Source organism: Pseudonocardia halophobica, assembly GCF_027922425.1.
GTDB lineage: Bacteria > Actinomycetota > Actinomycetes > Mycobacteriales > Pseudonocardiaceae > Pseudonocardia > Pseudonocardia halophobica.
Genome location: NZ_BSFQ01000008.1, coordinates 165,963 through 218,302 on the forward strand (window position 1 = coordinate 165,963; position 52,340 = coordinate 218,302).

The following is a 52,340-nucleotide window of genomic DNA, read 5'->3' on the forward strand; positions in this document are numbered from 1 at the left end:
TCGAGGGTGACGACGCCGCTCGCGTGCCCGGTCGTCACCGGCTCGTGCGCGCTGGAGAGCAGGTCGAAGGCCAGCCCGCCGCGTGGGTCCTCGGTCCTGCCGACGACGGGCAGCGCGAGGTCGTCGAGCTGGTAGAGCAGCCGCCGCTTGGCCTGCTCGGTGAGGGCGAAGGCGGCCAGGCCGTCGGTGTCGTCGTCGGCGGGGCGGGTGCGGGTGAGGGCGCAGCAGGCGCACAGTGCGCCGGGCGCGTCGGCGAACCAGTTGCAGGTCGCGGTCCGCCGGTTCGCGCACCGGTGCCGGCCGTCGGCGCGCACGATCGCCTGCTCCTCTCGGGAGAACCCGATCTCCGTGCCGCAGGTGAGGCAGCCGGAGTTCTCGAAGAACACCAGGGCGGAGCAGTGGGGGCAGGCGAAGGCGCGCACGGGGCTCGTTACCCGGCCGCGTCCGGAGCCACACGTTCGAGATCGACCGCCACGGCCATCGTGCTGCGCGCCGAGTCCGCGAAGATCACGCCCTTGAGCGGGGGCACGTCGCCGTAGTCGCGGCCGTGGGCGAGCACGACGTACGAGTCGTCGACGACCCGGTCGTTGGTCGGGTCGAGGTCGAGCCAGCCGTCGCCGGTCCAGACCGAGAACCAGGCGTGCGAGGCGTCGACACCGCGCAGCTTCGGCTTCCCGGGCGGCGGGCGGGTCTCCAGGTAGCCGCTGACGTAGCGGGCGGGCAGGCCGCGGGTGCGCAGCGCGGCCACCGCGAGGTGCGCGAAGTCCTGGCAGACCCCCTCGCCGCCGGTGAGCAGGTCGGTCACGGTGGAGCGGACCGTCGTCGAGCCGGTGACGTAGGCGAAGTCGTCGTGGATGCGCCGGCACAGGTCGGCGGCGGCCTCCCCGAGCGGGCGCCCGGGCGGGAAGGAGGGCGCGGCGTAGTCGGCGACCGCCGGCTGGGCCGGGAGCCGGGGCGACGGCAGCGCGAAGGGCCGCGCGTCGAGGTCCTTCCGGTCCCGGACCTCCTCCCAGCCGCGCAGGGCCGGCGGCACGACGGCCCGGTCGACCGTCACCGTGCTCTCCGCCAGCACGGTGAGCGCGCGGTGCGGGGTGCGGACGCAGAAGTAGGTGGAGCGGTTGCCGAAGGCGTCGACGTGCTCGTGCAGCTCGTCCGGCGCCGGGTCGACGGCCACCCGGGCCTCGCTGCACCGCTGGTCGGGCTGGGTGCGCGGGAGCAGGTGCGCCCGGCCGAAGCTGGTGGTGACCTCACCGGAGTACGCGTACGCCGTGCGGTGCGTGACGCGGTAGGTGCTGGTCACGAGGCACCCAGGAGCGGGTCGTAGGCGTGCGGGCCGGGGCGGGGCGCGAAGTGCGCGGCGGCGACGTCCTCGGCCAGCCGGTCGAGGTCCGCGCCGAGCCCGGCCAGCAGCGCGCGCAGGGCCGGGCGGGTGCCGTCGGCGGTGTCCCGGACGGCGAGCGCGGCCGGGTCGGCTCCGGCGAGGCGGGCGACGGCGGCGTCGAACGAGGCGGGGACGGCGCCGGGCAGGTGCGCGAGGTCGTCGGCGAGCCGGTCGAGCTGGTGGGCGACGGCCCGCGGGTTGTCCCGGTCGGCGAGCAGCAGCTCGAGCAGCGGGGCGATGCCGGGGCGGCCCGCGTTGCGCCGGCGGTGGGTGATCACGCTCTCCGCCACGATCGTCACGGACTCGACCACCAGCCGGTCGGCGGGGCCGCGCGGGGCGTCGCAGAGCGTCGCGGCCAGCAGCGCGACGACGTGCTGGGCCCGCTCCACCCGCCGGCCCGCGTCGAGCAGCCGCCAACCGTCGTCGCGGACCAGGCTCTCCGCGGTGATGCCGGCCAGCGCGAGCAGCCCCTCGAGCACCCGGTTGAGCGCCTCGGACACGTCCCCGGTGTCCGGCTCGGGAGCGGCGGCCAGGCGCTGCAGCACGGTGTCCAGCCGGCCGAGCACGAGCCAGGTGTCGGTGGAGAGCTGCTCGCGCACCGCCTGGGCGGCCCGGGTGAGGCGGTGCACGGCGAAGCCGAGGGCGCCGGGGCGGTTCCGGTCGTAGAGCAGGGAGTGGAGCTCCGGGCCCGGGTCCTCGTCGGCCGGGAGCGCGGCGAAGCCCGGCGTCGTGCGGGTGATCTCGGAGGTCGCCGCGAGCAGGGCCCGCAAGGCGCCGGCGCCCGCGGGCTCGGGCGAGGTCCGGAAGTCCGCCCACCGGTCCGTGACGGCGCGCAGCAGCCGCGCGGTGTCCTCGGCCCGCTCCGCGTACCGCCCGAGCCAGAAAAGGTCCTCCGCCACCCGCGGCGAGACGCCGGTTGGCCTCGCCGCGCCGAGGACCTCGTCCTGGACGCCGGGCGCGGCGCGATCTGCGCGCTCGCCGACCACCCACACGTCCTTGGCCAGAGTGGCGACGCCGTCGTCGAGGCCGGCGGTGGGCACCGCGCCCAGCCCGCCGTCGAGCACCTCCCAGCCCTCCCCGGAGGCGACGGCGAAGGTCCGCAGCGTGACAGCCCGCGGCTCGGCCCCGGCGTCCGTCACGACCGGCGCGGTGGACAGCACGACCTCCCGCTGTGCCGCCCACGCGTGCGGCTCGGCCTCGATCCGGGCCAGCAGCGCGGCCCGCGCGGCAGGGTCGAGGTCGGCCCCACGGACCGGCGCCCGGCCTGGCGCGACGGGCGTGAGGACCAGCTCGCCGAGGTGCGCCCGGACGTGCGCGAGCGAGGCCGGGTCGCCGCACCACCAGGTGGGCACGCTGGGCAGCAGCAGGTCCTCATCCAGCAGCGCCCGGCACAGCGCGGGCAGGAAGGGCTGCAACCCCGGGTTCTCCGCCACACCCGCGCCCAGCCCGTTGAGCACGGTGACGGTGCCGAGCCGCGCGGCCTCGAGCAGGCCGGGGACGCCGAGCCGGGAGTCGGGGCGCAGGTCGAGGGGATCGCACCAGTCCGCGTCGAGCCGGCGGAGCACGACGTCGACCGGGTCGAGCCGGCCCAGGGAGTGCTGCCAGAGTCGGCCGTCGCGCACGGTCAGCTCGGAGCCGAGGACGAGCGGGAGCCCGAGCAACGACGACAGCAGCGCCTGCTCGTAGGCCGTCTCGGAGTCGGGGCCGGGGTGCAGCAGCACGATCCGCCGGTCGTCCCGGCCGGCCTGCAGGCCCGCCCGGACGGCCTCGAAGAAGGGGCCCAGCCTGCGGATCCGCGACCGGCGGTGCAGGGCGGACAGCACCCGCGCGACCACCCGGCGGTTCGCCATGGCGTAGCCCGCGCCCGACGGCGCCTGCACCCGGTCGCCGAGCACCGTCCACCCGTCGGGCGACCGGCCGAGGTCCGCGCCGGACAGGAACAGCTCGCGGCGCGGCGGCGCCCCGGCCGGGCGGCGCCAGCCGTGCAGGTAGCCGGGGTGGCCGTCGACGACCTCGACCGGCAGGAGCCCGCGGGTGATCGTGGCGCGGGGGCCGTAGAGGTCGGCCAGGAGCCGGTCGAGCAGCTCGGCCCGCTGCGCGACGCCGCGTTCGAGGCCGGCCCACTCCGCACCGTCGAGCACCAGCGGGAGCGGGTCGAGCTCCCAGAGCTGCTCGGACTCGGCGCCGGGCGGGTGGTAGGCCACGCCGTCGTCGGCGAGCAGGCGCAGGGTGTCGGCGCGGCGCGCAAGCAGCCCGGCGGGCCCGGCGCCGTCGAGGACCCCGGCGAGCCCGGTCCACGGTGCCCGGACGGTCCCGGCGGCGTCGCGCATCTCGTCGTACGGGGCGGGGATCATGGGCGGGGCCCGCGGCGCCGGGCGGGCACGGGTCGGGCGCCCGGTTCGCCGTTCACGGCCTCAGCCTTCCACAGTGCCCGGGCGCCCCGGACCGGTCGCGGGCGCCGGACCGGGTGACGCACGTCGCCGATTACCCTGGACGCCGTGGAGAACCCCACCGTCCTCGTCGTCGACTACGGCGCCCAGTACGCCCAGCTGATCGCCCGCCGCGTGCGCGAGGCGCAGGTGTACTCCGAGATCGTCCCGGCGGAGACGACGGTCGAGGAGATCGTCGCGCGCCGCCCCGCCGCCGTCGTGCTGTCCGGCGGCCCGTCCAGCGTCTACGCGGAGGGCGCGCCGAGGCTCGACGGGCGGCTGTTCGAGGCCGGCATCCCGGTCTTCGGCATGTGCTACGGCTTCCAGGCCATGGCGCAGGCGCTCGGCGGCGAGGTCGCGCCGGACGGGACCCGCGAGTACGGCCGCACCGAGGTGCACGTCGCGCCCGAGGCCGGGGTGCTCCACGACGGGCTGCCGAGCAGCCACCCGGTCTGGATGAGCCACGGGGACTCGGTCACCCGCGCGCCGGAGGGCTTCACGGTCACGGCGTCGACCGACCGGGTCGCGGTCGCGGGCTTCGAGAACCGGGACCGGCGGCTGGCCGGCGTGCAGTACCACCCCGAGGTCGGGCACTCCCCGCACGGCCAGGAGGTGCTGCGCCGCTTCCTCCACGAGATCGCCGGCATCACCCCGACCTGGAACACCGCGTCGATCATCGACGAGACCGTCGAGGCGATCCGCGCCCAGATCGGCGACGGCCGGGCGATCTGCGGGCTCTCCGGCGGCGTCGACTCCGCCGTGGCCGCCGCGCTGGTGCAGCGCGCGATCGGCGACCGGCTGACCTGCGTGTTCGTCGACCACGGGCTGCTGCGGGCCGGCGAGCGCGAGCAGGTGGAGAAGGACTTCGTCGCCGCGACCGGCGCGAACCTGCACACCGTCGACGCGCGGGAGCGGTTCCTCGACGCCCTCGCCGGGGTCACCGACCCCGAGCAGAAGCGCAAGATCATCGGCCGGGAGTTCATCCGGGTCTTCGAGGCCGCGACCAGCGAGGTCGCCGCCGAGGAGCACGTCGGGTTCCTCGTGCAGGGCACGCTCTACCCGGACGTCGTGGAGTCCGGCGGCGGTTCCGGCACGGCCACCATCAAGAGCCACCACAACGTCGGCGGCCTGCCGGACGACATCGAGTTCGCGCTGGTCGAGCCCCTGCGAGCGCTGTTCAAGGACGAGGTCCGCGCGGTCGGCGCCCAGCTGGGGCTGCCCGAGGTGATCGTGCAGCGCCAGCCGTTCCCCGGGCCCGGGCTGGGCATCCGGATCATCGGCGCGGTCGACGCCGAGCGGCTCGAGACGCTGCGCCAGGCGGACGCGATCGCCCGTGAGGAGCTCACCGTCGCCGGTCTGGACCGGTCGATCTGGCAGTGCCCGGTCGTCCTGCTGGCCGACGTCCGGTCGGTCGGGGTGCAGGGCGACGGCCGCACCTACGGCCACCCCGTCGTCCTGCGGCCGGTCAGCTCCGAGGACGCGATGACCGCGGACTGGACCCGGCTGCCCTACGAGGTCCTCGAGCGGATCTCCACGCGGATCACCAACGAGGTCGCCGAGGTCAACCGGGTCGTCCTGGACGTCACGAGCAAGCCGCCGGGCACCATCGAGTGGGAGTGAGCGAACGGCGCTCTCGCTCGGATCGTCCGAGCGAGAGCGCCGTTCGTGGTCCGGTGGTCAGCGCTTCCGGACGCTCGCGACCAGCAGGACCAGGCCGAGCACCACGGCCCCGCCGGCGAGCAGCCAGCGTGCGTCGAAGGCCGACAGGTCCGGCGCGCGGCCGAGGAACCCCGACCCGGCGATCCCCAGGCTGACCAGCCCGACGATCAGGGCCAGCGGGTCCGGCATCCGGCGCACGGCCCGCTCCTCCTGCTGCCGGGCGTCCTGCGGCTCAGACACGGTGCACCTCCACGGAGGCCGCGCCCCCGGTCAGGTCGAGCACGAGCGGCCGGCCGGAGCGGACCCCGTCGGCGCCGAGGTCGTCGGTCACGGTGAGCGAGGCGTCCGGGCTGCTGTGGCTGGTGCCGTCGAAGCTGATCTCACCGAAGTCGACGTGGCCGGTGAGGCTCACGTCGGCGTTGCGAGGCACGGTGACCCGGATGTCCCCGGCACCCACGCTCACCGCGGTGCGGACCGGGGTGGCGGGCTCGCCCGGCGGCACGCTCAGGTCGAGGCGGCTGAGGTCCAGGTCGACGGTCCCCGCGCCGCGCTCGTAGCTCGGCGCCACCGCGGCGGGGGTCGTGGGGGCGGCCCGCAGGTCGCCGACGCCGGAGCCGAAGTTCGCCAGCGGCACCTTGACCGCGAGCGACGCCCAGGTCAGCACGGCCAGGAGCAGTGCGAACGGGATCAGGCCGCGGCCGCCGCGGGTGAACGCGCCGAACACCAGGCCCACGCCGAGGATGGCCAGCGCGGTCGCGAACACGACCGGCAGTCCGGCCAGGCCGGACGTCAGCAGCACGACCGCGCCCGCGATGCCGCCGCCGACCAGCGCCAGGGCCAGCGTGACCGGGGTGACCCGGCTGCGCCGGCGCACCGGTGCGGGCTCGGGCGCGGTCGCCGAGGGCTCCGGCAGGTCCCACGCGAACGGTGCCGCGCCGAGCGGGTCCCACGCGGGCGGGGTGCCGCGGTCGAGCGGGTCCGGGCCGAGCGGGTCCTTCACCGGCGCTTCCGGCCCGTCGACCACGCCGTCCTCGGCGGACGTGCGGACCGTCGGCGCCTCCTGCGCCGCCTCGAGCCCACGCTGCCCGCGGCTGCGGTGCAACAGGAAGAGCAGGACGAGGACCGCGAGCACGGGCAGGACGACGCTGCCGTCGTTGCCCCAGAACAGGCCGCTGGTCAGGAGCAGGGCCAGGATCAGCCCGGCGATCACCAGCGGCGGCGCGGTGCGACCGGAGCTGCGCGCCGCGGTGTCCGTGGCGGCGCCGTCGAGCGGGTCGTCCTTGTCGGCGGCGGGCAGCAGGACCCAGCCCGCGAGGTAGAGGGCGATGCCGATCCCGTAGAAGGCGGCGACGACGAAGCCGACGCGCAGGAGGACCGGGTCGATGTCGTAGCGGCGGGCGAGCGCGGCGGCCACGCCGGCGACCTTGCGGTCCCGTCGCGGCCGCGACGGGCGGGTCTCCCACATGTCCCGCAACGTCGTCCCGACGTCGGTGCTGTTCATACCGGTGACCCTCCCCGCCCGCGCGCACCCACGGTATCGGGGAGGACCCCGAGAACCCCCGGGGACGACCCCGGTGTCCGGGGTTCCCCCACGTGTGACCATGGAGCGGTGACCAGCCCCGCCACCCGCGCCGCCCCGCTCGCGCGCCGCCGCTCCGGCCGGCTCCTCGCGGGCGTCGCCGGCGGGGTCGCCGACCACCTCGGCGTCAACGTGCTGTGGGTGCGGGTCGCCTTCGTCGTGCTCGCTGCGGCCAACGGCGCCGGCGTGATCGCCTATGGCCTGCTGTGGGTCTTCGTGCGGCAGGAGGCCGCGGACGTCACCCGGCAGGTCACCGTCAAGGAGCGCCAGCAGGCGATGGGGCTCGCGGCGCTCGGGCTGGGCATCGGCCTGGCCGGGGCGGCGCTGCAGAACCAGGTGGTCGGCTGGATCGTCGGGCCGCTCGGGGTGGCGGCGCTCGGCGCGGCCGTCGTCTGGCGCGAGGCGGACGAGGCCCAACGGCGGCGCTGGACGAGCGGGGCCCGCAGCGGCTTCCTCGGCGGCCGCACGGCCCTGCTGCGGGTGGTGGCGGGCGGGATCTTCGTGGCCGCCGGCATCACCGTGTTCCTGCTCGGCAACCTCGACCTGGGGCAGCTGCAGTTCGGCGTGCTCGCCGTGCTGGCCACGCTGGTCGGCGTCGCGGTGCTCACCGTCCCGTGGTGGGTGCGGCTCGCGCGCGACTTCGGCGAGGAGCGGCGGCAGCGGATCGTCACGGCCGAGCGCGCGGAGATCGCCGCGCACCTGCACGACTCGGTGCTGCAGACCCTCGCCCTGATCCAGAAGCAGTCCCACGACCCGCGCGAGGTGCAGCGCCTGGCGCGCGGGCAGGAACGGGAGCTGCGGAACTGGCTGTACGGGCCCTCGGGCTACGGGCGCGGGGGCGAGCGGCCCGGGCCGCCGGGGGAGACCCTCGCGACGGCGCTGCAGGCCGCGGCGGCCGAGGTGGAGGACACCTACGCGATCACCGTCAACCCCGTGATCGTCGGCGACCACCCGCTCGACGACGCCGAGGGCGACCTGCGCGCCCTGGTCCTGGCCGCCCGCGAGGCGATGGTCAACGCGGCCAAGCACGCCGGGGTGGACGAGGTGAGCGTGTACGCCGAGGTGGAGAGCGGGTCGGACGGCTCGGACGACCCGGAGGGCGGCGCGGAGGGGACCGAGGTGCACGTGTTCGTCCGCGACCGCGGGAAGGGCTTCGACCCCGACGCCGTGTCCGAGGACCGGCACGGCCTCGCCGACTCCGTGCACGGCAGGATGGGTCGCCACGGCGGCCGGGTCCGGCTGCGGAGCGCGCCGGGGGAGGGCACCGAGGTGCACCTGGAGATGACGATCGACGCCGAGCGGGAGGACGCATGAGCGAGCCAGCGGTGACCGGGGCGATCAAGGTCTTCCTGGTCGACGACCACGGCCTCTTCCGCGCGGGCGTCCGCGCCGAGCTGGAGCGCGGGGCCGCGGGCGACCCGCCGATCGAGGTGGCGGGCGAGGCCGGGTCGGTCGACGAGGCCGTCGCCGGCATCGGGCACCTCAAGCCCGATGTCGTGCTCCTCGACGTCCACATGCCCGACGGCGGCGGCGCGGCCGTCCTCGCCCGGGTGCGGCCGGTGCAGCCCGAGGTGGTGTTCCTCGCGCTGAGCGTCTCCGACGCCGCCGAGGACGTCATCGCCGTGATCCGGGCCGGCGCGCGCGGCTACGTCACCAAGACGATCTCCGCGCGGGAGCTGGGCGACGCGGTGCGGCGCGTGCGGGCCGGCGACGCCGTGTTCTCGCCGCGGCTCGCCGGCTTCGTGCTCGACGCCTTCTCCGACCGCCCCGGCGCCGCCCCCGCCGTCGACCCCGAGCTCGACCTGCTCACCCGGCGGGAGCGCGACGTGCTGCGGCTCCTCGCCCGCGGCTACGCCTACAAGGAGATCGCGGGCGAGCTGTTCATCTCGGTGAAGACGGTCGAGACGCACGTGTCGAGCGTGCTCCGGAAGACCCAGCTGTCGAACCGCTACGAGCTCTCCCGCTGGGCCTCGGACCGCCGGTTGGTGTGACGGGCGCTCGGGGCCGTGCCGTGTCGCCGGCCGTCGTTCGGCCGGTGGGTGGCGGTGCACCGGGTGTCTCGGAGGAGTGCCCGAGCTGGCCGGGGCCGCGGGACGACGAAGGCCCGCTCCGGAGGGAGCGGGCCTTCGATCAGCGAAAGGTCACTTGCCGCCGAGGAGACCGCCGACGGCCTCGGTCGTGCCCTCGAGCCCGCCCGTGACCGTCTTGGCCGCGCCGCCGACACCCTCGGAGGTCTCGCGCAGCAGCGAGCCGGAGCCGCCCTCGTCGCCGGAGCTCCCGGTGCCCGAACTCCGCGAGTCGGAGGAGGAGCCGGAGTCCGAGCCGCCCGACCCGGAGGAACGCGAGCCGGTGTCGGACCCGGAGCCGGAGTCGGACTCCGAGCCGGAGTCCGACGCGGTCCGCGAGCCGCCGGACCGCGAGCCGTCGGACCGAGCCTCGGAAACACTCGATCCGGCGCCCGAGCCGCCCTGCGAGCCCGACCCGTCCAGCAGTCCGCCGACGGTGTCCCGGACCGGGGCCGGAGCCGCGCCGGTCACCGTCTCGACGGCCCGCGTGACGGGGGCGAGCGCGGTGGTCTGTTCGACTGCCGAGCCGGCCTGGCCGGCCGCACCCCGAGTCCCGCCGCCGACGGCGCCGACCAGGTCCTTCACGGGACCGGGCGCGGCCTCGGTCACGGTCTCGACGGCCTTCGCGACGGGTGCGAGCGTCGCGGTCTGCTCGACCGCCGAGCCGGCCTGGCCGGCCGCACCCTGCGCCGCCGCGGCGGCGGGCGCCTGCGAGGCCGGGGTGCCCTGGGTGGCCGCCGACGTGTCGAGCAGTCCGGTCACCGGAGCGGCCGCCTTGAGCAGCGGGTCGGTGACCGGGGCGGCCGCCTTGAGCAGCGGCGCGGTGAGCGGGGCCGCGGCGGACAGCACCGGGGTGGTGACCGGCTCGAGGACGTCGGCGAGCGGCGTCACGGCGGGCTTGAGGGCGTCCGCCACGGGGGCGACGACGTGCCCGGTCACCGGGGCCACGACGTCGTCGACGACCGGTGTGGTGAGCGGGCCGACCGCACCGGCGAGCGGCGCGACGACGGGCGCCGCGGCCGACGAGACCGCCCCGCCGACGGCACCGACGGTCCCGGTCGCGACCTGCGCGACCGGCTGCACGACGGGCTTCACCATGCCGACGACCTGCTGCGCGGTCTGGTTCACCGGCTCGAGCACGGGCGCCGCGGTCCGGCCGACGTTCTCGACGACACCGGTGACGCCGCGCGTCACGGGGGCCAGCGGCGCGGCGGCGTGGTCCACGCCGCCCACGACACCACCGACCGCCTCGCTCACCGGCGCGACGACGCCGCCGCCGACGGCGGAGGTCACGGGCTTGACGACGCCGCGGCCGACCGAGTCGGTCACCGGGGTCAGCACCTCGCCGACGGGCTCCGTGACGCCGCCGCCGATCCCCCCGACCACACCGCCGACCGTGCCGACCACGCCACCGACGATGCTGCCGTCGCCCGACCCGCCGGAGCCGCCGGGGACGGTGCCACCGCCGGTGGAGCCGCCGCCGGGCGTACCGCCGCCGGTGGAGCCGCCGTCGCCGAAGATCGGGGACAGGATGTTCGGGGCCGTCGCGGTTCCGCCGGTGGCCGGCGCGGCACCGGCGCCGATGCCGCCCGCGGCGGGGACCGCGGCGACCGGCCCGACGAACGACGCCGCGCCCGTGCCGGCCGTGGCCGTTCCGGCGGTCGCGCCGCCGAGCGCCGCCGCGGTGACCGGGTCGACCAGCGCCGACGGGAAGGCGACCGTCATCCAGGAGGTCGGCGCGGCCTGACCCGCCTCGAGACCGCCGACGCCACCGACCAGGGAGCCCTGGATCCCGTCCCGCAGCGACATGCCGGGGAAGCTGCCGTCCGCGGCGGCCTGCGCCTCGGAGCTGCGGTTGGAGGTCTCGGTGAGGATCGCCGCGGCGAGCACCGAGCCGGTGGCCACGAGCGCGCCCGCGGCGACGGCGGCGCGCCGGGCGCCGGGGTGGCTGCGCCGGCCGAGCTGCGCGGGACGCGGCTGGATGGGCCGGTCGAGGGGGTGCGGCGCGCGGGGCTCGCGGCGCAGGAGCGCGCCGACGGAGATGATCTGGCCGGGTCGCGGGTCCTCGGGGTCCGGCAGCGCGTGGCTCCCCGTCACCGGGGCGTCCTCGAGGTCGTCGTCGAGGTCGTCGAGGTCTGCGAGGTCCTCGAGCTCGTCGGGTCCGGCGACCGGGGGCGCCGACGCGGCGTCGGCCGCGTCGACGAGGTCCTCCGGCGCGGGCCGCGGAGCGGGGATCCGGGGCAGCGGGCGGCGGTCGCCGTCGGACTCGGAGGGACCCTCCGCGGCGGGCGCGGCCGGGGCCGGTGCCTGCGGGGCGTCGGTGGCCGCGCGCTGGGCGGGGACACCGCGACGCAGCAGCTCCGCCACCGTGACGGGGTTCTCCGGCGGCAGCGGGTTGCCGACGCGGTGCTCGAACGTGGCCACGACCGGCCGACCTCCTCAGGGAGCGCGGGGAGCGACCCGGTCAGGTCTACCGGAGTCACGCGCTGTTCACCAAGTGTCATTCGCCCGCTCATCGCGGGTAGGTCGTTCGGGTGAACTCCGCTCATCGAAGGAGGTCGACCGCTGACCGTGCGGTGACCGGCACAAAATCGTCTCGCGATCCTGGTTCGCGCAGGTCGGACGGGGTCTGGCGGCCCGTCGTCAGGCCTTCACGGGGCGTGACGAGAAGGCCGATCGTCATGACGTAGCGTCACGTCACGACTCGGACACATTCCGTGCCCGGTCCCCGCCCCCGGTCAGCGGGAGGTCGGGTACTTCGCGCGCTCCTGCTGCAGGCCGCGGTAGCCCACGACGCCGCCGCCGGCCGCGAGCAGCATGCCGATGACGTCGGCCGTGAGGCTCGGGCCGCTCGTGATGAGCAGGCCGAGCAGCGCGACGCCGGTGGCACCGGCCGCGACCGGGATGCGGGTGCGGGTGTAGGCGGCGATCTCGGCGCCGGCCGCACCCTTCTTCTTGGCGGCGTTGTTCAGCATCGCCACGTAGCCGACGTGGCCGAGGGCGGCCAACAGCCCGATCAGAGCGATCAGCGAGAAGACGATCCCCATGGACACCACAGTGCCACGGCGGGGCCGCTCCGTGCGGGGGATTCGCCGGGCGGCGACGCGCTCCTCAGCGGGGCCTCAGCCGCCGCGACCGGCGGCCCGCCTCAGCGCGCGCCGAGCCGCCCGCGCCCGAGGCGCAGCAGGAGCATGGCGAGCTCGCGGCCCTCGGCGCCGAGCTCGCGGAAGCGGGAGAGGACCGTGATCTCCCGGCTGTAGACGATGCGCGGCCCGCCGGCCGCCATCCGCGCCGACCCGATCCGCTGCGAGACCTCGGTGCGTCGCTTGACCAGACGCAGGATCTCGGCGTCGAGGTGGTCGATCTCCTTGCGGAGCTCGGCGATCTCGGCGTCGGTCGGGGCCGGGGCGGGGACCTCGGCGGCGGTGTGGTCGTCGGTCACGGACATCGGTCTACTCCTCACGAGGGGCGTCCACCGACCCCGGACAGTAAGAAGCCCCGGGTCCGTGGACTCCGGGGCGTCGGTTCTGCTGCGTCAGCGGGCGACGGGTGCCGGAATCCGGTACCCGTAGAAAAATCGTCCCGTCGACGAGGTGCGGTGCACGCGGACAGTCTGCCACACGGCGCGCGGCCGTGCGCCGATTCCGGTTCCGTCGGGGGACGGCGGTACCGTGTTCGACACGATGAGCGCTCTGTTCGAACTTCCCGCCCAGGCTCCGGTGGAGCCGAAGACGAAGCGCGGCGCGGCACTGCTGGAGGGGCTGAACCCCAAGCAGCGCGAGGCCGTCACGCACGCGGGGAGCCCGCTGCTGATCGTCGCGGGGGCGGGGTCGGGGAAGACCCGGGTGCTCACCCACCGGATCGGCTGGCTGCTCGCCGAGCGGAGCGTGCACCCGGGCGAGATCATGGCGATCACCTTCACCAACAAGGCCGCCGCCGAGATGAAGGAGCGGGTCGACGGGCTGGTCGGCCGCCGGTCGCAGGCGATGTGGGTCTCGACCTTCCACTCCATGTGCGTGCGGATCCTGCGCCGCGAGGCCAAGCACCTGGGCGTGCGCAGCGCCTTCTCGGTCTACGACGCGGACGACACCCGCCGGCTGATCGGGATCGTCGCGCGGGACCAGGAGCTGGACCCGAAGAAGTTCGCCGCCCGGTCGCTGGCCGCGCAGATCTCGAACCTGAAGAACGAGCTGATCACGGCGGAGGACTTCGCGCAGCGCGCGGGCAACGAGCACGAGCGCCGGGTCGCGCAGGTCTACGCGACCTACCAGGAGCGGCTCCGCCAGGCCAACGCCTTCGACTTCGACGACCTGATCATGGAGACGGTCGCGCTGCTGCAGCGGATGCCGGCCGTGGCCGAGTACTACCGCCGCCGCTTCCGGCACGTGCTGGTCGACGAGTACCAGGACACCAACCACGCGCAGTACGCGCTGGTCCGCGAGCTGGTCGCGCCCGCGACCGCGGGCGCGGTGCCGGCCGAGCTGTGCGTGGTCGGCGACTCGGACCAGTCGATCTACGCGTTCCGCGGCGCCAACATCCGCAACATCGTCGAGTTCGAGCAGGACTTCCCCAACGCGACCACGGTCCTGCTCGAGCAGAACTACCGCTCCACGCAGACCATCCTGTCCGCGGCCAACGCGGTCATCGCCCGCAACCCGAACCGCCGCGACAAGCGGCTGTGGTCGGAGCAGGGGGACGGCGAGCGGATCGTCGGCTACGTCGCCGACAACGAGCACGACGAGGCGAGCTTCGTCGGGCAGGAGATCGACCGGCTCGTCGACTCCGGGGAGTTCCGCAACTGCGACATCGCCGTCTTCTACCGGACCAACGCCCAGTCCCGCGTCTTCGAGGACGTGTTCCTGCGGATCGGGCTGCCGTACAAGGTCGTCGGCGGCGTGCGGTTCTACGAGCGCAAGGAGATCCGGGACGCGCTGGCCTACCTGCGCGTGCTGTCCAACCCGGAGGACACGGTCAGCCTGCGCCGGATCCTCAACGTGCCCAAGCGCGGCATCGGGGACCGGGCGGAGGGCCTGGTCGCGGACTACGCCGAGCGGCAGCGGATCTCGTTCAGCCAGGCCCTGCGGGTCGCGGCGGAGGAGCCGGAGAAGCTGCCCGAGCTCGCCACGCGGAGCCAGCGCAACATCGCCGGGTTCCAGCGGATGCTCGACGAGCTGCGCGAGGGCGTCGACCGCGGCGACGAGACCGCCGAGATCCTCGAGAACGTCTACGGCCGGACCGGCTACACCGAGGCCCTGGAGGCCAGCGAGGACCCGCAGGACGGCACCCGGCTGGAGAACCTCGCCGAGCTCGTCACGGTCGCCCGGGAGTTCGCCGGGGACGCGGCGGTCGCGGACCTGGACGACTCGGACGTCGAGGTCGGCGCCCCGGAGCCCGGCTCGCTGGCCGCGTTCCTGGAGCGGGTCGCCCTGGTGGCCGACGCCGACTCCATCCCGGACGACGACCAGGGCATGGTCACCCTGATGACCCTGCACACCGCGAAGGGCCTGGAGTTCCCGGTCGTGTTCCTCACCGGCTGGGAGGACGGGATCTTCCCGCACATGCGCACGCTCGGGGACCCGGACGAGATGGCCGAGGAGCGCCGGCTCGCCTACGTCGGCATCACCCGTGCCCAGCAACGGCTGTTCCTGTCCCGGGCGATCGTGCGGTCCGCCTTCGGCCAGCCGAGCACCAACCCGGCCTCGCGGTTCCTCGACGAGGTCCCGGCCGAGCTCGTCGACTGGGCGCGTTCCGAGCCGGAGCGGCCGTCGGCGCCGGTGGGCCGGTTCGGGTTCGGCCGCCGGTCCACGGCCACCGACCGCGGGGACTGGAAGGTCCCGCAGCGCGCGCTGAACGCCGAGCTGCACCTCGAGGTGGGGGACCGGGTCAACCACGACAAGTACGGGCTGGGCACGGTCGTCGCGTCCGACGGCGTGGGGCCGAGGGCCACGGTGACGATCGACTTCGGCAGCGCAGGCACGGTGCGGCTGATGCTGATCGGCGGCGTCCCGATGCAGAAGCTCTGACCGGCGTCGGCATGATCGCTGTCTCCGTGCACTGGTGGTTCCGCAAGAAACCGTGAGTGCAGCGGATCGGCGATCCTGGTCTTCAGTCGGCACCGCCCGCTGTCGGGTGCTGACGGGTTCAGGTGCTGACCGCCCTGCACCGACGTCATTGCTGTTGGCGTGCACCGACGGCCGAGCCGTCCACCGCCCAGCGACTTGCCGAACCACGATGCGAATCCGCCGAATAAGGGAACCATGAGGCGCGGAAAGACCCGTCCGAAACGCGTTATGGAACCATAATGCGCGGAAAGGGCCTGTCCGTGCGCGTCGTGGAACCATGATGCGCGCGACTAGTCGGGGGAGTTCGCTCCGTCCCCGACGACGCGCAGGCCCATGGCCTGCAGGATCGGCAGCGGGTTCATCTTGTTCTTGCCCGCGTCCCAGATCTCGAAGTGCAGGTGCGGGCCGGTGGACTGCCCGCGGTTGCCGACCTCGGCGATCTCCTCACCGGCCGAGACGGTCTGCCCGACGCTCACCAGCGAGCGGTTGATGTGCCCGTAGACGGTGCGGGTGCCGTCGGCGTGCCGGAGCACCACCCATATCCCGAAGCCGCTGGCCGGCCCGGACTCCTCCACGACGCCGTCGGTGAAGGCGAAGATCGGGGTGCCGATCGGGGCGGCGAGGTCGATACCGTAGTGCGTGACGCCCCACCGCGCACCGAACCCGGAGGTGAACCGGCCGGTGGTCGGCAGGACGTAGGCCTCGCCGTGCTCCAGCACCGCCTGCGGGGCGCCGCCGGAGAGGGCCGCGTTGATCTGCCGAGCGGTCGCGGCGATCCGGGTGCCGATGTCGACGGCCTTGGTGAGGCTCGCGACGTCGAGCTCGGACTTCTCGTCGAGCACCGGCAGGGCCTGTGGCGAGGAGCCGGTCAGCTGGTCGGCGCCGATGGCCCGCGCGGCGGGCGTGGCCGGGTCGATCGAGTCCGCGGTGGGTCCGGCGGTCTCGTCCGCGACCGGCAGCATCGCGTTGGCGGCGAGCTTCTCGTACGGGTCCGCGGCCACGGCGGGGCCGGCGAGCGCCGTGAGCATCGTCTGCCCGGCGGCGACCAGCGCGCCGCCCGCACAGGCGGCGACGGTCGCGCGCACGCGCAGCGACACGGCGGGCGGCGCCGGAAGCCGGTGTCCCGCGCGCACCGTCGCGCGGGGGGTCGCGACGTGCTCGGGGACCGGTCGGGCGCCGCGTGGGGAGCGGTGGCGCAAGACCTGCCCTTCTCTTCGTGCCGGGCCTCCGGGGCGCGCCGGCGTGGGTTCGGGGAAACCCTCGGCGCCGTTCGGGGTCGGCGCCGCGCCGTCGTGATCGCTCCGTGACACGGACGGCTCGAACCTAGCGGGCCGTCCCCGCCGCGTCCAACCCGACCCCCGGGTGGGCAGCCGGGTGCCGCCGATCGGACGACGGCGCGTCAGGAGGCGGGCGAGGAACGCTCACCCTGCGTGGCGGCGAGCCGTTCCCGGCGCCGCCGGCGCTGACGAAAAGGGTGGATCGGTAGCTCTCCGCGACTGGCCAGGCCGGTTACCACGGCGTGCACGGTGCGCGGGTCGACGGGCAGGGCGAGGTGTCCGACGTCGTCGAGCTCCAGTTCCGTGACGTCGAGGTCGGGGTGCCTCAGCCGCGCGTTGCGCTGTGGCACGACCATCTGGTCCATCCGGCTCCAGACGGCGAGGAAGCGGGTCGTGCAGTCCGGCGCGGGGCCGGCGAGCTCGGCCATCACCTCGGACCCGGGGCGCAGCTGCCGGGCGAGCGGGGTGGGCAGCAGGTACGCGGTGTTGGTGCCCGTGTGCGGGCTGCCGAGGGTCACGAGCGAGTCGACGAACTCGGAGCCGCCCAGGCGCTGCACGTAGTACCGCGCGATCACGCCGCCCAGCGAGTGCCCCACGATGTGCACCTTGTCGGCGCCGGTGGCCTCGCGCAGCCGGTCGACGTGCTCGCCGACCGCGCGGGCGGCGCTGCGGAGGTCGTCCGTGAGCAGGCTGTAGTTGATCGCGAGCACGGCGCCGAATCCGCGCTTGCGCAGCGCGCGCCGGAACACGGTGAACACCGACCGGTTGTCCATGATCCCGTGGATCAGGAGGACCGGCGTGCCGGCCGCCTCCACGTCGCCGCAGACGAAGCTGCGCTGGACCGGGTCCAGGTCGTCCGTGCGGTAGTGGGTGCGGGGCCGGATCGTCTCGCCGGCGAGCCCGACGGGATAGAGCGCGACGTGTGCGGCGAGCCAGGCGCTCTCCAGCACGAGCCCGCGCAGCCCGGCGGGGGAGGCGAAGGTCCGCGCGGCGTACCCGGCGGCCTCCCCGGCGTCGACCAGCGCCCGGCCCATGACGGAGCGTGCACCGTCGGCCGTCCTGGCCAGGCGGTGCAGTCCCGTGCGGACCGACACCATGAACAGACGATAAGTCGGAATCCGGGAATCCGCCGGGTAACGCGACGGAAATATCCGAACGGCCGCGTGACGACCTCCCCGTCCGATGAGGCGGCCGAACGGAGCAGTGTCGCCCGGTGATCGGCCCAAGAATTCCAATCGGCCGGGTCGGAGCGTCGCCGGACGCCGAGGGGTGCTGGTCGGCCCGGGTGAGGCGATTCTCGAACGCCGGGTCCCCGTCACAGCGCGTCACCGGCACGGCCGGGCGGGACCACCCGGCTGCCGCGACCCCGCACGGGTGAGGCGCAGGCCTCCCCGCGGACGACTCGTTGGTCACAGGCGGCCCGCGCCCCGGGCCGAATCCGGCAGGCACGACGGGTGTGCGGAGGTTTACTTCGAGGTCGGTGAGGCAGCTCACCTGGGCGGATGTCATGAAGGAGCAGGGGCGTCGCTAGGGTCCAACGTCGGAGTAGGTCTCTACGTGCGGGCACCTCGCAGGGCGGGCACGGCCATCGCCGCGTCCCCGGTCCTCGCGACGCTTGCCGGCACAGCGACGTGAATCGGGAGAGCCGAGTGGACCTGTACGAGTACCAGGCGAAGGACCTCTTCGCCGCCCACGGAGTCCCGGTGCTTCCGGGCAAGACGGTGGACACGGCCGAGGCCGCCGAGGCCGCCGCCGCCGAGCTGGGCACCGCGGTCGTGGTGAAGGCCCAGGTCAAGACGGGTGGCCGTGGCAAGGCGGGCGGCGTCAAGCTCGCCGAGAGCCCGGCCGAGGCCAAGGAGAAGGCGAACGCCATCCTCGGCCTGGACATCAAGGGCCACACCGTGCACCAGGTGCTGGTCACGACCGCGTCGGACATCAGCGAGGAGTACTACTTCTCCTTCCTGCTCGACCGGTCCAACCGCACCTTCCTGGCCATGTGCTCGGCCGAGGGCGGCATGGAGATCGAGCAGCTCGCCGTCGAGCGCCCGGAGGCGCTGGCGCGCATCCCGATCGACGCGATCCAGGGCGTGGACAAGGCCAAGGCGGACGAGATCGTCGCCGCCGGCAAGATCCCGGCCGAGGTCGCCGACCAGGCGTCCGACGTGATCGTGAAGCTCTGGGACACCTTCGTCGCCGAGGACGCGACCCTGGTCGAGGTCAACCCGCTGGTGCGCGACCCGGAGAACAAGGTCATCGCGCTCGACGGCAAGGTCACCCTGGACGGCAACGCCGACTTCCGCCACCCGCAGCACGCGGAGCTGGTCGACGAGCGCACCGAGAACGCGCTCGAGGCGAAGGCCAAGGCCAAGAACCTGAACTACGTCAAGCTCGAGGGCGGCTCGGTCGGCATCATCGGCAACGGCGCGGGCCTCGTGATGAGCACCCTCGACGTCGTCGCCTACGCCGGCGAGAAGCACGGCGGCCAGAAGCCCGCCAACTTCCTCGACATCGGCGGCGGCGCGTCGGCGCAGGTCATGGCGAACGGCCTCGACGTCATCCTGCACGACCCGGACGTCAAGAGCGTCTTCGTCAACGTCTTCGGCGGCATCACCGCCTGCGACGCCGTGGCCAACGGCATCGTCGAGGCGCTGAAGATCCTCGGCGACGAGGCCTCCAAGCCGCTGGTCGTCCGCCTGGACGGCAACAACGTCGTCGAGGGTCGGAAGATCCTGGAGGACGCCAACCACCCCCTGGTCACGCAGGTGGCCACGATGGACGACGCGGCCGACAAGGCCGCCGAGCTGGCCGCGGGAGCCTGAGCACAATGTCGATCTTCCTGAACGAGAACTCCAAGGTCATCGTCCAGGGCCTCACCGGCTCCGAGGGGACCAAGCGCGCCACCAAGATGCTGGCGGCGGGCACGAACATCGTCGGCGGCGTGAACGCGCGCAAGGCCGGCACCACCGTCTCCATCGGCGGCAAGGAGCTGACGGTGTTCGGCACCGTCGAGGAGGCCATCAAGGAGACCGGGGCGGACGTCTCGGTCATCTTCGTGCCGCCGAAGTTCGCCAAGGACGCCGTGCTCGAGGCCATCGACGCCGCGATCCCGCTGGCCGTCGTCATCACCGAGGGCATCCCGGTGCACGACTCCGCCTACTTCTGGGCGCACGCCGTGGCCAAGGGCAACAAGACGCGCATCATCGGCCCGAACTGCCCCGGCATCATCAGCCCCGGCAAGTCCAACGCCGGCATCATCCCGGCCGACATCGCCGGCCCGGGCAAGATCGGTCTCGTGTCGAAGTCCGGCACGCTGACCTACCAGATGATGTTCGAGCTCAAGGAGTTCGGCTTCTCGACCGCCATCGGCATCGGCGGCGACCCGGTCATCGGGACCACGCACATCGACGCCCTCGAGGCGTTCGAGGCCGACCCCGACACCGCCGCGATCGTGATGATCGGCGAGATCGGCGGCGACGCCGAGGAGCGGGCCGCGGCCTACATCAAGGAGAACGTGACCAAGCCGGTCGTCGGCTACGTCGCGGGCTTCACCGCCCCCGAGGGCAAGACGATGGGCCACGCGGGCGCGATCGTGTCCGGCTCCGCGGGCACCGCGGCCGCCAAGAAGGAGGCCCTCGAGGCCGCCGGCGTGAAGGTCGGCAAGACGCCGTCCGAGACCGCCTCCCTCATGAAGGAGATCATGGCGTCCCTGTGACCTCCTGACCTCGATCTTTCGACGCGCGGGCCCCGGGAACCCTCCCGGGGCCCGCGCGTTGTCGTGACGGGGGCGTGGACCGGCGGGGGCCGTCGGCTAGCGTCGCCCCGGTTCCACGAGAACGGGCAAGGGAGTGGTCATGAGCCAGACCGGAGCGAGTCCGGAGCCGGCGACCGGGGAGGCCCCGGCGCCGCTGCAGGGTCCCGCGCGCACCCTCGTCATGGCGGGGGCCGGGCTGGCACTCGTCGTCTACCTGCTCGGCTTCTTCTCCCCGCTGAGCAGCCTGCTGTACGGGCCGTCGCTGGTGCTGGCGGGCGGCCTGCTCGCTGCCGCGGCGCTGCTGCCGCGGGCGGCGGGGAAGGTGCTCGTGCCGGGGGCGGTGATCACCGTCGTCGGGTTCCTGTCGCTGGTGCAGGTCGCCGTGGCGGCGGCGCAGTTCGCCGTCGGCGGCATCGAGATCGTGGCGCTCGTGCTCGCGTTCCTCGCGGCCGCGGCGCTGTGCGGCGCGGTGCTGATGCAGGCCGGGCTGCTGAGCATGCCCGCGCGCAGGCCGCAGCAGGCGCCGCAGGGCTACGGCCAGCAGTACGGCCCCTACGGCCAGCAGTACGGCGGGTACCCGCCGCCCGGGCAGGGCGGGGGCTACGTCCAGCAGCCCGGGCCGGGTGGCCAGTACGGCTACGGCTGGTCGCCGCAGGGTCCGCCGCCGCAGCAGGCGCCGTACGGCCAGCCGCAGGGCTACGAGGGCGGGCCGTGGGGCCAGCCGCAGCCCGGGCCCGGTCAGCAGGGGCCGGCCGGTCAGCCCGGGTCGGTCGGTGCGCCGGTGCAGCCGGGCCAACAGGCCCCGCAGCCGGGCCAGGGACAACCGGGTCAGGGGCAGCCGCAGACCGGGTGGGCCGGCGCGACCGAGTCCGGTGCGCCGTCGTCGACGTCGTCCGCGTCGCCGGGTGGGCAGCCCGGCGAGCTGGAGCAGACGCGCATCGAGTCGTCCCGGGGTACCGACGAGCAGGGCAGCGGTCGGCACGGGCGGGCCGAGGCCGACCGCACCACGCGGATCCCGACCGAGGGCGAGCGCCGCAGCGAGGGCTGATCTCCACCGGACAGGGGGTGCGGTCCCGCGAGTCGGGAGTTCCGGCACCGCGAGTCGGGACTTCCGGCACCGCGAGTCGGGAGTTCCGGCACCGCGAGTCGGGACTTCCGGCACCGCGAGTCGGGAGTTCCGGCACCGCGAGTCGGGAGTTCCGGCACCGCGAGTCGGGAGTTCCGGCACCGCGAGTCGGGAGTTCCGGCACCGCGAGTCGGCAGTTCTGGTAGCGCGGGTCGGGAGCTGACCCGGGTGGCGTTCGCCGGACCCGCGGGTCCCGGCGTGGCGGCCTGACTCCCGGCGCCCGCGCTGCGACGCTGGCGGGGTGACCCGTTCGCTGCGTGCCCCGGACCGTGCGGAGGAGGAGCCGGACGTCGCGACCGACGCGGCCGAGTCGTCCGGACCGGAGGTCCCCGAGGGCCTCGACCGGCTCCGCGTCGTCCTCGCCGCGGCGATGGGCACCGTGCTGGTCAGCTACGCCATGCTCGTGCCCGCGGCCCTGCTCGTAGTACTCGCGGGCGGTGGCGCGGACAGCTCCGTCGACGGGGCCTTCGCCGCCGCCATCCCGCTCTGGCTGGCGGCCCACCTCATCCCGCTGGCGCTGGAGGGGCAGCCGCTGAGCGTGCTGCCGCTGCTCCCGACGGTGGCGGTGATCGTCGTCGTCGCGTGGGGTGCCCGATGGGCGGCTCGACGGCTGGGGTGCCGGATCCGGCAGGACGCCGGCGCGGTCGTCGCCGCCTCGGCCGGGGCGCACGCGGCCGTGGCGGTGCTCGGCAGCGCCCTGCTGCCCACGTCGGCCGCGGTCGGCGCCGCTCCCTGGGCCGCGATGCTCGGCGCGGGACTGATCGCCGCGGTCGGTGCCGGGATCGGTGTGCTGCGTGCCTGCGGCCTGCCGGCGGACTGGCGGGAGCGGCTGCAGGGGTGGCCGGCCGCCGGACTCGCGGCCGCGGCGGTCGGTGGTGCCGCACTCCTGCTCGCCGGGGCGCTCGTCGTGCTGGTGGGGCTCGTCGTCGGGGCCGGCCGGGTGCACGGTCTGTACGAGGCACTGGCGCCGACGGGCGGTGCGGCCCTGGGCATGACCCTGCTGGGCCTGGCCTACCTGCCGAACGCCGCGATCGCCGGCGCGTCCTGGCTCCTGGGCCCGGGCGTCGACGTCGGGCTCGGGGCGTGGACGCCGTTCGGCGGCGCTCCCGCCCCGCTACCCCCGTTCCCGCTGCTCGGGGCGCTGCCGACGGTGCCCTCGCCGGCCTGGGCCGTCGTCGTGGTGATCGTGCCGGTCGGGATCGGGCTGGTCGTCGGCGGGATCTGCCGGACGGTGCTGGGGCCGGAGTCCACGCTGCCGGAGCGCATGCGGGCGGTCGGTGTCGCGGCGATCACCCTCGCCCTGGTCGCGGCGCTCGTCGCCACGCTGGCCGGCGGGCGGTTGGCGGCGGGGCGGTACGACCCGGTCGCGATGCCCGCCTGGCTCGTCCTGCTCGCGGTCGTGGTGTGGATCGGCGGGCCCGCGGCGGTCCTCGCGCTGGTGCAGCGGGGTGGCCCGGGGCCGGAGGAGGCGCGGGACGACGAGGAGCTCGGCTGGTACCGGGACGGGTACGAGGCCGAGGAGGAGACCTCCGCGCGCGAGGACGACTCGGGCGAGGCGGATCTCGACGACGGTGCGCAGGTCGGGGACGGGGACGACCGGGACCTTGCCGACGGTTCCGACGACCCGGAGGGCGGGGCGGACGGCTCCGAGCGCGCTGAGGGCTCCGACGACTCCGACGGCTCCGAGGACTCCGACCGGTTCGGCGACACCGAGGACTCCGGCGACTCCGGGCGCGGCGAGGCTGCACAGGACGAGGCGGCCGATCGCGGCGACGGTGGCAACGACGCTGTCGGCGGTCCGGCCGCCCACGATCCGAACGGCGCTGAGGAGATTGGTGGCGCTGCGGACGCTGAGAGGGCTGCAGACGCGAAGCAGCGCGCCGACGGTGTAGCGGGCGACGAGTCGTCCGAGGACGACCCCGCCGAGGTCGCGGCGACCGACCGGGAGGACGCGCCGCGCAGCCGGGCGTCCGGCAGCTCGCGCAGCCGCGAGGGTCGAGCTCGCGCGGGCCGGGGGCGGGCGGTGGAGCGCGCTCGCGCCCGCCGGCAGGAGCGCAGCAACGGCGCCCACAGCCGCCCGATCCGCTTCCGCCCGGGCGCTGCCCAACTCCCGGCCCTCCGCGCGGTCGAGGATCTCCCGCACGACGCGGACGGTGGGGCCGTCGAGAACCCGGCCGAGCTCGTCGAGGAGCGCCTTGCCTCGTCCGATCCGGCCGAGCGCACCGAGGCCGAGGAGCGATCCGAGCGAGTGACGCGTGAAGACCGCGCGGACCGGCTCGAGCCGACCGGGGCTTCTGGGGGTCGGGCCGCCGCCACGCAGCCCACCGAGCCCGAGCCACGCCCCCGCACGGTGGGCGAGCTCGTCGCCCTCCGGGCGAGGCAGGCGGAAGAACGCGCCGCCCGCGAGGCCGCAGAACGTGACAGCGGCGCTCCATGATCCCATCCGGGCAGCCCGAGCCTGTGTTCTGCCTGCAGGGATCATGGTCGGCGATGACCGGAGGCCCGGCCCGGCCCGGCAGGACCCGGCCCCGGGGGCCGGCCGTCCTCGCCCAGGCTCCGTGCCGCTCCGCCCGGACGCTGCACCGCTCGACGTCCATGACGCCGATCCACGTCCGGGCAGCGGGACGTTCGATTCCCGAACGGTCTCCTTCCCGAACGCGGATCAGCGGCTCCTGACCGGATCGGGGCAGGTCCTCGCGCTGTGACCGCCGTCGCGGCCTAGGCTGGAGGGGTCCGTCAGAGCCGCCCGCCCGAGGAGATCCGTGCCCGCCCCGACGAGCGCACAGCCCACGTCGCGGGACGGCCTACCCGGGCGCGCCCGCCTGGTGGTGCTCGCCTCGGGCTCCGGCACCCTGCTGCAGGCGCTGCTCGACGCCGCGCGCGACCCGGCCTACCCGGCGGAGGTCGTCGCCGTCGGGACCGACCGTCCGGGCGTCGAGGCGCTGAACCGGGCCACCCGCTCCGGCGTCCCCGCCTTCACCGTGCGGCCCGCCGAGCACCCGGACCGCCCGGCGTGGGACCGCGCGCTGCTGGCCGCCGTCCTGGAGCATCGGCCGGACCTCGTCGTCAGCGCGGGGTTCATGCGGATCCTCGGCGCGCCGTTCCTCGACGGCATCGGCCGCCCCGTCGTCAACACCCACCCGGCGCTGCTGCCCGCGTTCCCCGGCGCGCACGCCGTCCGCGACGCCCTCGCCCACGGCGTCACGGTCACCGGGACCACCGTCCACCTGGTCGACGCCGGCGTGGACACCGGGCCGATCCTGGCCCAGGAGGCCGTCCCCGTGCTGCCCGGCGACACCGAGGCCGAGCTGCACGAACGCATCAAGATCGCGGAGCGGCGGTTGCTCGTGGCCACCGTCGCGACGCTGAGTACCGGAAAGACGCTGTGCAACCGAGAGGCGAGAGTCCAGTGAGCGAACGCAGGCCGGTCAAGCGGGCCCTGATCAGCGTCTACGACAAGGCCGGGCTGCTCGACCTGGCGACCGGGCTGCACGCCGCGGGCGTGGAGATCGTCTCGACCGGCTCGACCGCGCAGCGGATCGCCGACGCCGGGGTCCCCGTCACTCCCGTCGAGGAGCTGACCGGGTTCCCGGAGTGCCTCGACGGCCGCGTCAAGACCCTGCACCCGCGCGTGCACGCCGGCCTGCTCGCCGACACCCGCAAGCCGGAGCACCTCGAGCAGCTCGAGCAGCTGGGCATCGCGCCGTTCGACCTGCTCGTCTCGAACCTCTACCCGTTCACCGAGACCGTGGCGTCGGGCGCGACGCCGGACGAGTGCGTCGAGCAGATCGACATCGGTGGGCCCGCGATGGTCCGGGCGTCGGCGAAGAACCACGACAGCCTCGCCGTGGTCACCGACCCCGCGAAGTACGCCTGGGCGCTCGAGCAGATCGCCGCCGGCGGGTTCGTGCTGGAGGACCGGCGCCGGCTCGCGGCCGAGGCGTTCCGGCACACCGCGGCCTACGACGTCGCCGTCGCCTCCTGGATGGGGTCGGTGCTGGTCGGCGGCGAGTCGGCCTTCCCGGAGTGGGCGGGCGCGACGTGGACCCGCAAGGCCACCCTCCGCTACGGCGAGAACCCGCACCAGGCCGCCGCGATCTACACCTCCGAGGCCGGCGGGACGGGGCTGGCCCGCGCCGAGCAGCTGCACGGCAAGGAGATGTCCTACAACAACTACGTCGACGCCGACGCCGCCTGGCGCGCCGCGCACGACCACGGCGACCGGCCGTCCGTCGCGGTGATCAAGCACGCCAACCCGTGTGGGATCGCGGTGGGCGCCGACGTCGCCGAGGCCCACCGCAAGGCCCACGCCACCGACCCCGTCAGCGCGTACGGCGGCGTGATCGCGACCAACCGCGAGGTGTCGGTCGAGATGGCGCAGCAGGTCAAGGACGTCTTCACCGAGGTCGTGGTGGCCCCCGGGTTCGCGCCCGAGGCGCTGGAGATCCTGCGGGCGAAGAAGAACATCCGGCTGCTGCGGATCGACGGCGAGGTCGCCCGGCACGGCGCCGAGATCCGCCCGATCAGCGGCGGCCTGCTGATGCAGCAGCGCGATGCCGTCGACGCCCCGGGCGACGACCCCTCCTCCTGGAAGCTGGTCGCCGGTGAGGCCGCGGACGAGCAGACCCTCGCCGACCTGGCGTTCGCTTGGCGCGCCTGCCGCGCGGTGAAGTCCAACGCGATCCTGCTCGCGTCGGACGGCGCCGCGGTCGGCGTCGGGATGGGGCAGGTCAACCGGGTCGACTCCTGCCGGCTCGCGGTCACCCGGGCCGGGGAGCGGGCGCGCGGCGCGGTCGCGGCCTCCGACGCCTTCTTCCCCTTCCCCGACGGCCTCGAGGTGCTGATCGAGGGCGGCGTCAAGGCCGTCGTGCACCCGGGCGGCTCGATCCGGGACGACCAGGTGACCGCCGCGGCCGCCGAGGCGGGCGTGACGCTCTACCTCACCGGCACCCGGCACTTCGCCCACTGATCCCGCCGGCGGGCGGCGACATGCCGTCCGCCGCGTGATGGCGATGTCGCGGCTCGGACTGTCCGGTTGCGCTCGAAATGATCATGTGGTGCCGCCAGCCCGAGTGTCGCCCCGTCGGCCAGAGCGTCACCGTGCTGCTGTCGGGCCTCGCAGTGAGGTGGCGCTCGGAACGATCTTGTGCTCGGGCGCCCTACCGGTCCACCCGATCGCGGGTTGAGGGCGTCGGTGGGCTGGGTTAGAGTTCGAACAAAGGTTCGAACGCCGTCTTCCCCGCGGCGTGCCCGTCGTGCGGGGGAGGTGTGTCGTGAGCTGCCGTCAGGCTGCCCGCGCCGTCCGTGTCCCATCACATCGTGAGCCGGTGTCGCGCGCGGCACCGGTGCCGCTGCGGTGGCCACGGCGGCCCTGTCGGCGACCGATCCGCCCCGCACACCGGCCGGCCAGGCCAGGTCGGCAGGCTGTACACCCCTTTCGCCCCGGCGCACCCGCTCCGGCCGGCCTGCACACCCGAAGCGACGCCGCACGGGCTGTCGATGAGGTGTGCGGCTGCGACAGAGGGTGTGCGAAGTTCGTGCCTTCGCCCTCTCGAGGTGTCTTCCGAGTCGGGGCGACGGTGCGGCGTGGGTGAGCCCTGGGCGCTCGACCCGGATCCCTGGCCGGTCGACGGGCCGGGGTACGGGGAGGGCGAGGACCCGGAGGGCGGCGTGATCGTGGGGAGCGGGCGCCCGCCCGCCGACCCGCGCACCCGGAACCTGCGGGTCCACGGAGCGGGGCGTCCGGTCCGGTCCGGCCGGCCGGTGGGGCCGGGTGGATCGGGCGGGGAGAGTGCCGCCGAGCGGCTCGCGACGGCTCGCGGGCTGCTGCGTCGGATGGAGAACCGCTCGTCCGCGGCGGCCCGACCCGCGCCGGCACCGGGCGACGACGGTCGGGTCCTCCCGGTCGTCGCCCCGCTGGCCCCGCTGCTGCCCGGGGGCGGGCTGCGGCGCGGCTCCACCGTGTCGGTCTCGACCGGCCCGGGATCGACGTCCCTGCTGTTCGGGCTGCTCGCCGAGGCCTCGGCCGAGGGCGCGTGGGCGGGCGTGGTCGGCGCGCCGGGGCTCGGCGCGGTCGCCGCCGCGGAGGCCGGGATCCGGCTCGAGCGGCTCGCGCTGGTGCCCCGGCCCGGCGCGGACCTCGTCGCGATCACCGCCGCGCTGCTCGACGGGTTGGACCTCGTCGTGGTCGCGGGCGCCGAGCGGGCGGGGGTGCGCGCGGCCGACCGGGAGCGGCTGGAGGCGCGGGCCCGGCAGCGCGGTGCGGTGCTGCTCGCGCTGGGTGCCTGGCCGGGCGCCGATCTGGTCCTCGGGTGCTCGCAGGTGGAGTGGCGGGGCGTCGCGCGGGGCGCGGGCCGGTTGCGCTCGCGGTGCGCGGTGGTGCGGTCGACCGGCCGCGGCACGGGTGCGTCCGGGCGTGAGACGGAGCTGCTGCTCCCGGGGCCCGGCGGTGCGGTCGCGGAGCGCGAGGAGATCCGCCGCTCCCCGATGGTCGACGAGCCGGCGGAGATCCCGGTGGTCCGGGCGGCGGTCTCGTGAGCACCCCCCACGATCGACGGCGGCCTCGCCCGGCGGCCGGCCGCCTCGAAGATCACTGTCTCGGACCGATGCGCGCCGCTCATGGCCGTGAACGGTCCCGATCGGTGATCACGACGCTGCAGGTGTCGCAAGATCGCCGCCCCGGACCGACACGCGCCACCGACAGCCGTGGACGGTCCCGGCCGGTGATCATGTGCCCCACCACCACGACTCCGCAGATTCCGGGCCGTCACCCACGTCGGGAGGACCCCCATGGCTGAGCCCGGCGAGCGGGTGCTGGCGTTGTGGTCCCCGGACTGGCCCGTGACCGCGGCGATGCAGGCCGCGCACGTCCCGGCCCACCGTCCCGCGGCGGTGTTCCTGGCCAACCGCGTGGTGGCCTGCTCGGCGGGTGCGCGGGCGGCGGGGGTGCGGCGCGGGTTGCGCCGGCGGGACGCCCAGGCGCGGTGCCCCGAGCTCGCCGTCCTGGCCCCGGACCCGGACCGGGACGCGCGGCTGTTCGAGCCGGTGGTCGTCGCCGTCGAGGAGCTGGCCCCGGGGGTGGAGGTGGTCCGGCCCGGCCTGCTGGCGCTCCCGGCCAGGGGCCCGGTCGGGTTCTTCGGCGGCGAGCGCGAGGCGGCCGAGCGGTTGATCGACCAGGTCGCCGCGCGCACCGGGGTGGAGTGCCAGACCGGGTTCGCCGACGGGCTGTTCGCCGCCGTGCTCGCCGCCCGCCGCGGGGTGGGGGTCGAGCCCGGCCGCAGCGCGGAGTTCCTCGCCCCGCTCGGGGTGGAGGAGCTCGACCGCGAGCCCGACGTCGACCGCTCCGAGCTGGTGGACCTGCTGCGGCGGCTGGGCCTGCGCAGCCTCGGCGCGTTCGGGGCACTGGCCCAGGCGGACGTCGCCTCCCGGTTCGGCGCCGACGCCGTCCTCGCCCACCGACTCGCCCGCGGCCTGGACCCGCGCCCGCCCGTGCGCCGGTGCCCGCCCGAGGAGCTCGCCGTCGCGATCGAGCTGGACCCGCCGGTCACGCGGGTCGACGCGGCCGCGTTCGCCGCCCGCTCGCTGGCCGAGCAGCTGCACCACACCCTGGCCGGGCACGGCCTCTCCTGCACCCGGCTGGGGGTGTGGGCGCGCACCGAGGGCGGGGAGGAGCTGCTGCGGGTCTGGCGCTGCGCCGAGCCGCTCACCCCGTCCGGGACGGTCGACCGGGTGCGCTGGCAGCTCGACTCGTGGCTGACCCGGGGCGGCTCCGGCGCCGTCGTCGAGCTGCGGCTCACCCCGGAGGAGACGGTCACCGCGGGGGCGCTGCAGCTCGGCCTGTGGGGCGACGTCGGCGAGGCGGACGAGCGGGCCGGGCGCGCGCTGGTCCGGGTCCAGGCGCTGCTCGGTCCGGAGTCCGTGGTCACCGCGGTCCTCGCCGGCGGCCGTGACCCGGACGAGCGGGTCCGGTACGTCCCGTGGGGCGACGACCGCGAGCCCGGTTCCCGTGCCGCCGGGCCCCTCGAGGGCCCGCCCGCCGAGCCGCCGGTCGAGGGGTTCGGTCCGTACCCGGACGGCCCGACGGCCGGGCTGCGGGTGGTCGGCGGCGAACCGGTGCCCGTCCTCGACCCGGTCCTCGAACCCGCCCCGCTCCCGCGGGAGACCCCGCGCGGCTTCGCGCCCGACGCCCCCGAGGCCGCGCTCCGGGGCACCGCCCCGACCGCGACCCGGGGGCCGGCCGCCCGCAAGCCCGGCCGGTCGCGGCCGATCCGGACCGGCAAGGCCGCGCGGGACCCCGTCCCTGCCTGGCCAGGCCGTCTCCCGGCGCCGTCGCCGGCGACCGTGCCGGAGGAGCCCATCCCGGTCGAGCTGCACACCGCCGAGGGCAGGCCGGTCGGCCTGCACGAGGCCGGCATGCTCGCGGCCGACCCGCACCGGCTGCTGCTCACCGGGCACCCGCCGCGCGAGGTCCGGGACTGGGCGGGGCCCTGGCCGGTACGCCGGCGATGGTGGTCGGCCGACGGCCTCACGGGGTCTCGGCTGCAGGTCGAGCTGGCCGACGGGGTGGCCCTGCTCCTGCTCTACCGGGAGGAGCGGTGGTGGGTCACCGGCATCTACGACTGACGGCGCCACGACCGGCGGCCCCACGACCGGCGGCCCCACGACCGGCGGCCCCACGACCGGCCGCCCGACGACCGGCGGTCCGACGACCGTCCCTGCGACCGCCGCTACGACTGCCGCTGGGGCACCCCGGTCAGGTCGAGGGCGAACCGGCCGACCGTGCCCGCGAGGGCGTCGACGTTGCGGTCCAGCGCCGTGCGGTCGACGTTGGCCGTGGTGTCGCAGGCCTGGTGGTAGCAGGCGTCGTACGGACGGTCCGCCTGGCCGCCCCACTGCTGGGCCTGCTGCGCCGACTTGCGCTCCTCGGCCCCGGTGAACAGGCCGCCCGAGGGGATGCCGGCGGCGATGAACGGGCCGTAGTCGGAGCGGCCGTCGAAGTCGGTGCCCGACCCCTGCACGCCCAGGGCCGAGAGCTGCTCGAGCAGCACCTGCTCCACGGCCGCCGAGCCCTCGGGGCCCGGGCCGGCGCCCTGCTTGTCCGAGTCGTCGCCGTCGTAGACGAGGTAGCCGGCGTTCGGCGAGCCGACCATGTCCAGGTTCACGTACAGCGCGATCTTCTGCCGGTCGGCGGGAGCGAGCCCCTCGACGTACCGGGTGGAGCCGACCAGCCCGAGCTCCTCGGCGCCCCACCAGGCGAAGCGGACGGCGTTGGCCACCGGCGGCGTCGGGCCGAGCGCGGTCGCGAGCTCCAGCAGCGAGGCCGTGCCGGTGCCGTTGTCGTTGATCCCCGGCCCCTCCGGCACCGAGTCGAGGTGCGCCCCGGCCATCACGACCCGGTTCGGGTCGCCGGTCGTGGTCTGCGTGATCACGTTGCGACTCACGGTGTCCCGCGTGGTGGTGGTCAGCAGCAGGGTGACCGGCGTGCCGCCCTTCGTCGCGAGGTCGGCGCCCGCGGACGCGGTCACACCCGTGGTCGGCACGGTCTCGGTGGACTCGCCCAGCGTGCCGTCGAGCCGCTCGTTCTCGGTGTTGACCACGACCAGCCCCGCGGCGCCCGCCCTCTTCGCGTTCTCGGACTTGGCGCCGAAGGGGCAGGTGCCGCGCTTGACCAGCGCGATCGCCCCGGCGGGCATGCCCGCGAAGTCCTCGGCCTCGCAGCCGGAGGTGGCGTCTTGGGCGACGACGTGCAGCGGCGCGGTCAGCCCGCCCGCCGGGGTGGAGGGGGAGAAGCTCATGACGGTGGACTCGACGGTGCGGCCCTCGACGGTCAGCCGCTGGTCCTGCACGGAGAAGGCGCGGACGTCGAAGGTCGGGGTGTCCACGGTGAACCCCGCGTCGCGCAGCGTCCGGGCCACGTAGTCCACGCTGGCGTCGTAGCCGGGGGTGCCGAGGGCGCGGTTGCCGCCGTTCGCGTCGGCGATCTGCTGCAGCCGTTCCAGGTGGGCGAAGGCGCCGTCGCCGCTCACGGTGGACATGAGCCGGGCGGGCAGGCCCGGATCGGGCGCCACCGCCGTTGCCGACGGTGGTGCGGGTGCGGTGGGCGCCGCGGAACACCCCGCGAGCACGAGCGCCGCGAGCCCGGCCACCGTCGCCGCCAGTCGTCGTCCCCGCATGGCTCCCCCTCCGTCACCGTGTCGTCGCACAGTGTCCGGCATGGGTGGGGTGCGCGCCGATCACCCCGATCGGGTGGGTCGCCCGGAGCGGTCGGGGTCCACGGGTGCCGCACGGGCGCAGCACAGGTGTTTCTCAGGTGGTGGGAGTGGACTGATCACAGCATCACGGACGTCGTCGGAGCTGGTGACGGAGCCCCGACGACCGCCGGACGCGTGCGACCGGACGCTGGGGAGCCCCCGGTACCGCGCCGCCGGCAGGCCCGGATGACGCCGGTCGGGGGCTGGGGAGCGGCCCGGCCGGCGTCGTCCGGCGGACGACCGGGGTGGGCGTCGATCACGTGGTGGAGGTCGCGAGGCTCCCGAGGGTGCCCGCGGCGGCGTCGCCGAAGCGGTCCAGGGCGACGCGGTCGACGTTGGTGAGGGTGTCGCAGGCCGTGTGGTAGCAGCCGTCGAACACCTGGCCCGCGGTACCGCCCCACTTCGCGGCCTGGTCGGGGGTCTTGACCTGCTCGTCGCCCGCCAGCAGGCCCGCGCTCGGGATGCCGGCCTTCACGAAGGCCGCGTAGTCCGACCCGTCGTCGAACTCCAGGGTGTCCGGCGCGGCCCCCAGCCCCGTCAGCCGGGCCACGAGGTCACGGCTGGCCGGCTCGTCGCCCTGCACGAAGTAGCCCGCGTTCGGCGAGGCCGTCATGTCGAGGTTGAGGTAGAGCGCGATCGCGCGGCGGTCGGCCGCGGACAGCGAGTCGACGTACCCCTGCGAGCCCTCGAAGTCGCGCTCCTCGGCGCCCCAGAACGCGAAGCGGACGGCGCGGCCCACCGGCGGCGAGCCGCCCATCTTCGTGGCGATCTCCAGCAGGTTCGCCACCCCGGTGCCGTTGTCGTTGATGCCGGGGCCGTCGCGCACCGAGTCCAGGTGGGCACCGGCGAGGACGACCTGGCCGGGATCCCCGGTGCGGGTCTGCGCGATCACGTTGCGGTGCTGCGCGTCCCGGAAGGTGAACGTCGGGGTGGTGACGTCGAAGCCGGCCCCGCGCAGCACCTCGGCGACGTGGTCGACGGCCGCGTCGTAGCCCGGGCGCCCGGTGGCCCGGTTGCCGCCGTGGGCGTCGGCGATCCGCTGCAGCTCGCCGAGCTGGGCATACGCTCCGTCGCCGCTGACCTCGGCCACGAGCCCGTCCGCGAAGGCGGACGGCACGGGCGACGGCGACGGGGGCGTGGCGGCGGAACAGGCCACCGCGAGTCCCGCGAGCAGGGCGGCGAGGCCGGTGCGCACGATCCTGGTGTGTGGCGCCCGGTGGCGGTGGTCGACCATGAGCCTCCGATCGACGGTCCCTCACCCGGATCATGGGGACCGGACGGTGATCCCGCCACTCGAATAGTGGCGTTCACGTCGGCGGCAAGGTCTAGCGTCGCCGGCGGGAGGGGGACGGACGATGCGGATCGGCGAGCTGGCGGAGCGGGCCGGGGTGAGCCCCCGGGCGTTGCGGCACTACGAGGAGCTCGGGCTGCTGCCTGCGCGACGGCGGGCGAACGGCTACCGCACCTACGGCGAGGAGGACCTGCGGGCGCTCGCCGAGATCCGCGCGTTGGTCGGGCTGGGCCTGTCCCTGGAGGAGACGCGGCCCTTCGTCGAGTGCCTCCGCGCGGGCCACCCGAGTGGCGCGAGCTGCGCCGACTCGATCGCGGTGTACCGGCTGAAGCTCGCCGAGGTCGACGCGTCCCTGGCCCGGCTCGGTGCGGTGCGCGCCGAGCTCGAGGCGCAGCTGCGGTCCGCGCTGCGCGAGCGGGCACCGGTACCCCGGTGTGAACTGTCCGTGGAGGAACCGTGATCGAGATCGTCACCGACGAGACCTTCGAGGCCCGGGTGCTGCGCGCGCCGGGGCCGGTGCTGGTCGACTTCACCGCGACCTGGTGCCCGCCCTGCCGGATGATCAAGCCCGTGCTGGCCGAGCTCGCGGTCGAGCTGGCGGGGCGGCTGGAGGTCGTCGCGCTCGACGTCGACGACTCCCCGAAGGCCGCGGCCGCGGCCGGGGTGATGGGCATGCCGACGCTGAGCCTGTACGTCGACGGGCGGGTGGTCACGCAGGTCGTCGGGGCGCGGCCGAAGGCGGCGGTGCGGGCGGCGGTGGAGCCGTTCCTGCCTGTGGACAACTCCGTCGCGACGGCCCGTTAGAACGGATGTTCGAGTACGCTCCGGGGCATGGGATGGAGCAACCCGGACGTCACCTGGCGGGAGCTGGAGGCCGCGCTGTCGGGCCGCGTCGGCTCGAGCCTGCGCGGCGGCCCGGAGGCCGACGGCGGCGACTCGCCGGCGTGGTCGCGCAAGCGTGAGCCGTACGAACCGCCGCCCGCGCACGCGGGTCCGGTGGAGGAGACCGTCCCGTACGCGGAGCTGCACTGCCACTCCAACTTCAGCTTCCTCGACGGGGCGAGCCATCCCGAAGAGCTGGTCGAGCGGGCCCACGAGCTCGGCCTCGAGGCGATCGCGCTCACCGACCACGACGGGATGTACGGCGTGGTCCGCTTCGCCGAGGCCGCGCGCGAGCTGGGCGTGCGCACGGTCTTCGGCGCCGAGCTGAGCCTCGGGCTGCCCGCTCCGCAGAACGGTGTGCCGGACCCGGAGGGCAGCCACCTGCTGCTGCTCGCGCGCGGCCCGGAGGGCTACGGGGCGCTGTGCCGCACGATCAGCGCCGCGCAGCTGCGCGGGGCGGAGAAGGGCCGCCCGGTGTACGACCCGGTGGAGGTCGTCGAGGACACCCGCGGCCGGGTCGTCGCGCTCACCGGGTGCCGCAAGGGCACGGTCCAGCAGGCGCTGCGGGCGGGTGGGCCCGCAGCGGCCGCGGAGGCGCTGCGCGGGCTGGTCGAGCGGTTCGGCCGGGAGAACGTGGCCGTCGAGCTCACCCACCAGGGCCTGCCCACCGACACCGAGCGCAACGACCTGCTGGCCGGGCTGGCGGCCGAGGCCGGCGTCCCGACCGTGGCCACCACCGGGGCGCACTACGCCACGGCCGACCGGTTCCCGCTGGCGTCGGCGTTGGCGGCGGTCCGCGCCCGGCGCAGCCTCGACGAGGCGGACCCCTGGCTGCCCGCCGCCGGCGGGGCGCACCTGCGCGGCGGCGCGGCCATGGCGGCCCGGTTCGAGCGGCGGTACCCGGGCGCGGTGGGCCGGGCGGCGGAGCTGGGCCGGGAGCTGGCCTTCGAGCTGCAGCTGGTGGCACCGGACCTGCCGCCCTTCGACGTGCCGCCGGGGGAGACGGAGGCGACCTGGCTGCGCGCGCTGACCTGGCAGGGCGTCGCGAAGCGGTACGGCAGCCGCGCGGAGAACCGGTTCGCCGCGGACATGGTGGCGCACGAGCTGGCGATCATCGAGGCCAAGAACTTCCCGGGCTACTTCCTGATCGTGGCCGACATCGTGGCCTTCTGCCGGCGGGCCGGGATCCTCTGCCAGGGCCGGGGCTCGGCCGCGAACTCCGCGGTCTGCTACGCGCTGGGCATCACCAACGTCGACGCGGTGCGCCACGGCCTGCTCTTCGAGCGGTTCCTCTCCCCGGACCGGGACGGCTACCCGGACATCGACCTCGACATCGAGTCGGGCCGGCGCGAGGAGGTGATCCAGTACGTCTACCAGCGGTACGCGCGCACGCACGCGGCCCAGGTGGCCAACGTGATCACCTACCGGCCGCGGTCGGCGGTGCGGGACATGGCGAAGGCGCTGGGCTTCTCGCCCGGCCAGCAGGACGCGTGGAGCAAGCGGATCGAGCGCTGGACGGGGCTGGACACCGAGACCGTCCCGGAGGACCTGCCCGTGCCGGTGCTGGCCCTGGCCGACCAGCTGCTCGGCTTCCCGCGGCACCTCGGGATCCACTCCGGCGGCATGGTGATCTGTGACCGGCCGGTGTCCGAGGTCGTGCCGGTGGAGTGGGCGCGGATGGAGGACCGGACCGTCGTCCAGTGGGACAAGGACGACTGCGCGGCCGCCGGGCTGGTCAAGTTCGACCTGCTCGGGCTGGGGATGCTCACCGCGCTGCACCTGATGATGGACCTGGTCGAGGAGCACGAGGGGTACGAGGTCGAGCTGCACGAGCTCGGGGAGAGCGACCCGGCGGTGTACGAGATGCTGCAGCGGGCCGACTCGGTGGGCGTGTTCCAGGTCGAGTCCCGGGCGCAGATGGCCACACTGCCCCGGCTCAAGCCGCGCGAGTTCTACGACCTGGTCGTCGAGGTGGCGCTGATCCGGCCCGGGCCGATCCAGGGCGGCTCGGTGCACCCGTACATCCGGCGGCGCAACGGGCTCGAGGAGTGGGAGTACGACCACCCGCTGCTGGCGGGCGCGCTGGAGAAGACCCTCGGCGTGCCGCTGTTCCAGGAGCAGCTCATGCAGATCGCGGTCGACGTGGCGGGCTTCTCCGCCGCCGACGCGGACGAGCTGCGCCGCGCCATGGGGTCCAAGCGCTCCACGGAGAAGATGGAGCGGCTGCGGGAGCGGTTCTTCGCGGGGATGGCGACCCGGGGGATCCCGGACGACGTCGCGGAGACGATCTTCCGGAAGATGCTGGCCTTCTCCAACTTCGGTTTCCCGGAGAGCCACTCGATCAGCTTCGCGTCGCTGGTCTACTACAGTTCCTGGTTCAAGCTCTACCACCCGGCGGCCTTCTGTGCGGCGCTGCTGAACTCCCAGCCGATGGGCTTCTACTCCCCGCAGTCACTGGTCGCCGACGCCCGGCGGCACGGGGTCCGGGTCCGCGGGCCGGACGTCAACGTCGGCGGCGCCGCCGCGATCCTCGAGCCGGACGAGGAGAGCGCCGGGGGGCGGGCGATCCGCACCGGGCTGCGCGAGATCCGCACGGTCGGCACCGAGCTCGCCGAGGAGATCGAGGCCGAACGGGAGCGCGGGGGCCCGTACCGGGACCTCGCCGACCTGGCCCGCCGGGTGCGGCTCACCGGGCCGCAGGCGGAGGCGCTGGCCACCGCGGGGGCGTTCGGCTGCTTCGGGATCGAGCGGCGGGCCGCGCTGTGGGCGGCCGGTGTGGTCGCGGCGGTGCGGCCGGAGCACCTGCCGGGCAGCGCGGTCGGGCTGGCGGCGCCCGCGCTGCCGGGGATGACGGAGGTGGAGGAGACCGTGGCGGACGTCTGGGCCACGGGGGTCTCGCCGGACAGCCATCCGCTGCAGCACCTGCGCACGGAGCTCGAGGGGCTGGGCGCGGTCCGGATCGACCGGCTGGACGAGGTGGCGCGGAGGGCGGGCGCCGGGGAACGGGCGGACCTGGGCGATCCGTTCGACCCGGACAACCCCCCGCCGCGGGTGCTGGTCGGCGGCCTGGTCACGCACCGGCAGCGGCCGGCGACGGCCCGCGGGGTCACGTTCGTGAACCTGGAGGACGAGAGCGGGATGCTCAACGTCACCTGCTCGGAGGGGCTGTGGGCGCGCTACCGCACGGTCGCGCTGGGCAGCGCGGCGTTGCTGGTCCGCGGCCGGCTGGAGCGGAGCCCCGAGGGCGTGCTCAACCTGGTCGCGGACCGGTTGCAGCGGTTGCCGCTGAAGGTGGCGGTGAAGTCGCGGGACTTCCGGTGAGCGGCCCCACCGGAAGCCCCACGAGGTCTCGGAGTCGGCGGTGCAGCGGGTCAGCGCACCAGCGGCGCGCCCATCGGCCGGGCGCGTCCGCCCAGCTCCTGCGTCATGCCGTCGACGAAGATGTACACGGCGGTGAGGCAGAACAGCGCCGCGGTGATCCCGGCGATGGTGAGCAGGCCGGTCGAGCCGTTCAGCGTGGCCGTGAGCACCAGCGCCACCGTGATCGTGACCAGCGCGAACAGGGTGGTGAAAGCCAGCGGCAGACGCAGCGTGGCCAGGGTGAGCACCGCGAACACCGCGAGCCAGGCGATGAGGAAGGTCCCCTGCGCGGCGGCGGCGTTCTCCGCCGGGATCTTCAGCCAGTCGTTGACCAGCGAGAGCACGAGGTAGCCGTAGCTCAGCCAGAAGGTCGCGAACACCGTGAAGATCGCGCCGACCGCGCCCTGCCCGATCCGGATCGCCCACACGCCGGCGACCAGGAGGCCCAGGACGGAGACCAGGAGCGTCATCGGGACGAGGGTGCCCACGGCGGCCGCGGGCAGGTACCCGAACAGGTACAGCGTCAGGCCGATCCCGCCGACGAGGAAGGCGGGAAGCCCGAGCAGGGCGGGGTTGCCGGTCGGTGCGGGCGGGGCGGCGGGCGCCGCGGGGCCGGCGGCGCCCGCCGGGTCGAGGGCGGGTTCGGACAGTCCGTGCTCAGTGCTCATGTCACGCTCCAGACTGGTGGGCATCCGGGAGCGGAGCGTCCAGGGCGCGGGCGAGGAGTGTGCTCCGTCACACACATTCACGTCCACATCGGTCCAGTGTGGTTTCTCAATCTGACACAGCAGGCCTCTGACCTGGGGGGAGTCGCGCGAACAGGCGAGTATGGACACGGCGCGGACACGGCCGGGACACGGTCCGGACACGGGCGGCGCGGGATCACTACTCAAAGGACGCGCGAGACGGCGTCGCGGGAACGGAGATCGCGGGGTCGATCCAGCGGTTGTGCATGCGCCGAGGAGACGGGGCGGGAACGAGCGGGGCCCGGACGCCTCGGGGCGAGACGTCCGGGCCCGGTCGCGCGACGGTGCGGCGAGGCGCAGCGCCTGCGTCACTTCACCAGCGCGTTGCCCATCGGCATCGGACGACCGCCCAGGTCCTGGGTGAAGCCGTCGAACAGGATGTAGGCGAAGATCGCGCAGAAGACCAGGGTGGTGATCCCGGCGATCGGGAAGAGACCGGTGTTGCCGGTGCTCACGCCCAGGAACGCGAGCACGAAGGTGATGTCCACGAACACGAAGCCCGCGGTGAAGGCCAGCGGCAGGCGCAGCGTCGCCAACGTGAGCAGGAGGAACACCAGGGTGAAGGACAGCAGGTAGGTCCGCTGCACGCTCGCCACGGAGGCGGCGTCGGTCACGCCCCACCAGCCGCTGGTGAGCCCGGTGAGCAGCAGCCCGAAGCTGAGCCAGAAGGCGGAGAACACGCCGAAGATCGCGGACACCGCGTTGGCGGCCACCCGGGCCGCCCACACCGAGGCGATCAGCAGGAAGAGCCCGGCGGAGAGCGAGACGATCGGGATCATGCCGCCCGGCAGGGTGGCGGTGTCCAGGTACCCGAGGAACCAGAGGCCCAGGGTGACCCCGGAGGGCAGGAAGGTGATCAGGCCCAGCAGGGCCGGGTTGGGCGCCGGGGCGGCGGCCGCCTGCGGCTCGGCAGCGGCATGCGCCCCCGCCTGCACGTCGCTTTCCACGCTCATGAAGTGCTCCTCGTCGAGTGGGCCGGCAGGGGAGTCCGTGGACGCCGGCGGTGCGATTGTGCGCGGGGTCACAGCGGCGGCGGACCCTCCGAAAGAACGGATCACGACCTCGACTTTCGCGACGCAACGCGGGGACGAGCAGGTCAGCTGACCGTCGGGGCGGGTCACGAAGGGGTGACGCGGGTTGCGCACCGGCCGGGTTGGACCCGGCGTGGGCGGCCTCTGGGAGGATGGCGGACGTGAGCGGCGGCGACCATCTGCGGGGTGACCTGCCGAGCGGTGACGAGCCGACCGCCCCGCTCCGCCGGCCGGGAACCGGCCCGTCGCAACCCGGCCCCACGCACCCCGGTCCGCACCCCGCATCACAGCAGCCCGGCCCGCCGCACCCCGCCCCGCAGCCCGGCTCGCCGCACCCCGGTCCACAGCCCGCCCCACCGCAGCCCGGCCCCCCGCGCGTCGGTCCGCTCCCGCCGCCCATCCCGCCGCCGGGCCCGCCGGAACCGAGCTCGCCGGCCCCGCCGCCGGCCGTCCACGAACGCGGCGGTGTCCGCGGCTGGCTCGAGGTCCACGGCGCGCTGCTGCTGGTGCTGCTGATCGCGCTGGGCGGCATGGTCCAGGTGCTCACCGAGCACTGGCGCCAGGGCTCCGCGCTCCTCGGCGGGTCCCTGCTGGTCGCGGCGCTGCTGCGCGGCGTGCTCCCGCCCGCGCGCGCCGGGCTGCTGGCGATCCGCGGCCGGGTGGTCGACGTCGTCTGCTACACGGTGTTCGGCATCGCCGTGCTCCTGCTCGCGCTCACGATCACCCGCGGATCGCTCACCGTGGGCTAGGTTCCCGCCATGTCACCTCGGGAGACGGACCGGAGCGAGCGGATCGTCGACACGCTCGTCGACGCGTTCTCCGACCTCATGGCGGCCGACCCGGCGGCCTTCCGCACCAAGTTCCGCAAGATGGCGGCGGACCCGTTCGCCTTCTACCGCGGGAGCGCCTGCCTGTTCTACGCCGACGTCGCCGAGCGCGAGGACCCGTGGGCGGACGAGCGGACCGGCCGGATCTGGATCCAGGGCGACCTGCACGCCGAGAACTTCGGCACCTACATGGACGGCGACGGCCGGCTGATCTTCGACGTCAACGACTTCGACGAGGCGTACATCGGCCACTTCACCTGGGACGTCACCCGCTTTGCCGCCAGTCTCGCGCTGCTGTGCTGGCGCAAGGCGATCCCCGACGACGACATCACCGAACTGGTCGGCCGCTACGCCCGGGCCTACCTCGACCAGGTCCGCGCGTTCACCGACGTCGACGACGACCGCAGCTTCTCCCTGCGTCTCGACACCTGCGACGGGCCCGTGCAGGAGGCGCTGCTGCGGGCGAAGCTCAGCACCCGCGTGGCCCTGCTCGACTCGATCACCGAGACCGAGGGCTTCGACCGGATCCTGCGGGACGGTCCCGGGGTCCGCCGGCTCGACGACGGTGAGCGCGAGCGGGTGTGCGAGGCGTTCGAGCGCTACCTCGACACCATTCCCGAGTCGAAGCGGGACTCCGGCGTCACCTACGCGATCAAGGACGTCGCCGGGAAGTCCGGCTTCGGGATCGGGTCCGCGGGCCTGCCCGCGTACACGGTGCTGGTCGAGGGCTACAACCAGGCGTTGGACAACGACGTCGTGCTGACGATGAAGCAGGGCAACGTGGCGGCGCCGTCGCGTGTGGTGCCGGAGTCGGAGGTCGCCGCGGTCTTCCACCACCACGGGCACCGCACCGTGCTGTCGCAGCGTGCCCTGCAGGCCCACGCCGACCGGCACCTCGGGTGGACCGACCTCGACGACGTGGGTTTCGTCGTCAGCGAGATCTCGCCGTACGAGTCCGACCTGGACTGGTCGGAGCTCACCGAGCCCGACGAGATCGGCCCGGTCGTGGAGTACCTCGGCCGGGCGACCGCCAAGGTGCACTGCGTCGCGGACTCCGACGCCGACGACTCGATCGTCGACTTCCAGACGGAGGAGGCGATCACGGACGTGGTCGGAGGCCGGGAGGACGAGTTCGTCGGCTGGGTCACCGACTTCGCCCACTCCTACGCCGCACAGGTCCGCGAGGACCACGCGCGCTTCGTCGACGCCTTCCGCGACGGGCGTATCCCCGGCGTCACCAGCACCTGAATACACGAACGGCACTTTCGTGCGGACCTACCGCACGAAAGTGCCGTTCGTGCAAAGAACTCAGAAGCTCGCGAGCGCCTCGTTCAGGGTCCTGCTCGGCTTCATGACGGAGTCCGTCTTGGCCTTGTCGACGTAGTAGTAGCCGCCCAGGTCGACCGGCTCACCCTGCACGCCGTTGAGCTCGCCGACGATGGTCTCCTCGGCCGCGGCCAGCTTCTCGGCCAGCGGCGCGAAGATCGCGGCGAGGTCGGCGTCCTCGGTCTGCCGCGCCAGCTCCTGCGCCCAGTACAGCGCGACGTAGAAGTGCGAGCCGCGGTTGTCCAGCTCGCCCACCTTGCGCGACGGCGACTTGCCGGTCTCGAGCAGCGTGCCGGTGGCCGCGTCGAGCGTCTTGCCGAGAACGCGGGCCCGGGCGTTGTCCGTGGCGTCGGCCAGGAACTCGAGCGAGACGGCCAGGGCGAGGAACTCGCCGAGGGAGTCCCACCGCAGGTGGTTCTCCTTGACCAGCTGCTGCACGTGCTTCGGGGCGGAGCCGCCGGCACCGGTCTCGAACAGGCCGCCGCCGTTCATCAGCGGGACGATCGAGAGCATCTTCGCGCTGGTCCCGAGCTCGAGGATCGGGAAGAGGTCGGTGAGGTAGTCGCGCAGCACGTTGCCGGTGACCGAGATCGTGTCCTCGCCCGCCTTGGCGCGCTTGAGGGTGTAGCGGGTGGCCTCGGCGACCGGGAGGATCTCGATCGTCAGGCCGTCGGTGTCCAGCTCGGCGAGCTGCGACTTCACCTTCTTGATCAGCTCGGCGTCGTGCGCGCGGGTCTCGTCCAGCCAGAACACGGCCGGCCAGCCGGTGGCGCGGGCCCGCGAGACGGCCAGCTCGACCCAGTTGCGGATCGGGGCGTCCTTGGTCTGGCAGGCGCGCCAGATGTCGCCGGCCTCGACCTCGTGCTCGAGCAGGACGGAGCCGTCGGCGTCGAGGACGCGGACGGTGCCTGCCGCCTGGATCTCGAAGGTCTTGTCGTGCGAGCCGTACTCCTCGGCCTTCTGCGCCATCAGGCCCACGTTCGGGGTGGTGCCCATGGTCGTCGGGTCGAAGGCGCCGTTCTCGCGGCAGAAGTCGACGGTCTCGGCGTAGAGCGGGGCGTAGGACGAGTCCGGGATGACGAACTTGGTGTCCTGCTGCGCGTCGTCGGCGTTCCACATCTGGCCCGACGAGCGGATCGCGGCCGGCATCGACGCGTCGATGATCACGTCCGACGGGACGTGCAGGTTGGTGATCCCGCGCGAGGAGTCGACCATCGCCAGGCGCGGCCCCGAGGTGTAGCCGGCGGAGATCGCGTCCTCGATCGCCTTCTTCTTCTCCGCGGGGAGCTTCTCCAGCGCGGTGAGGATGGAGGCGAGGCCGTCGTTGGGGTTCGCCCCGACCGAGGCGAGGTCCTCGCCGTACTGCGCGAAGACGTCCTTGAAGTAGGCCCGCACGGCGTGCCCGAACAGGATCGGGTCGGACACCTTCATCATCGTGGCCTTGAGGTGCACCGAGAACAGCACGCCCTTGTCGGCGGCGTCGGCGACCTGCTCGGCCAGGAAGGCGTTGAGCGCCGACGCGCGCATGACCGCGCCGTCGACGACCTCGCCCTCGAGGACCTTCAGGCCCTCCTTGAGAACGGTCGTGGTGCCGTCCGCCGCGGTGTGCTCGATCGACAGGGTGGTCCCGGCCGGGAGGGTCACGGACTTCTCGGAGTGCCGGAAGTCCCCGTCGGACATGGTCGAGACGTGCGACTTCGACTCCTGCGACCAGGCGCCCATCGAGTGCGGGTGCTTCTTGGCGAAGCCCTTGACCGACGACGGGGCGCGGCGGTCCGAGTTGCCCTCGCGCAGGACCGGGTTGACCGCGGAGCCCTTGACGGCGTCGTAGGCGGCGCGGGCGACCTTCTCCTCGTCCGTCTGCGGGTTCTCCGGGTAGTCAGGCACCGCGTAGCCGGCGGCCTGCAGCTCCTTGATCGCCGCCTTCAGCTGCGGGATCGAGGCCGAGATGTTCGGCAGCTTGATGATGTTGGCCTCGGGCGTCTTGGCCAGCTCGCCGAGCTCGGCCAGCGCGTCGGGCACCCGCTGGGCGTCGGTCAGCCGGTCCGGGAACTGCGCGAGGATGCGGCCGGCCAGGGAGATGTCGCGGGTCTCGACGTCGATCCCGGCCTTGCCGGCGTAGGCCTCGATGACCGGCAGGAAGGAGTGCGTGGCCAGGGCCGGCGCCTCGTCCGTATAGGTGTAGATGACCTTCATCGCTGCTTCGCGCCTCGCAAACGTGTCGCCTGGTGGGCTCCGTACGACAGGAGCACGCCGCTCCCCGCCCGACACGCTATCCCGTACGCCTGTCCTGGTGCGTGCCGAGGTCGGTGCCGGATGCCCGCGACGGTGCACGTCACACCCCCGGGAGGGCGGTCCGCTCCGCTACGGTGAGCCCGAGGGTCGTCACGGGGAGGGGTCATGGCGCTGGGGCCGAAGATCAAGGTGCCCAAGCTGGAGGCGTCGTCCTTCAAGGGCTGGGCGTTCGTGCTGATCGCCGGCACCCTGCTCGCGGTGATCGCGCTCGTGTTCCGCGGCACCGGCACCACCGGCGAGACCGGCTGCGTGATGGAGGTGCAGGGCAGCGCGCCGCTCGACGTCTACCGCAGCGCCAGCACCCAGTTCGAGCCCGTCGACACCCTGCGCGCCGGCCAGCTGGTCGACGCCGAACGCGGCGTCATCGAGAACGGCTTCCGCAAGCTCGTCGGCGACAACCGGTGGGCCGTCAACGAGCGGCTGGCCGCGACCGCGGGGAGCACGTGCTGACATCCGTCACGCATGACCGGGCGCGCTGCGGGAAGCTCTAGGCGTGCCGACCGTCAGCTCCGTGAACGTCAACGGTGTGCGGGCCGCGTCGACCAAGGGCTTCCTGGACTGGCTCGCCGGGACCGAGGCGGACGTCGTGTGCCTGCAGGAGACGCGCGCGCTGCCCGTCGACCTGCCTGCCGGGTTCCTCGCCGCAACCGCCGGGTGGCACCTGACCCTCGAGCCCGCCGCCGCCAAGGGTCGTAACGGCGTGGCGGTGCTGAGCCGGGAGGCGCCCGACGCGGTGCGGACCGGGATCGGTGCGGCCGAGTTCGCCGGCTCCGGCCGGTACGTCGAGGTCGACCTGCCCGGGCTGACCGTCGCCTCGCTCTACCTGCCCAAGGGCAGCGCCGGCACCCCGAAGCAGGAGGAGAAGGACCGCTTCCTCGCCGCGCTCGCCGCGCACCTCGCCGAACGCCGGGAGAAGGCGCTGGCGGACGGCCGGGAGATGGTCGTCGCCGGGGACTTCAACATCGCGCCCGCCGAGGCCGACATCCGCAACTGGAAGGGCAACCTCGCGCACTCCGGGTTCCTCCCGCACGAGCGCGAGTGGATCGCGACGTTGTGCGCGAGCGGCTGGACGGACGTGGTGCGCGCCGTGCACCCGGGCGTCGACGGCCCCTACACCTGGTGGTCCTACCGCGGCCGCGCCTTCGACAACGACGCCGGCTGGCGCATCGACCACGTCCTCGCCACCGCCGGACTCGCCGGCCGGGCCGAGCACGCCGTCGTCGAGCGGGCCCCGAGCTACGACACGCGCTGGTCGGACCACGCCCCGGTGACCGTGAGGTTCGGGCCGCCGTGATCCCGAGCAGGATGATCGGGGGGCGCTACGTCGTCCTCGACGGGTTGGGCGCGGGGCTGCTCGGCCCGGTCTGGCGCGCCGAGGACCGGCTGACCGGGCGCTACCTCGCCGTGCAGGAGCTGCACGTCCCCGACATGACCCCCGCCGAGCACGCGCGGTTCCGTGAGCACCTGCTCCGCGAGGCCCGGCGGATCGGGGCGCTCGCCGACCCGGGGCTGCTCGCGGTGCACGACGTCCTGTCCGACTGCGGGATCGACCACGTGGTCACCGAGCTCGCCGTCGGGACGCGGCTGAGCGACCACGTCGCCTCCGGTGGTCCGCTCGCCGCCCACGACGCGCTCGACATGGCCCGGGGGCTGCTGCGCACGCTGCGCGCCGCGCACCACCGGCAGCTCGTGCACGGCGCGGTCCGGCCCGGCGCGGTCGTGCTGGGCGACGACGGCCGCATTGCGCTCGCCGACGTCGGGCTCGCGCTGCCGGCCGAGGAGGCCGGGGTGCCGATCCGCGACCAGCTCGGTCCGCACGGCGTCGTCGCGCCGGAGCGGGCGGCGGGCGGTCCCGCGACGGCCGCGGCGGACATGTGGGGGCTCGGCGCGACCCTGGCCTTCGCCGGGGCGACCGAGGAGCCGCTGTCCTCGCTGGTCGCGGCGCTGCGCACGGAGGACCCGGCGTCGAGGCCCACCGCCGACGAGGCGTTGGCCATGCTCGGCCGCAACGGCTCCACCCCCGGCACCTCCGGGCGTTCGTGGTGGAAGATCTGGGAACGCCTCCGCCCCTAGACCCGGCACGTCCCCGCGAGCCGGCAGGTCCAGCCCGCGAGTCGCGCTCTGGGCTCCCGCGAGTCGGGAGTTCTGGCACCGCGAGTCGGGAGTTCTGGCACCGCGAGTCGGGAGTTCTGGCACCGCGAGTCGGGAGTTCTGGCACCGCGAGTCGGGAGATCCGGCGCCGCGAGTCGGGAGCTACGAAGGAGCCCCGCTCAGGCGACGTCGGCGGGTGTCCCGTCCGTGATCGCGACGAGCTCGGCGAAGGTGGTCGGGAAGACCGCATGGGCGATGCCGCCCGCGGCCCACACCTCCTCGTAGGCCTCGAGCGCGCGGTCCACCAGGGTGCGCAGCGGTGCCGGATGCCCGACGGGTGCGATCCCGCCGATGGCCTGGCCGGTAGCCGTCGCGACGAAGTCCGGCTTCGCGCGGCGTACCACCGCTGCGCCGACCAGTCCTGCAACCTTCGCGGTGTCGACCCGGTGCGCGCCGGAGGTGAGGACGAGGAGCGGGTCGCCATCGGCGTCGAACACCAGCGAGTTCGCAATCGCGCCGACCTCGACGCCGAGCGCCTCCGCGGCCGCAGCGGCCGTGGTGACCACGTCGGGAAGCACCTGCATGCGCTCGACGTGCTCCTCCGCGGCGCCGCCCTCACGCAGCGCCGCGATCACCTTCTGCACCTTGGGGTGATCCTGCGCGGGCATGGCCGCATTCCAGCACGGCCCGCGCCCATGGCGGCACTCGGATTCGGAACTCCCGGCTCGCGGTGCCGGATCTCCCGACTCGCGGTGCTGGATCTCCCGACTCGCGGTGCTGGATCTGCCGACTCGCGCAGTCTCACGGGGCTGAGAGTTGGGCCCACACCCACCCGGTGGCGTCGGCGGGGTCGGTGCTGGTGCCCGGGCCGGAGGTGGGGGTGGCCCAGGTGTGGTCCCGGCCGGCGAGGACGTCCCGCGCCACGGTCCGCCCACCCGCACACGACCAGCGCGTCACGGTCGCGGACCCGGTCACGGCCGTCGCCGGGTCCGCGCAGGAGGCGGCGGCGAGGAACGGGGCCAGCGTGGCGTCGAGCGAGGCCCGCCCCGGCCGCCCGCCGATCGGCACCCGCGGGTCCGCCGTCCCGGCCACCGCGGCGACCCGCACCGGCGCGGGCTCCGCGCACGGCACCGTCAGGGCCCCGGCGACGGGTCCGATCCCGGCGAGGTCGCCCGGCCGGGCGCAGGCCCAGGCGTAGCTGAGCATGGCGCCGTTGGAGAACCCCACGGCGTACACCCGCCGCGGGTCGGTCCGCTCCCGTTCGGTGAGCGCGGCGGCGAGTTCGTGCAGGTAGCCGACGTCGTCGACGCCCCGGGCGGCCGAGCTCCCGCAGCACGTGCCCGCGTTCCACGTCCAGTCGAGGCCCTCCGGGTACGCGACGACCACGCCCTCCCGCTCCGCCAGCTCGTCCCACCCGGTCAGGGAGCGCATGCCCTCGGCGGTACCGGTCGCGCCGTGCAGCACGAGCACGAGCGGCGCCCCGGGCCCGGCGGACGCGGGATGGTGGACGAGCGTGGTGCGGTCGCCCTGCGGTGTGGCGAGGGTGACGGTGCCGTCGGCCGCCGGGACGTCCGCACACGCCGCCACCAGCACGGCGAGCAGCACGAGGACGCCGGCACGGAGGCGCACGCGCCGAGGATAGGTCCCCGCGGTATTCCCGGCCGGTCCTGTGATGATCCCGCAGGTCGACCGGGGCGGCGGGCCGGACATAGTGTGGGCGGATGGCCGAGATGCTCCCCGAGCCCGTGCCCGCCGACGCGCCGGAGAACCCCGCCGTCCCCGCCCGCCCCGCCGAACCCGCCCCGTCGGAGTCCGCCGTGCGCCGCGCCCTCCGCCGGGCGCGCGACGGCGCCGTGCTCGACGTGACCGAGGCGGCGGTCCTCCTGGCCGCGCAGGGCGAGCAGCTCGACGCGTTGCTCGCCGCCGCGTCGACCGTGCGGGACGCCGGGCTGGTCGACGCCGGCCGCCCCGGCGTGGTCACGTACTCGCGGAAGGTCTTCATCCCACTGACCCGCCTGTGCCGGGACCGGTGCCACTACTGCACCTTCGCGACGGTCCCGCACCGCGTCCCCGCGGCGTTCCTCGAGCGCGACGAGGTGCTGGAGATCGCGCGGGCCGGCGCGGCGCAGGGCTGCAAGGAGGCCTTGTTCACGCTCGGGGACCGGCCCGAGGACCGCTGGCCGGCGGCGCGCGAGTGGCTGGACGAGCGCGGCTACGACTCGACGCTGGACTACGTCCGGGCCTGTGCGATCGCGGTGCTGGAGGAGACCGGCCTGCTGCCGCACCTCAACCCCGGCGTGCTGTCGTGGGAGGAGCTCACGCGGCTCAAGCCGGTCGCCCCGTCCATGGGCATGATGCTGGAGACGACCGCGACCCGGCTCTGGTCGGAGAAGGGCGGCCCGCACTACGGCAGCCCGGACAAGGAGCCGGCCGTCCGGCTGCGGGCGCTGACCGACGCCGGACGCGTGGGCGTGCCGTTCACGACCGGCATCCTGATCGGCATCGGGGAGACCCGCGCCGAGCGCGCGGACTCGATCTTCGCGATCCGCTCGGCGGCGCGGGCGCACGGGCACGTCCAGGAAGTCATCGTGCAGAACTTCCGGGCCAAGCCCGACACGGCGATGGCAGGCGACCCCGACGCCGACCTCGAGGAGCTCGCGGCGACGATCGCGGTGACCCGGCTGGTGCTGGGCCCGAAGATGCGCGTGCAGGCCCCGCCGAACCTGGTCGGCGAGGAGTTCGCCCTGATGCTGCGGGCCGGGATCGACGACTGGGGCGGCGTCTCGCCCGTCACGCCGGACCACGTGAACCCCGAGCGGCCGTGGCCGGTCATCGAGGAGCTCGCGGCGCGCTCGGCCGAGTCGGGCTTCACGCTGCGGGAGCGGCTCACGGCCTACCCGAAGTACGTGCTGGCCGGCTCGCCGTGGATCGACACCCGGCTGCACGCGCACGTCGCGGCGCTTGCCGACCCGGAGACCGGGCTGGCGGACGAGCAGGCCGTCGTGGAGGGGCGGCCGTGGCAGGAGCCCGACGGCGGGTTCGAGTCGACCGGTCGCACCGACCTGCACAGCACCATCGACACGACCGGGCGCACGGGGGACCGGCGCGGGGACTTCGCGTCGGTGTACGGCGACTGGGACGAGCTGCGCGACGAGCTCGCCGCCCAGCGGTCACGGGCTCCCGAGCGGCTGACGGGCGATGTCCGCGCCGGGCTGGACCTGGCCGCGTCGAACCCGGCGGGGCTGCTCGACCCGGCCAATGAGGCGGCGGCCATGGCGGTGCTGACGGCCGAGGGTCCGGCGCTGGAGGAGCTGGCCCGGCTCGCCGACGACGTCCGGCGGCAGGTCAACGGCGACGAGGTCACCTACGTCGTCAACCGCAACATCAACTTCTCCAACGTCTGTTACGTCGGCTGCCGGTTCTGCGCCTTCGCCCAGCGCGAGCGCGACGCCGACGCCTACCGGCTCTCCCTGCCGGAGATCGCCTCGCGCGCGGTCGAGGCCGCCCGGGACGGCGCGACGGAGGTGTGCGTGCAGGGCGGGATCGACCCGCAGCTGCCGGTGACCTTCTACGCCGACCTGGCCCGCGCGGTGCGCGAGGCCGTGCCGGGGATGCACGTGCACGCCTTCTCGCCGATGGAGATCGTGTCCGCGGCGTCGAAGGCCGGGGTGTCGATCCGCGAGTGGCTCACCGAGCTGAAGGCCGCCGGACTCGGGTCCATCCCCGGGACCGCCGCCGAGATCCTCGACGACGAGGTCCGCTGGGTCCTCACCAAGGGCAAGCTGCCCGCGGCGCAGTGGATCGAGGTCGTGTCCGCGGCGCACGAGCTGGGGATCCCGTCCTCGTCGACGATGATGTACGGGCACGTCGACGAGCCGCGGCACTGGCTCGGGCACCTGCGCACGCTCGCCTCGATCCAGGACCGCACGGGTGGCTTCACCGAGTTCGTCCCGCTGCCGTTCGTGCACCACAACGCGCCGATCTACCTGGCGGGGATCGCCCGGCCCGGGCCCACCGAGCGGGACAACCGCGCGGTGCACGCCTTCGCGCGGCTGGCCCTGCACGGCCGGATCGACCACGTCCAGTGCTCCTGGGTGAAGCTCGGCGACGACCTCGCCGCCGACATCCTCCGCGGCGGGGCGGACGACATGGGCGGCACGCTCATGGAGGAGACGATCTCCCGCATGGCCGGCTCCGAGAACGGTTCCGAGCGCTCGGTGGAGGAGCTGACGGCGATCGCCGCGGCCGCCGGGCGTCCGGTGCGGCAGCGGAGCACGACCTACCGCGAGCCCGTCGCGAAGCTGACCCCGGCCGCCCACGCCGGGCCGACCCTGCTGCCCCTCACCCCGGCGTAGCCTGACGCGCATGGGTGTCCTCGGCGAGCTGTTCCCCGGTCCGAAGATCTCGGACGAGGCGGGCGAGTCCGGCAACGGCGAGACGTTCCGGCTGGGCCCCATCGACCTCGAGAACGGCGTGGTCCACGTCGTGCGGGCCGGTGGCGCCGAGGACGTGGGGACGGCGGTCGAGGGCGAGCCGGCGGACGCCCCCGCCGACGGGGACGGCGACTAGGAGGCCTCGGGCTCCGCGCGCGGGGCCTCGGCGGCCTCCGGCTCCCGGCCGCTCTGCGGCGCCTCTCCGTGTGGTGCGGCGCCGTGCTGCGAGTGGTCGGCGATCCGCACGGCGTTGCGGCCCGAGTCCTTGGCCCGGTAGAGCGCGCGGTCGGCGATGGCCATGGCCTGCTCGACGGTCGTGCTGGGCGCCCTGGGCACCATCGTGCCGCCCACCGAGATGCTGAGGTTGCGGATCGAGAGCGGCCCGTCCGGCGTGTCGACCGGCACGACCAGCGTGGTCACCCGCTGCCGGATCCGCTCCGCGACGGCGTGCAGCTCGGCGGCCGCGCGCTCCGCGGGCAGGCCGGGGAGCAGGACCACGAACTCCTCGCCGCCGAAGCGGCCCACCAGGTCGTCCCCCCGGACCTCGGCGCGCACGGCGTCGGCCACCGCGGCGAGCACGCGGTCGCCCGCGAGGTGCCCGTGGGTGTCGTTGACCTTCTTGAAGTGGTCCAGGTCGAGGACCAGCATCGCGAGACTCGTGCGCTCCCGCCGGGCCCGAACCATCGCCTCACCGGCGCGGGCGTTCCACGCCGTGGCGGTGAGCAGGCCGGTCTTGCCGTCCGTGGTCGCGGCGTCGGCCAGCTCGCGGAACATGACCGCCCGCTGCAGCACCAGGATCGGCACGAACGCGAACAGCACGAACCACCAGGACACGGTGAGCGTGAGCGCGAGCATGGCGCCGAGGCAGAGCGTGGCGACCTCGACCGCCACGTCGTCGAGGTGGCCGAACAGGTCCGCGGGCTTGGCGTCGGGGTTGCTCGTGGCCACGGCCAGGGCGATGAGCAGCGAGTTGACCGCGGCGTAGACGAGCGTGGCGCAGGCGAGCGCCGCCAGCCCCGCGAGGCCCGTGGACCAGGCCTCCGACCCGCCGGTCCGCTCGACGACCTCCCGCGCGGCGACCGCCGCGAGCAGCACCGTCGACGTGGTGAAGGTGTGCCGGAACAGCGGGAACCGCGCCGGTTTCCACACCCGGAACCACAGGTACGTGTAGATCACCGTGATCGTGGTCGTGGCCAGCGCGGCCGGCAGGAGCAGCGCCGCGGCGAACGTCCAGATCGTGGAGAGGTCGGTGTACGACTTCTCGCCGACCCGGCGGCGGGCGCGCTCGACGCCGGTGGCCACCTCGGTGTGCACGATGCCCGACGCGGCCAGCACGAGCGCGAGAACGGCCGAACCGGCTGTGGGCCGAAGGGCGGACCAGGACAGGGCGAGGAGCACCAACGCCAGAGTCTCCACCACGGCGAGCATCGCGATCACCCGAGTGGGCTGGGCCCACACGGCCCAACGGGTGATCCCGCACCTCCGTCGAGGTGACTGCGCCACGGGAGAGTCTCCTGTCCAGCCAAACTGGTGATGTCGGACCTGAGCGTAGTCAAACGATCACTCGATCCGGATGCCCCGAAACGGTACCGAATCGCGTGTCTCGACTACTCTGGGTAACACACGCTGTGGGCTCGTCGGGCCCGGGCCGGGCGGCGGCGCGCCGCGACCGGGCGTACCCGCCTTCGCCGGCGGTCGTTGCCCGCAGTGTCGGAGCGCACCGGCCGCCGCGGTCCGGGACCGCCGGTCACCGGTTGATCGCCGGAGCGGCCGCGGTCGTTACCGCCGGTCGGTGCGCGGGGAGGAGGGCGCCGTGCGCGACCGCGCAGGGTGGGACCCGAGACGACCCCGCGTGCCTGGTTCCCGATCGCACCCCGTGATGAACCGTTCCCTCCGTCCGTCCGTGACGCCGGGAGGGGTCCCGGGCACGATCCGACCTGGTGAGAGCCTCCGACGGGACGTACGGACCCGCAACCCGAGGAGTCGCGATGCGCAACCGCGCCTGGTGAGCAAGAGCACACGAAACGTGAGCAACCCTCTTCGACGACGAGCCCGAGGGAGGCCCGAGATGCGCAACCGCGCCTGGTGAGCGGCAGTTCCGACCGAGACCCGACGAGCGACGAGGAGACCTGACGTGCGTAACCGCGCCTGGTGAGACGAGCCGACCGAGACCCGACGACCACGAGGAGGCCCGAGATGCGTAACCGCGCCTGGTGAGACGGCAAGCCCGACAAGGCCCTGAGCAGCGAGAAGGAGGCCGGAGATGCGTAACCGCGCCTGGTGAGACGACCCGACCGAGACCCAACGACCACGAGGAGCCCGAGATGCGCAACCGCGCCTGGTGAGAGCGGCAGTCCGACCGAGATCCGACGAGCGACGGGGAGGCCCGAGATGCGTAACCGCGCCTGGTGAGACGGCAAGCCCGACAAGGCCCTGAGCAGCGAGAAGGAGGCCGGAGATGCGTAACCGCGCCTGGTG

General features: G+C 74.5%; 40 protein-coding genes (1 of these 40 only partly in view). 22 read left to right on the forward strand and 18 right to left on the reverse strand.

The window, feature by feature from the left end; genetic code table 11:
- The 3 genes in view from PKE99_RS12645 to PKE99_RS12655 are tightly spaced (at most 8 nt apart) and all read right to left on the reverse strand, a layout consistent with a single transcriptional unit that may run on beyond the window.
- On the reverse strand, positions 1–422 hold the 5' portion of the coding sequence (locus tag PKE99_RS12645) for a zinc-binding metallopeptidase family protein (protein WP_037046274.1). The gene continues 583 nt to the left of window position 1, outside the view; 422 of the gene's 1,005 nt are visible here — the first part of the coding sequence; its start codon is at positions 420–422; its stop codon lies off the left edge, out of view.
- A gap of 8 nt (positions 423–430) precedes the next feature.
- Positions 431–1,300, reverse strand: coding sequence for a transglutaminase family protein (locus PKE99_RS12650; RefSeq protein ID WP_037046277.1), 870 nt, complete (start codon positions 1,298–1,300; stop codon positions 431–433).
- Complete coding sequence (locus PKE99_RS12655) at positions 1,297–3,735, reverse strand: circularly permuted type 2 ATP-grasp protein (protein ID WP_051737497.1); 2,439 nt, start codon at positions 3,733–3,735, stop codon at positions 1,297–1,299. Before PKE99_RS12655 ends, PKE99_RS12650 begins: the two co-directional genes overlap by 4 nt.
- Positions 3,736–3,879: 144 nt before the next feature.
- Between PKE99_RS12655 and guaA the strand changes: the two genes are divergently transcribed.
- Positions 3,880–5,430 carry a glutamine-hydrolyzing GMP synthase gene (gene guaA / locus PKE99_RS12660; RefSeq protein WP_037046280.1) on the forward strand — a complete coding sequence of 517 codons (1,551 nt, stop codon included), beginning with the start codon at positions 3,880–3,882 and terminating at the stop codon, positions 5,428–5,430.
- Positions 5,431–5,487: 57 nt separating this feature from the next.
- On the opposite strand, the gene PKE99_RS12665 is transcribed toward guaA, so the two are convergent.
- Both PKE99_RS12665 and PKE99_RS12670 read right to left on the reverse strand, forming a co-directional pair.
- Entirely contained in the window at positions 5,488–5,709 is a 222-nt protein-coding gene (locus PKE99_RS12665) for a hypothetical protein (RefSeq protein WP_037046283.1), read from the reverse strand.
- The gene (locus PKE99_RS12670; protein ID WP_051737498.1) at positions 5,702–6,970 is read right to left on the reverse strand and encodes a PspC domain-containing protein; all 1,269 of its coding nucleotides are present in this window, start codon (positions 6,968–6,970) and stop codon (positions 5,702–5,704) included. The genes PKE99_RS12665 and PKE99_RS12670 overlap by 8 nt, the downstream gene beginning before the upstream one ends.
- A gap of 108 nt (positions 6,971–7,078) precedes the next feature.
- Here PKE99_RS12670 and PKE99_RS12675 point away from each other — a divergent pair, with 108 nt between their 5' ends.
- Together PKE99_RS12675 and PKE99_RS12680 are read left to right on the forward strand one after the other, a co-directional pair.
- Complete coding sequence (locus tag PKE99_RS12675) at positions 7,079–8,362, forward strand: ATP-binding protein (protein ID WP_037046285.1); 1,284 nt, start codon at positions 7,079–7,081, stop codon at positions 8,360–8,362.
- Complete coding sequence (locus tag PKE99_RS12680; protein WP_037046288.1) at positions 8,359–9,039, forward strand: response regulator; 681 nt, start codon at positions 8,359–8,361, stop codon at positions 9,037–9,039. Before PKE99_RS12675 ends, PKE99_RS12680 begins: the two co-directional genes overlap by 4 nt.
- 150 nt (positions 9,040–9,189) lie before the next feature.
- On the opposite strand, the gene PKE99_RS12685 is transcribed toward PKE99_RS12680, so the two are convergent.
- The 3 genes from PKE99_RS12685 to PKE99_RS12695 form a co-directional block, all read right to left on the reverse strand.
- Complete coding sequence (locus PKE99_RS12685) at positions 9,190–11,538, reverse strand: hypothetical protein (protein WP_271214877.1); 2,349 nt, start codon at positions 11,536–11,538, stop codon at positions 9,190–9,192.
- Positions 11,539–11,852: 314 nt separating this feature from the next.
- Positions 11,853–12,161: a hypothetical protein gene (locus PKE99_RS12690; protein ID WP_037046294.1), complete on the reverse strand. Its 309-nt coding sequence runs from the start codon at positions 12,159–12,161 to the stop codon at positions 11,853–11,855.
- Between the two features lie 101 nt (positions 12,162–12,262).
- Entirely contained in the window at positions 12,263–12,562 is a 300-nt protein-coding gene (locus PKE99_RS12695) for a chorismate mutase (protein WP_037046297.1), read from the reverse strand.
- A 235-nt stretch (positions 12,563–12,797) separates the two neighbouring features.
- On the opposite strand from PKE99_RS12695, the gene pcrA reads away from it, so the two are divergent.
- Positions 12,798–15,137: a DNA helicase PcrA gene (gene pcrA / locus PKE99_RS12700; protein WP_037046609.1), complete on the forward strand. Its 2,340-nt coding sequence runs from the start codon at positions 12,798–12,800 to the stop codon at positions 15,135–15,137.
- Between the two features lie 329 nt (positions 15,138–15,466).
- On the opposite strand, the gene PKE99_RS12705 is transcribed toward pcrA, so the two are convergent.
- The gene (locus PKE99_RS12705; RefSeq protein WP_231498221.1) at positions 15,467–16,261 is read right to left on the reverse strand and encodes a M23 family metallopeptidase; all 795 of its coding nucleotides are present in this window, start codon (positions 16,259–16,261) and stop codon (positions 15,467–15,469) included.
- Positions 16,262–16,575: 314 nt separating this feature from the next.
- On the reverse strand, positions 16,576–17,550 hold the full coding sequence (locus tag PKE99_RS12710; protein WP_037046301.1) for an esterase/lipase family protein: 975 nt from the start codon (positions 17,548–17,550) through the stop codon (positions 16,576–16,578).
- 534 nt (positions 17,551–18,084) lie between these two features.
- Between PKE99_RS12710 and sucC the strand changes: the two genes are divergently transcribed.
- The 8 genes from sucC to PKE99_RS12750 all read left to right on the forward strand — a co-directional run bounded on the left by sucC (position 18,085) and on the right by PKE99_RS12750 (position 29,952).
- Positions 18,085–19,272: an ADP-forming succinate--CoA ligase subunit beta gene (gene sucC / locus PKE99_RS12715; protein WP_269323003.1), complete on the forward strand. Its 1,188-nt coding sequence runs from the start codon at positions 18,085–18,087 to the stop codon at positions 19,270–19,272.
- Positions 19,273–19,277: 5 nt separating this feature from the next.
- Positions 19,278–20,165: a succinate--CoA ligase subunit alpha gene (gene sucD, locus PKE99_RS12720; RefSeq protein WP_037046307.1), complete on the forward strand. Its 888-nt coding sequence runs from the start codon at positions 19,278–19,280 to the stop codon at positions 20,163–20,165.
- A gap of 139 nt (positions 20,166–20,304) precedes the next feature.
- Entirely contained in the window at positions 20,305–21,252 is a 948-nt protein-coding gene (locus PKE99_RS12725; protein ID WP_156067638.1) for a DUF5336 domain-containing protein, read from the forward strand.
- Between the two features lie 319 nt (positions 21,253–21,571).
- Entirely contained in the window at positions 21,572–23,767 is a 2,196-nt protein-coding gene (locus PKE99_RS12730; RefSeq protein WP_051737500.1) for a cell division protein PerM, read from the forward strand.
- A 325-nt stretch (positions 23,768–24,092) separates the two neighbouring features.
- Positions 24,093–24,743, forward strand: coding sequence for a phosphoribosylglycinamide formyltransferase (gene purN, locus PKE99_RS12735; protein WP_051737501.1), 651 nt, complete (start codon positions 24,093–24,095; stop codon positions 24,741–24,743).
- The gene (gene purH, locus PKE99_RS12740; protein WP_037046310.1) at positions 24,740–26,299 is read left to right on the forward strand and encodes a bifunctional phosphoribosylaminoimidazolecarboxamide formyltransferase/IMP cyclohydrolase; all 1,560 of its coding nucleotides are present in this window, start codon (positions 24,740–24,742) and stop codon (positions 26,297–26,299) included. Before purN ends, purH begins: the two co-directional genes overlap by 4 nt.
- Before the next feature lie 617 nt (positions 26,300–26,916).
- Positions 26,917–27,867: a DnaE2-dependent mutagenesis accessory factor ImuA' gene (gene imuA', locus PKE99_RS12745; protein WP_063739767.1), complete on the forward strand. Its 951-nt coding sequence runs from the start codon at positions 26,917–26,919 to the stop codon at positions 27,865–27,867.
- A 252-nt stretch (positions 27,868–28,119) separates the two neighbouring features.
- The gene (locus tag PKE99_RS12750) at positions 28,120–29,952 is read left to right on the forward strand and encodes a Y-family DNA polymerase (protein WP_051737502.1); all 1,833 of its coding nucleotides are present in this window, start codon (positions 28,120–28,122) and stop codon (positions 29,950–29,952) included.
- Between the two features lie 104 nt (positions 29,953–30,056).
- Here PKE99_RS12750 and PKE99_RS12755 read toward each other — a convergent pair whose 3' ends face one another.
- Together PKE99_RS12755 and PKE99_RS12760 are read right to left on the reverse strand one after the other, a co-directional pair.
- Positions 30,057–31,502, reverse strand: a complete 1,446-nt coding sequence (locus PKE99_RS12755; protein WP_037046312.1) for a M28 family peptidase — start codon at positions 31,500–31,502, stop codon at positions 30,057–30,059.
- Between the two features lie 334 nt (positions 31,503–31,836).
- Entirely contained in the window at positions 31,837–32,775 is a 939-nt protein-coding gene (locus tag PKE99_RS12760) for a M28 family peptidase (protein WP_231498222.1), read from the reverse strand.
- 160 nt (positions 32,776–32,935) lie between these two features.
- Here PKE99_RS12760 and PKE99_RS12765 point away from each other — a divergent pair, with 160 nt between their 5' ends.
- From PKE99_RS12765 to PKE99_RS12775, 3 genes are read left to right on the forward strand one after another with little or no spacing between them, the layout of a single operon-like run.
- A complete protein-coding gene (locus tag PKE99_RS12765; protein ID WP_037046315.1) occupies positions 32,936–33,331 on the forward strand; it encodes a MerR family transcriptional regulator in 396 nt (131 codons plus the stop codon).
- Complete coding sequence (locus PKE99_RS12770; RefSeq protein WP_037046318.1) at positions 33,328–33,675, forward strand: thioredoxin family protein; 348 nt, start codon at positions 33,328–33,330, stop codon at positions 33,673–33,675. Before PKE99_RS12765 ends, PKE99_RS12770 begins: the two co-directional genes overlap by 4 nt.
- 27 nt (positions 33,676–33,702) lie before the next feature.
- Positions 33,703–37,074, forward strand: coding sequence for an error-prone DNA polymerase (locus tag PKE99_RS12775; protein ID WP_037046320.1), 3,372 nt, complete (start codon positions 33,703–33,705; stop codon positions 37,072–37,074).
- 50 nt (positions 37,075–37,124) lie between these two features.
- Here PKE99_RS12775 and PKE99_RS12780 read toward each other — a convergent pair whose 3' ends face one another.
- Together PKE99_RS12780 and PKE99_RS12785 are read right to left on the reverse strand one after the other, a co-directional pair.
- Positions 37,125–37,781, reverse strand: a complete 657-nt coding sequence (locus tag PKE99_RS12780; protein ID WP_037046323.1) for a GPR1/FUN34/YaaH family transporter — start codon at positions 37,779–37,781, stop codon at positions 37,125–37,127.
- Positions 37,782–38,167: 386 nt separating this feature from the next.
- Positions 38,168–38,812, reverse strand: a complete 645-nt coding sequence (locus PKE99_RS12785; RefSeq protein ID WP_037046325.1) for a GPR1/FUN34/YaaH family transporter — start codon at positions 38,810–38,812, stop codon at positions 38,168–38,170.
- 239 nt (positions 38,813–39,051) lie between these two features.
- Between PKE99_RS12785 and PKE99_RS12790 the strand changes: the two genes are divergently transcribed.
- Together PKE99_RS12790 and PKE99_RS12795 are read left to right on the forward strand one after the other, a co-directional pair.
- Positions 39,052–39,639, forward strand: coding sequence for a DUF3017 domain-containing protein (locus tag PKE99_RS12790; protein ID WP_231498223.1), 588 nt, complete (start codon positions 39,052–39,054; stop codon positions 39,637–39,639).
- Between the two features lie 9 nt (positions 39,640–39,648).
- Positions 39,649–40,965: a DUF2252 domain-containing protein gene (locus PKE99_RS12795; protein WP_037046327.1), complete on the forward strand. Its 1,317-nt coding sequence runs from the start codon at positions 39,649–39,651 to the stop codon at positions 40,963–40,965.
- Positions 40,966–41,025: 60 nt separating this feature from the next.
- Here PKE99_RS12795 and PKE99_RS12800 read toward each other — a convergent pair whose 3' ends face one another.
- A complete protein-coding gene (locus PKE99_RS12800; RefSeq protein WP_037046330.1) occupies positions 41,026–43,239 on the reverse strand; it encodes an NADP-dependent isocitrate dehydrogenase in 2,214 nt (737 codons plus the stop codon).
- A gap of 204 nt (positions 43,240–43,443) precedes the next feature.
- Here PKE99_RS12800 and PKE99_RS12805 point away from each other — a divergent pair, with 204 nt between their 5' ends.
- The 3 genes from PKE99_RS12805 to PKE99_RS12815 all read left to right on the forward strand — a co-directional run bounded on the left by PKE99_RS12805 (position 43,444) and on the right by PKE99_RS12815 (position 45,411).
- Complete coding sequence (locus PKE99_RS12805; RefSeq protein ID WP_037046347.1) at positions 43,444–43,788, forward strand: hypothetical protein; 345 nt, start codon at positions 43,444–43,446, stop codon at positions 43,786–43,788.
- A gap of 61 nt (positions 43,789–43,849) precedes the next feature.
- Complete coding sequence (locus PKE99_RS12810) at positions 43,850–44,632, forward strand: exodeoxyribonuclease III (protein WP_425566516.1); 783 nt, start codon at positions 43,850–43,852, stop codon at positions 44,630–44,632.
- The gene (locus PKE99_RS12815) at positions 44,629–45,411 is read left to right on the forward strand and encodes a protein kinase domain-containing protein (RefSeq protein ID WP_051737504.1); all 783 of its coding nucleotides are present in this window, start codon (positions 44,629–44,631) and stop codon (positions 45,409–45,411) included. The genes PKE99_RS12810 and PKE99_RS12815 overlap by 4 nt, the downstream gene beginning before the upstream one ends.
- 197 nt (positions 45,412–45,608) lie before the next feature.
- Here PKE99_RS12815 and PKE99_RS12820 read toward each other — a convergent pair whose 3' ends face one another.
- Both PKE99_RS12820 and PKE99_RS12825 read right to left on the reverse strand, forming a co-directional pair.
- Complete coding sequence (locus tag PKE99_RS12820) at positions 45,609–46,097, reverse strand: YbaK/EbsC family protein (protein ID WP_037046352.1); 489 nt, start codon at positions 46,095–46,097, stop codon at positions 45,609–45,611.
- Between the two features lie 133 nt (positions 46,098–46,230).
- Positions 46,231–47,058 carry a CE1 family esterase gene (locus PKE99_RS12825; protein ID WP_051737505.1) on the reverse strand — a complete coding sequence of 276 codons (828 nt, stop codon included), beginning with the start codon at positions 47,056–47,058 and terminating at the stop codon, positions 46,231–46,233.
- A 101-nt stretch (positions 47,059–47,159) separates the two neighbouring features.
- Between PKE99_RS12825 and PKE99_RS12830 the strand changes: the two genes are divergently transcribed.
- Together PKE99_RS12830 and PKE99_RS12835 are read left to right on the forward strand one after the other, a co-directional pair.
- Positions 47,160–49,784 carry a bifunctional FO biosynthesis protein CofGH gene (locus PKE99_RS12830; protein WP_037046641.1) on the forward strand — a complete coding sequence of 875 codons (2,625 nt, stop codon included), beginning with the start codon at positions 47,160–47,162 and terminating at the stop codon, positions 49,782–49,784.
- Positions 49,785–49,794: 10 nt separating this feature from the next.
- Entirely contained in the window at positions 49,795–49,998 is a 204-nt protein-coding gene (locus PKE99_RS12835) for a hypothetical protein (RefSeq protein ID WP_037046355.1), read from the forward strand.
- Here the strand turns inward: PKE99_RS12835 and PKE99_RS12840 are convergent.
- A complete protein-coding gene (locus PKE99_RS12840) occupies positions 49,995–51,290 on the reverse strand; it encodes a sensor domain-containing diguanylate cyclase (protein WP_231498231.1) in 1,296 nt (431 codons plus the stop codon). The genes PKE99_RS12835 and PKE99_RS12840 overlap by 4 nt on opposite strands.
- Between the last annotated feature and the right edge of the window lie 1,050 nt (positions 51,291–52,340).

What these genes read in the sequence shown, in the direction of transcription:
- PKE99_RS12655 (WP_051737497.1), bottom strand. Translation starts at nt 3,735, where the DNA reads ATGATCCCCGCCCCGTACGACGAGATGCGCGACGCCGCCGGGACCGTC.
- PKE99_RS12670 (WP_051737498.1), bottom strand. Translation starts at nt 6,970, where the DNA reads ATGAACAGCACCGACGTCGGGACGACGTTGCGGGACATGTGGGAGACC.
- PKE99_RS12680 (WP_037046288.1), top strand. Translation starts at nt 8,359, where the DNA reads ATGAGCGAGCCAGCGGTGACCGGGGCGATCAAGGTCTTCCTGGTCGAC.
- PKE99_RS12690 (WP_037046294.1), bottom strand. Translation starts at nt 12,161, where the DNA reads ATGGGGATCGTCTTCTCGCTGATCGCTCTGATCGGGCTGTTGGCCGCC.
- PKE99_RS12695 (WP_037046297.1), bottom strand. Translation starts at nt 12,562, where the DNA reads ATGTCCGTGACCGACGACCACACCGCCGCCGAGGTCCCCGCCCCGGCC.
- pcrA (WP_037046609.1), top strand. Translation starts at nt 12,798, where the DNA reads ATGAGCGCTCTGTTCGAACTTCCCGCCCAGGCTCCGGTGGAGCCGAAG.
- PKE99_RS12710 (WP_037046301.1), bottom strand. Translation starts at nt 17,550, where the DNA reads ATGGTGTCGGTCCGCACGGGACTGCACCGCCTGGCCAGGACGGCCGAC.
- sucD (WP_037046307.1), top strand. Translation starts at nt 19,278, where the DNA reads ATGTCGATCTTCCTGAACGAGAACTCCAAGGTCATCGTCCAGGGCCTC.
- PKE99_RS12725 (WP_156067638.1), top strand. Translation starts at nt 20,305, where the DNA reads ATGAGCCAGACCGGAGCGAGTCCGGAGCCGGCGACCGGGGAGGCCCCG.
- PKE99_RS12750 (WP_051737502.1), top strand. Translation starts at nt 28,120, where the DNA reads ATGGCTGAGCCCGGCGAGCGGGTGCTGGCGTTGTGGTCCCCGGACTGG.
- PKE99_RS12755 (WP_037046312.1), bottom strand. Translation starts at nt 31,502, where the DNA reads ATGCGGGGACGACGACTGGCGGCGACGGTGGCCGGGCTCGCGGCGCTC.
- PKE99_RS12765 (WP_037046315.1), top strand. Translation starts at nt 32,936, where the DNA reads ATGCGGATCGGCGAGCTGGCGGAGCGGGCCGGGGTGAGCCCCCGGGCG.
- PKE99_RS12775 (WP_037046320.1), top strand. Translation starts at nt 33,703, where the DNA reads ATGGGATGGAGCAACCCGGACGTCACCTGGCGGGAGCTGGAGGCCGCG.
- PKE99_RS12780 (WP_037046323.1), bottom strand. Translation starts at nt 37,781, where the DNA reads ATGAGCACTGAGCACGGACTGTCCGAACCCGCCCTCGACCCGGCGGGC.
- PKE99_RS12785 (WP_037046325.1), bottom strand. Translation starts at nt 38,812, where the DNA reads ATGAGCGTGGAAAGCGACGTGCAGGCGGGGGCGCATGCCGCTGCCGAG.
- PKE99_RS12795 (WP_037046327.1), top strand. Translation starts at nt 39,649, where the DNA reads ATGTCACCTCGGGAGACGGACCGGAGCGAGCGGATCGTCGACACGCTC.
- PKE99_RS12800 (WP_037046330.1), bottom strand. Translation starts at nt 43,239, where the DNA reads ATGAAGGTCATCTACACCTATACGGACGAGGCGCCGGCCCTGGCCACG.
- PKE99_RS12805 (WP_037046347.1), top strand. Translation starts at nt 43,444, where the DNA reads ATGGCGCTGGGGCCGAAGATCAAGGTGCCCAAGCTGGAGGCGTCGTCC.
- PKE99_RS12820 (WP_037046352.1), bottom strand. Translation starts at nt 46,097, where the DNA reads ATGCCCGCGCAGGATCACCCCAAGGTGCAGAAGGTGATCGCGGCGCTG.
- PKE99_RS12830 (WP_037046641.1), top strand. Translation starts at nt 47,160, where the DNA reads ATGCTCCCCGAGCCCGTGCCCGCCGACGCGCCGGAGAACCCCGCCGTC.
- PKE99_RS12835 (WP_037046355.1), top strand. Translation starts at nt 49,795, where the DNA reads ATGGGTGTCCTCGGCGAGCTGTTCCCCGGTCCGAAGATCTCGGACGAG.
- PKE99_RS12840 (WP_231498231.1), bottom strand. Translation starts at nt 51,290, where the DNA reads ATGCTCGCCGTGGTGGAGACTCTGGCGTTGGTGCTCCTCGCCCTGTCC.